This window comes from Mycolicibacterium diernhoferi, assembly GCF_019456655.1.
In the GTDB taxonomy this organism is placed as follows: Bacteria; Actinomycetota; Actinomycetes; order Mycobacteriales; family Mycobacteriaceae; genus Mycobacterium; species Mycobacterium diernhoferi.
In genome coordinates, this window is sequence record NZ_CP080332.1 from 115,343 (window position 1) to 172,033 (window position 56,691).

At 67.3% G+C, this 56,691-nt stretch carries 54 protein-coding genes (2 of these 54 only partly in view); 29 read left to right on the forward strand and 25 right to left on the reverse strand.

Annotation, left to right across the window (positions count from 1 at the left end; all coding sequences use genetic code 11):
- The 5 genes from K0O62_RS00530 to K0O62_RS00550 form a co-directional block, all read left to right on the forward strand.
- On the forward strand, positions 1 to 128 hold the final stretch of the coding sequence (locus K0O62_RS00530; RefSeq protein WP_073859061.1) for an APC family permease. It extends 1,333 nt beyond the left edge of the window; 128 of the gene's 1,461 nt are visible here — the last part of the coding sequence; the start codon falls outside the window, past its left edge; it ends in the stop codon at positions 126 to 128.
- Positions 129 to 281: 153 nt separating this feature from the next.
- Entirely contained in the window at positions 282 to 1,436 is a 1,155-nt protein-coding gene (locus K0O62_RS00535; RefSeq protein ID WP_073859062.1) for an acyl-CoA dehydrogenase family protein, read from the forward strand.
- Between the two features lie 27 nt (positions 1,437 to 1,463).
- Entirely contained in the window at positions 1,464 to 2,648 is a 1,185-nt protein-coding gene (locus K0O62_RS00540) for a CaiB/BaiF CoA transferase family protein (protein ID WP_073859063.1), read from the forward strand.
- 1 nt (position 2,649) lies between these two features.
- Positions 2,650 to 3,516, forward strand: coding sequence for an HTD2 family dehydratase (locus tag K0O62_RS00545; protein ID WP_097933678.1), 867 nt, complete (start codon positions 2,650 to 2,652; stop codon positions 3,514 to 3,516).
- A complete protein-coding gene (locus K0O62_RS00550) occupies positions 3,513 to 4,343 on the forward strand; it encodes an HpcH/HpaI aldolase/citrate lyase family protein (RefSeq protein WP_073859065.1) in 831 nt (276 codons plus the stop codon). Before K0O62_RS00545 ends, K0O62_RS00550 begins: the two co-directional genes overlap by 4 nt.
- A gap of 212 nt (positions 4,344 to 4,555) precedes the next feature.
- Here the strand turns inward: K0O62_RS00550 and K0O62_RS00555 are convergent, their stop codons facing one another.
- Positions 4,556 to 4,882, reverse strand: a complete 327-nt coding sequence (locus K0O62_RS00555; RefSeq protein WP_131817465.1) for a hypothetical protein — start codon at positions 4,880 to 4,882, stop codon at positions 4,556 to 4,558.
- A 63-nt stretch (positions 4,883 to 4,945) separates the two neighbouring features.
- Entirely contained in the window at positions 4,946 to 8,338 is a 3,393-nt protein-coding gene (locus tag K0O62_RS00560; RefSeq protein WP_073859138.1) for a pyruvate carboxylase, read from the reverse strand.
- Positions 8,339 to 8,803: 465 nt separating this feature from the next.
- Between K0O62_RS00560 and K0O62_RS00565 the strand changes: the two genes are divergently transcribed.
- The 7 genes from K0O62_RS00565 to K0O62_RS00595 all read left to right on the forward strand — a co-directional run bounded on the left by K0O62_RS00565 (position 8,804) and on the right by K0O62_RS00595 (position 14,702).
- Positions 8,804 to 10,180 (forward strand): NAD(P)/FAD-dependent oxidoreductase, encoded by a 1,377-nt coding sequence (locus K0O62_RS00565; protein ID WP_073859067.1) that lies wholly within the window; start codon positions 8,804 to 8,806, stop codon positions 10,178 to 10,180.
- Positions 10,181 to 10,284: 104 nt separating this feature from the next.
- On the forward strand, positions 10,285 to 11,652 hold the full coding sequence (locus K0O62_RS00570; protein WP_073859068.1) for an NAD-dependent succinate-semialdehyde dehydrogenase: 1,368 nt from the start codon (positions 10,285 to 10,287) through the stop codon (positions 11,650 to 11,652).
- Positions 11,653 to 11,688: 36 nt separating this feature from the next.
- Entirely contained in the window at positions 11,689 to 11,979 is a 291-nt protein-coding gene (locus tag K0O62_RS00575; protein WP_073859069.1) for a DUF1330 domain-containing protein, read from the forward strand.
- Between the two features lie 145 nt (positions 11,980 to 12,124).
- Positions 12,125 to 12,472: a cupin domain-containing protein gene (locus tag K0O62_RS00580; RefSeq protein WP_073859139.1), complete on the forward strand. Its 348-nt coding sequence runs from the start codon at positions 12,125 to 12,127 to the stop codon at positions 12,470 to 12,472.
- A gap of 373 nt (positions 12,473 to 12,845) precedes the next feature.
- Positions 12,846 to 13,232, forward strand: coding sequence for a winged helix-turn-helix transcriptional regulator (locus K0O62_RS00585; protein WP_073859070.1), 387 nt, complete (start codon positions 12,846 to 12,848; stop codon positions 13,230 to 13,232).
- Entirely contained in the window at positions 13,229 to 13,753 is a 525-nt protein-coding gene (locus K0O62_RS00590; protein ID WP_073859071.1) for a PaaI family thioesterase, read from the forward strand. The genes K0O62_RS00585 and K0O62_RS00590 overlap by 4 nt, the downstream gene beginning before the upstream one ends.
- Before the next feature lie 28 nt (positions 13,754 to 13,781).
- Positions 13,782 to 14,702: an NmrA family NAD(P)-binding protein gene (locus K0O62_RS00595; RefSeq protein WP_073859072.1), complete on the forward strand. Its 921-nt coding sequence runs from the start codon at positions 13,782 to 13,784 to the stop codon at positions 14,700 to 14,702.
- A gap of 97 nt (positions 14,703 to 14,799) precedes the next feature.
- Here K0O62_RS00595 and K0O62_RS00600 read toward each other — a convergent pair whose 3' ends face one another.
- The 3 genes from K0O62_RS00600 to K0O62_RS00610 all read right to left on the reverse strand — a co-directional run bounded on the left by K0O62_RS00600 (position 14,800) and on the right by K0O62_RS00610 (position 20,284).
- Complete coding sequence (locus tag K0O62_RS00600; RefSeq protein ID WP_073859073.1) at positions 14,800 to 16,947, reverse strand: DNA gyrase subunit A; 2,148 nt, start codon at positions 16,945 to 16,947, stop codon at positions 14,800 to 14,802.
- Positions 16,948 to 16,967: 20 nt separating this feature from the next.
- Entirely contained in the window at positions 16,968 to 19,001 is a 2,034-nt protein-coding gene (locus K0O62_RS00605) for a toprim domain-containing protein (protein ID WP_073859074.1), read from the reverse strand.
- 107 nt (positions 19,002 to 19,108) lie between these two features.
- Positions 19,109 to 20,284 carry a YihY/virulence factor BrkB family protein gene (locus K0O62_RS00610; protein ID WP_234800276.1) on the reverse strand — a complete coding sequence of 392 codons (1,176 nt, stop codon included), beginning with the start codon at positions 20,282 to 20,284 and terminating at the stop codon, positions 19,109 to 19,111.
- Between the two features lie 450 nt (positions 20,285 to 20,734).
- Here K0O62_RS00610 and K0O62_RS00615 point away from each other — a divergent pair, with 450 nt between their 5' ends.
- Together K0O62_RS00615 and K0O62_RS00620 are read left to right on the forward strand one after the other, a co-directional pair.
- Positions 20,735 to 21,055, forward strand: a complete 321-nt coding sequence (locus K0O62_RS00615; protein ID WP_264002389.1) for a hemophore-related protein — start codon at positions 20,735 to 20,737, stop codon at positions 21,053 to 21,055.
- 37 nt (positions 21,056 to 21,092) lie between these two features.
- Complete coding sequence (locus K0O62_RS00620; RefSeq protein ID WP_073859075.1) at positions 21,093 to 21,569, forward strand: hemerythrin domain-containing protein; 477 nt, start codon at positions 21,093 to 21,095, stop codon at positions 21,567 to 21,569.
- A gap of 16 nt (positions 21,570 to 21,585) precedes the next feature.
- Here K0O62_RS00620 and K0O62_RS00625 read toward each other — a convergent pair whose 3' ends face one another.
- From K0O62_RS00625 to K0O62_RS00670, 11 genes are all read right to left on the reverse strand, one after another.
- Positions 21,586 to 22,437 (reverse strand): cation diffusion facilitator family transporter, encoded by an 852-nt coding sequence (locus K0O62_RS00625; RefSeq protein ID WP_073859141.1) that lies wholly within the window; start codon positions 22,435 to 22,437, stop codon positions 21,586 to 21,588.
- A gap of 65 nt (positions 22,438 to 22,502) precedes the next feature.
- Positions 22,503 to 23,345 (reverse strand): 4,5-DOPA-extradiol-dioxygenase, encoded by an 843-nt coding sequence (gene ygiD / locus K0O62_RS00630; RefSeq protein WP_073859142.1) that lies wholly within the window; start codon positions 23,343 to 23,345, stop codon positions 22,503 to 22,505.
- 85 nt (positions 23,346 to 23,430) lie between these two features.
- Positions 23,431 to 24,081: a trimeric intracellular cation channel family protein gene (locus K0O62_RS00635; protein WP_073859076.1), complete on the reverse strand. Its 651-nt coding sequence runs from the start codon at positions 24,079 to 24,081 to the stop codon at positions 23,431 to 23,433.
- Between the two features lie 12 nt (positions 24,082 to 24,093).
- The gene (locus tag K0O62_RS00640) at positions 24,094 to 24,762 is read right to left on the reverse strand and encodes a hypothetical protein (RefSeq protein WP_131830423.1); all 669 of its coding nucleotides are present in this window, start codon (positions 24,760 to 24,762) and stop codon (positions 24,094 to 24,096) included.
- 139 nt (positions 24,763 to 24,901) lie between these two features.
- Positions 24,902 to 25,036: a hypothetical protein gene (locus K0O62_RS28835; RefSeq protein ID WP_097933680.1), complete on the reverse strand. Its 135-nt coding sequence runs from the start codon at positions 25,034 to 25,036 to the stop codon at positions 24,902 to 24,904.
- Positions 25,037 to 25,122: 86 nt separating this feature from the next.
- On the reverse strand, positions 25,123 to 26,610 hold the full coding sequence (locus K0O62_RS00645) for a serine hydrolase domain-containing protein (protein WP_073859078.1): 1,488 nt from the start codon (positions 26,608 to 26,610) through the stop codon (positions 25,123 to 25,125).
- A gap of 61 nt (positions 26,611 to 26,671) precedes the next feature.
- Complete coding sequence (locus K0O62_RS00650; protein WP_073859143.1) at positions 26,672 to 28,366, reverse strand: tetratricopeptide repeat protein; 1,695 nt, start codon at positions 28,364 to 28,366, stop codon at positions 26,672 to 26,674.
- Between the two features lie 48 nt (positions 28,367 to 28,414).
- Entirely contained in the window at positions 28,415 to 29,464 is a 1,050-nt protein-coding gene (locus K0O62_RS00655; RefSeq protein WP_073859079.1) for a hypothetical protein, read from the reverse strand.
- A gap of 65 nt (positions 29,465 to 29,529) precedes the next feature.
- Positions 29,530 to 30,483: a LysR family transcriptional regulator gene (locus tag K0O62_RS00660; protein ID WP_073859080.1), complete on the reverse strand. Its 954-nt coding sequence runs from the start codon at positions 30,481 to 30,483 to the stop codon at positions 29,530 to 29,532.
- Between the two features lie 80 nt (positions 30,484 to 30,563).
- Positions 30,564 to 31,553 carry an isopenicillin N synthase family dioxygenase gene (locus K0O62_RS00665; protein ID WP_073859144.1) on the reverse strand — a complete coding sequence of 330 codons (990 nt, stop codon included), beginning with the start codon at positions 31,551 to 31,553 and terminating at the stop codon, positions 30,564 to 30,566.
- Positions 31,554 to 31,684: 131 nt separating this feature from the next.
- A complete protein-coding gene (locus K0O62_RS00670) occupies positions 31,685 to 32,431 on the reverse strand; it encodes a 3-oxoacyl-ACP reductase family protein (protein WP_073859081.1) in 747 nt (248 codons plus the stop codon).
- Positions 32,432 to 32,544: 113 nt separating this feature from the next.
- Between K0O62_RS00670 and K0O62_RS00675 the strand changes: the two genes are divergently transcribed.
- The 3 genes from K0O62_RS00675 (at position 32,545) to K0O62_RS00685 (ending at position 36,108) form a co-directional block, all read left to right on the forward strand.
- A complete protein-coding gene (locus K0O62_RS00675) occupies positions 32,545 to 33,141 on the forward strand; it encodes a TetR/AcrR family transcriptional regulator (RefSeq protein WP_073859145.1) in 597 nt (198 codons plus the stop codon).
- Between the two features lie 51 nt (positions 33,142 to 33,192).
- A complete protein-coding gene (locus K0O62_RS00680; RefSeq protein WP_073859082.1) occupies positions 33,193 to 34,629 on the forward strand; it encodes a short-chain fatty acid transporter in 1,437 nt (478 codons plus the stop codon).
- An 84-nt stretch (positions 34,630 to 34,713) separates the two neighbouring features.
- Complete coding sequence (locus tag K0O62_RS00685; protein WP_073859083.1) at positions 34,714 to 36,108, forward strand: HNH endonuclease signature motif containing protein; 1,395 nt, start codon at positions 34,714 to 34,716, stop codon at positions 36,106 to 36,108.
- Here the strand turns inward: K0O62_RS00685 and K0O62_RS00690 are convergent, their stop codons facing one another.
- Positions 36,109 to 36,801, reverse strand: a complete 693-nt coding sequence (locus K0O62_RS00690; protein ID WP_234800279.1) for a DNA alkylation repair protein — start codon at positions 36,799 to 36,801, stop codon at positions 36,109 to 36,111. It lies immediately after the preceding gene.
- Positions 36,802 to 36,818: 17 nt separating this feature from the next.
- Complete coding sequence (locus K0O62_RS00695) at positions 36,819 to 38,831, reverse strand: fatty acid desaturase (RefSeq protein ID WP_073859084.1); 2,013 nt, start codon at positions 38,829 to 38,831, stop codon at positions 36,819 to 36,821.
- 120 nt (positions 38,832 to 38,951) lie between these two features.
- Between K0O62_RS00695 and K0O62_RS00700 the strand changes: the two genes are divergently transcribed.
- Complete coding sequence (locus K0O62_RS00700; RefSeq protein ID WP_073859085.1) at positions 38,952 to 40,181, forward strand: PucR family transcriptional regulator; 1,230 nt, start codon at positions 38,952 to 38,954, stop codon at positions 40,179 to 40,181.
- 2 nt (positions 40,182 to 40,183) lie between these two features.
- Here the strand turns inward: K0O62_RS00700 and K0O62_RS00705 are convergent, their stop codons facing one another.
- Complete coding sequence (locus K0O62_RS00705) at positions 40,184 to 40,807, reverse strand: IMPACT family protein (protein WP_073859086.1); 624 nt, start codon at positions 40,805 to 40,807, stop codon at positions 40,184 to 40,186.
- A gap of 68 nt (positions 40,808 to 40,875) precedes the next feature.
- Between K0O62_RS00705 and K0O62_RS00710 the strand changes: the two genes are divergently transcribed.
- Positions 40,876 to 41,460: a TetR/AcrR family transcriptional regulator gene (locus K0O62_RS00710; protein WP_073859087.1), complete on the forward strand. Its 585-nt coding sequence runs from the start codon at positions 40,876 to 40,878 to the stop codon at positions 41,458 to 41,460.
- Positions 41,461 to 41,566: 106 nt separating this feature from the next.
- Positions 41,567 to 42,421, forward strand: a complete 855-nt coding sequence (locus tag K0O62_RS00715; protein WP_073859088.1) for an oxidoreductase — start codon at positions 41,567 to 41,569, stop codon at positions 42,419 to 42,421.
- Positions 42,422 to 42,459: 38 nt separating this feature from the next.
- Here the strand turns inward: K0O62_RS00715 and K0O62_RS00725 are convergent, their stop codons facing one another.
- The gene (locus K0O62_RS00725) at positions 42,460 to 43,635 is read right to left on the reverse strand and encodes an ATP-grasp fold amidoligase family protein (RefSeq protein WP_079244880.1); all 1,176 of its coding nucleotides are present in this window, start codon (positions 43,633 to 43,635) and stop codon (positions 42,460 to 42,462) included.
- Between the two features lie 100 nt (positions 43,636 to 43,735).
- Here K0O62_RS00725 and K0O62_RS00730 point away from each other — a divergent pair, with 100 nt between their 5' ends.
- The 3 genes from K0O62_RS00730 (at position 43,736) to K0O62_RS00740 (ending at position 45,590) form a co-directional block, all read left to right on the forward strand.
- A complete protein-coding gene (locus K0O62_RS00730) occupies positions 43,736 to 44,857 on the forward strand; it encodes a glutamate--cysteine ligase (RefSeq protein ID WP_073859089.1) in 1,122 nt (373 codons plus the stop codon).
- Between the two features lie 14 nt (positions 44,858 to 44,871).
- Positions 44,872 to 45,306, forward strand: a complete 435-nt coding sequence (locus tag K0O62_RS00735; protein WP_073859090.1) for a thiol-disulfide oxidoreductase DCC family protein — start codon at positions 44,872 to 44,874, stop codon at positions 45,304 to 45,306.
- A gap of 68 nt (positions 45,307 to 45,374) precedes the next feature.
- Positions 45,375 to 45,590: a hypothetical protein gene (locus K0O62_RS00740; RefSeq protein ID WP_073859091.1), complete on the forward strand. Its 216-nt coding sequence runs from the start codon at positions 45,375 to 45,377 to the stop codon at positions 45,588 to 45,590.
- 83 nt (positions 45,591 to 45,673) lie between these two features.
- On the opposite strand, the gene K0O62_RS00745 is transcribed toward K0O62_RS00740, so the two are convergent.
- The gene (locus K0O62_RS00745; RefSeq protein ID WP_079244860.1) at positions 45,674 to 45,934 is read right to left on the reverse strand and encodes a hypothetical protein; all 261 of its coding nucleotides are present in this window, start codon (positions 45,932 to 45,934) and stop codon (positions 45,674 to 45,676) included.
- Between the two features lie 52 nt (positions 45,935 to 45,986).
- Positions 45,987 to 46,370 carry a heme-binding protein gene (locus tag K0O62_RS00750; protein ID WP_073859092.1) on the reverse strand — a complete coding sequence of 128 codons (384 nt, stop codon included), beginning with the start codon at positions 46,368 to 46,370 and terminating at the stop codon, positions 45,987 to 45,989.
- 484 nt (positions 46,371 to 46,854) lie between these two features.
- On the opposite strand from K0O62_RS00750, the gene K0O62_RS00755 reads away from it, so the two are divergent.
- Positions 46,855 to 49,680 (forward strand): hypothetical protein, encoded by a 2,826-nt coding sequence (locus tag K0O62_RS00755; RefSeq protein WP_073859093.1) that lies wholly within the window; start codon positions 46,855 to 46,857, stop codon positions 49,678 to 49,680.
- 9 nt (positions 49,681 to 49,689) lie between these two features.
- On the opposite strand, the gene K0O62_RS00760 is transcribed toward K0O62_RS00755, so the two are convergent.
- The gene (locus tag K0O62_RS00760; protein WP_073859094.1) at positions 49,690 to 50,718 is read right to left on the reverse strand and encodes a fused (3R)-hydroxyacyl-ACP dehydratase subunits HadA/HadB; all 1,029 of its coding nucleotides are present in this window, start codon (positions 50,716 to 50,718) and stop codon (positions 49,690 to 49,692) included.
- Positions 50,719 to 50,945: 227 nt separating this feature from the next.
- Between K0O62_RS00760 and K0O62_RS00765 the strand changes: the two genes are divergently transcribed.
- Positions 50,946 to 52,205 (forward strand): sensor histidine kinase, encoded by a 1,260-nt coding sequence (locus tag K0O62_RS00765; protein WP_234800282.1) that lies wholly within the window; start codon positions 50,946 to 50,948, stop codon positions 52,203 to 52,205.
- A complete protein-coding gene (locus K0O62_RS00770; RefSeq protein ID WP_073859096.1) occupies positions 52,202 to 52,846 on the forward strand; it encodes a response regulator transcription factor in 645 nt (214 codons plus the stop codon). The genes K0O62_RS00765 and K0O62_RS00770 overlap by 4 nt, the downstream gene beginning before the upstream one ends.
- A 10-nt stretch (positions 52,847 to 52,856) precedes the next feature.
- Here K0O62_RS00770 and K0O62_RS00775 read toward each other — a convergent pair whose 3' ends face one another.
- Positions 52,857 to 53,453 carry a TetR/AcrR family transcriptional regulator gene (locus tag K0O62_RS00775; RefSeq protein ID WP_073859097.1) on the reverse strand — a complete coding sequence of 199 codons (597 nt, stop codon included), beginning with the start codon at positions 53,451 to 53,453 and terminating at the stop codon, positions 52,857 to 52,859.
- 116 nt (positions 53,454 to 53,569) lie between these two features.
- Here K0O62_RS00775 and K0O62_RS00780 point away from each other — a divergent pair, with 116 nt between their 5' ends.
- Entirely contained in the window at positions 53,570 to 55,009 is a 1,440-nt protein-coding gene (locus K0O62_RS00780) for an MFS transporter (protein ID WP_083603732.1), read from the forward strand.
- Positions 55,010 to 55,045: 36 nt separating this feature from the next.
- Positions 55,046 to 55,249: a zinc-ribbon domain-containing protein gene (locus K0O62_RS00785; protein WP_073859149.1), complete on the forward strand. Its 204-nt coding sequence runs from the start codon at positions 55,046 to 55,048 to the stop codon at positions 55,247 to 55,249.
- A gap of 9 nt (positions 55,250 to 55,258) precedes the next feature.
- Here K0O62_RS00785 and K0O62_RS00790 read toward each other — a convergent pair whose 3' ends face one another.
- Complete coding sequence (locus K0O62_RS00790) at positions 55,259 to 56,293, reverse strand: NAD(P)H-dependent amine dehydrogenase family protein (RefSeq protein WP_073859098.1); 1,035 nt, start codon at positions 56,291 to 56,293, stop codon at positions 55,259 to 55,261.
- Positions 56,294 to 56,388: 95 nt separating this feature from the next.
- Between K0O62_RS00790 and K0O62_RS00795 the strand changes: the two genes are divergently transcribed.
- Positions 56,389 to 56,691 carry the start of a TetR/AcrR family transcriptional regulator gene (locus K0O62_RS00795; protein WP_073859099.1) on the forward strand. The gene runs 369 nt beyond the window's last position, so the window shows 303 of its 672 coding nt (coding positions 1-303); it begins with the start codon at positions 56,389 to 56,391; its stop codon lies beyond the right edge, outside the window.

The following is a 56,691-nucleotide window of genomic DNA, read 5'->3' on the forward strand; positions in this document are numbered from 1 at the left end:
CCGGTGGTCTGGCAGTCGGCCTGGTGGTGCTCACGTATCTCGTCATTGTGGCCGGCGCCGTCGCAGCGGCGATCTACCGGAAGAACAAGCCGGAAACGTTCGAACGGATCGGTCGCCAAGACCTCTGAGGCAAGGGGACGGCCCCACGAGCTGTGAAAGCTCTTGGGGCCGGCCCAGTTCAGCCTCGGTATCCGGATCCCACGTTCGACACTGCCGGCATTTCTTGGATGCCGAACTCATAACTTCCGAGAAGATTTTCTATAGAGAACGGAGCTGCAGCAATGGTGCTGTCCGCAGAAGAGAAGTCACTGATCGAGACGGTTCGCGACTTCGTCGAGAAGCAGGTCAAACCCGTCGTGCGAGACCTCGAACACACGAACACCTATCCCGAGGAACTCATCGAAACGATGAAAGACATCGGGATCTTCGGGTTGGCGATCCCGGAGCCCTACGGGTTCGGGCAGGTGTCCATGCCGTGTTATGTAGCGGTGACCGAGGAACTCGCCCGCGGGTGGATGAGCCTGGCCGGCGCGATGGGCGGGCACACCGTGGTGTCCAAGCTGATCATGCAGTTCGGCACGGAGGAACAGAAGCAGCGTTACCTGCCCCGGATGGCAACGGGCGAGTTGCGCACGACGATGGCACTCACCGAACCGGGTGGCGGGTCCGATCTGCAGGCCATGCGTACGGTGGCCCGCCGGGACGGCGACGAATACGTCATCAACGGCAGTAAGACCTGGATCACCAACGCCCGCCGGGCCGGCCTGATTGCCCTGATGTGCAAGACCGATCCCGCCGCCGAGCCCGCGCATCGCGGGGTATCGATCCTGTTGGTGGAGAAGCTCCCCGGCTTCACCGTATCCAAGGATCTGCCCAAGCTCGGCTACAAGGGTGTGGAGAGTTGTGAACTGAACTTCGCCGACTGTCGGGTACCCGCGGACGCCCTCCTCGGGTCCGCTGAGGGAAGCGGCTTCACCCAGATGATGAAGGGTCTGGAAGTGGGGCGGCTGCAGGTGGCCGCCCGGGCTACCGGTGTCGCGCGGGCGGCGTTCGAGGATGCGCTGCGCTATGCCCAGGAACGCGAAAGCTTCGGAAAGCCCATCTGGGAGCATCAGTCGGTGGGCAACATGCTCGCCGACATGGGCACCAAACTGTCGGCCGCACGTGCGCTCCTGCAGAGTGCCGCAGCGAAATTCGACTCCGGCGCGCGCTGTGACATGGAGGCTGGGATGGCGAAACTGTTCGCCTCCGAGGTCGGGATGGAGATCGCACTGGATGCGGTGCGCGTGCACGGTGGCTACGGCTATTCCACCGAGTACGACGTCGAACGTTACTTCCGCGACGCCCCGCTGATGATCGTCGGTGAGGGCACCAACGAGATCCAGCGCGGCGTGATCGCCAAGCAGCTCGTCAAGCGCGGTGGCCTGGATCAGTGAGCCGCCGACTGGTCGTGAGGCGATGACATGTTGCCTCTGAATGGAATCACCGTGCTGTCGCTGGAGCACGCGGTCGCGGCACCCTTCGCCACCCGGCAGCTCGCCGATCTCGGGGCACGGGTGATCAAGGTCGAACGTCCAAGATCGGGCGACTTCGCCCGCCAGTACGACAATTCCGTCCATGGCGAATCGAGCTACTTCGTATGGCTCAACCGGTCGAAGGAATCCATCGCGCTGGACCTCAAATCCGAGCACGGACACCTGGTACTCCACAAACTGGCCGACCGCGCCGACGTGATCGTGCAGAACCTCGGTCCCGGGGCAGCCGCCCGGCTGGGTTTGTCGGCCGAGGACGTCCGTGACCGGGACCCGAGCAAGATCGTCGTATCGGTGACGGGGTGGGGCAGCTCGGGGCCATGGGCCGACCGCAAGGCCTATGACCTCCTGGTGCAGTGCGAAACCGGCCTCGTGTCCTTGACCGGTACCCCTGACCAGGTCGCCAAAGTCGGCGTATCGATCGCAGACATCGCCGCGGGTATGTATGCGTTCAGTGGCACACTGGCCGCCCTGTACCGTCGCCAAGCCACCGGCGAAGGCGCCACCATCGAGGTCTCGCTGTTCGAAGCGCTCGCTGAATGGGTGGGGCAACCGGCTCACTTCACCGCAGGAGCTGGGCAACAACCCGGCCGGTTCGGCGCCCAGCACGCCACCATCGCACCCTATGGTCCTTTCCAGGCCGGCGACGGACACACCGTACTGATCGCCATCCAGAACGAACCGGAATGGTCGCGGTTCTGCACTGTTGTGCTGCAGCGTCCCGAGGTCGCCGAGGATTTCCGATTCACCTCCAACACACTGCGTGTGGCGAACCGGTCCGACGTGAACGCCGTCATCACCGAGGTCTTCACCGCACTGCCGACCGCGGAATTGGAGTCACGGCTGGCAGCCGCGCGCATCGCTTTCGCCGGCGTCAACACCGTCAGCGAATTTCTCGACCACCCGGTGCTTGCCGCGCGGGACCGCTGGCGGATGGTCGACACCGAGAGCGGGCCCGTGCGAGCACTGCTTCCACCGATCGACATGGGCGCCGAGGCGCGCATGGGCCCAGTGCCCGCACTCGGCGATCACACTGCGGCGATTCTGACCGAGCTCGGATTCGATCCGGCGGAGCACCCGGGATCTGTGCATTCACACCATGAAGCGAGGAACTGACATGTCGCTCTCGGTCGACGGACTCGATCAGTATGTGCAGGACTGGCACCCTGACCCGGTCAGCGACACCGAACTGCTGAGCGCACGTCCTGCCGCTGCGCTCGCGGCCACACTCGATCTCGACTGCGAGCTCGACGTGGGCGACGCGCTGCCGGCGATGTGGCACTCGGTGTACTTCGCGGAGTGGTCGCCGACATCGGCGCTCGGCGCCGACGGACACCCCGGTGAGGGCCGCTTCATGCCGCCGATTCCCAACCGCCGCAGAATGTTCGCCGGCGGCCGGCTCGTCGTCCACGAACCCCTGGTCCTCGGCAGGGAGGCGACCCGGCGAGCTGAGGTCGTGTCCACGGCAGTCAAGAACGGCAAGACAGGGCAACTGCTCTTCGTCACGGTGCGATACGAATACAGCCAGGACGGCCAGCCCAGGCTGACCGAGGAGCATGATCTCGTCTACCGCAGTGACACCGGATCCTCGACCCCGTTCACACGCGTTGACGAGGCATTGTCAGCCCGCAGTGCGCCGTGGGCTGTCGAACCCACCACGCATCCGGCGTTGCTGTTCAGGTTCAGTGCCCTCACCTCGAACGCCCACCGCATCCACTATGACACCGAGTACGCCCGAGAGGTCGAAGGATTCCCGGCGTTGGTGGTACACGGGCCGTTGTTGGTGCTCTACATGGCGGAGCTGGCGCGTATCAACTGCCCGCGGCCACTGCAGCGGTTCCGATACCGCTTGATGAAGCCGGTCTTCCTCGGCGATGCGATCCGCGTCCAAGGCGATCCCGCTGTCGACGGTGACTCCGTCGAACTGTCGGTGGTGTCTGGCGCCGGAACCATCCATGCAAGTGCACAGGCCGACTACGCATGACCGCTGGGTACGATGCCGACGTCATCAGGTCCGCGCGGTCGTTGTTATTCGTGCCGGGGAACCGACCCGGACGTTTCCCGAAAGCCATGGCGGCACAGCCCGATATCGTGATTCTCGACCTAGAGGACGCGGTTGCCGCCGACGAGAAGGCCACTGCACGTGAACACATCGCCGAGTGGTTCGCCGCAGGACGACCTGGGATGGTTCGCATCAATGCGGCCGATACCCCCTGGCATGAAGCGGATCTGGAGTTGATTCGCCGGCACCGAGTTCCGGTCATGCTTGCCAAGGCGGAATCCGTTGAGCAGATCCGCCACATCACCGACCTGGCTCCGGGTGTGTCCATCATCCCACTGATCGAGACAGCGGCGGCAGTGGCGGCCGTCGGGAAGCTGTGCACGGTCGAGGGAGTGGTGCGACTGGCCTTCGGCAGTATCGACTTCGCGAACCAGATCGGCGTCGACCCCGATGACCGGGACGCACTGCTGCTGCACCGGTCGATGTTGGTGCTGGGGTCCGCAGCAGCCGGACTGCCGGCACCTATCGACGGCGTGACCACCTCGCTCACCGACAGTGACGCTGTGACAGGTGATTTCACCTATGCGAGGAGACTTGGCATGGGAGCGAAGCTCTGTATCCATCCCGCCCAGGTTGCCGCTGTGCATGCCGCCGCGACAACGACGGAAGCCGACGTGCAGTGGGCACAAAAGGTGATCAGGTCGTTCGACGCCGCCAACGGTTCCGCGGCCGCCGTCGACGGTCAGATGATCGACGTGCCGGTGGTCGAGCGCGCCCGGCACATCCTGGCGACCGCCGCCGACCGCTGACAACGACGGCCTCGCCCGCTCAGCCGGGGGTTCCACTGGGGGCGAGATGTTCGGCCGGCACTGCACCGGCGGCCCTGCGGATGTCCTGCGCCATGGCCGACCCCGACACGGTGAGTGCACCCACCTGAGCGGCCGTGAGATCGCCGAGCCGAAGTGGCGCTACGCGGTTGCGGGCAGCCGCAGCGGTCGGTTTCACGGCGTGGATATCGTCACTATTCTGCGTGCACAGGCCGGGGGCTCCGAGGCCGAGGCGTCGCGACCAGTCGGGCCGAGTGGATGCGATGGGTATTGTCGATCGCTTCGTCGAGGAGCGCGCTCACGGCGGTGCCGTATTCGTACACCCTGATGACCTCGGCCAGTCGCTGTGCGGATGCCGCTGTGATCGGCTCCCGCTCGCGGACCACCGCGGTGAGGATGTCGTGCACGGCCATCTGGTGTTCCCCGATCGCCAGATTGATCGAAACCGCATGCCATTCAGCCACCGTCAAGCATTGTCGGTGACAGGCGAGCAGCTCCCACGCGACCTCGGTCTCGGACACGGACGTCACCCGCAGTACCTCCTCAGAGCGTCGGTGTCCTCGTCGAGCAGTGCAGCGCGCATGTCATGCCAACTCGACCAACAGGTCGCCACCGTCGACCTGGGCGGTGGCGGTGACGGCGACCCGGGCGACGGTGCCCGCCTTGGGGGCGGTGATCGCGGCCTCCATTTTCATCGCTTCGATGGTGGCAATCGTCTGGCCGGTTTCGACCGCGTCACCCTCACTGACGGTGACGGTGACGACACCGGCGAATGGTGCGGCCACGTGGTCGGGGTTGGTGCGGTCGGCTTTTTCCGCGGTGGGCACCGCCGAGGCGATACTCCGATCGCGCACCAGTATCGGACGGAGTTGTCCGTTCATGGTGCACATTGCGGTACGCATTCCCCGTTCGTCAGGGTCGGATACCGCTTCCAGCCCGATCAGCAGTTCGACACCCTTCTCCAGTCGCACCCGGTGTTCGTCACCCTGACGCAACCCGTAGAAGAACTGATTGGCACTGAGTGAGCTGGTGTCGCCATAGGTATCGCGGTGGGTCTCGAACTCCTTGGTCGGACCGGGGAACAGCAACCGATTCAGTGCCGCCTGGCGCTTGCCGCCCGGTTGCGCCAGTACCGCCTCGTCCTCGTTGGACAATTCTCGTTGCGGCCGGGCCGCGCTGCGGCCGTGTAACGCCTTGGTGCGTAGCGGCTCCGGCCATCCGCCGGCCGGATCACCGAGCTCACCGCGCAGGAAGCCGATCACCGACTCCGGGATGTCATAGCGGTCGGGGTCGGCGGCGAACTCCTCGGCGCCGATGCCGGCGCCGAGCAATGCCAGGGCCAGGTCGCCGACCACCTTGGAACTCGGGGTCACCTTGATCAGTCGGCCCAGCATGCGGTCGGCTGCCGCGTAGTTGCTCTCGACTTCCTCGAACCGGTCGCCGAAGCCGAGTGCGATCGCTTGCTGGCGCAGGTTGGACAGCTGCCCGCCGGGGATCTCATGGGTGTACACCCGCCCCGTCGGCGCGGAGGGCCCGGCTGCGGCAACATCGAAGGGACCGTAGACCTTTCGCAGCGCTTCCCAGTACGGCTCGAGGTCGCACACGGCTTGCAGGTCCAGCCCGGTATCACGGTCGGTATACGCCGCGGCCGCGACGATGGAACTCAACGCGGGCTGACTGGTGGTGCCGGCGAGCGGCGCGGACGCACCGTCCACGGCATCGGCACCGGCGGTCCACGCCGCGAGATAGGTGGCCAGCTGTCCGCCGGGGGTGTCATGGGTGTGTACGTGCACCGGTAGGTCGAACCGTGATTTGAGTGCGCTCACCAGCGTTGCGGCCGCAGCGGGCCGCAGCAGGCCGGCCATGTCCTTGATGGCCAGCACATGTGCACCGGCCTCGACGATCTGCTCGGCCAGACGTAGGTAGTAGTCCAGCGTGTACAACGATTCGACGGGATTGGACAGATCCCCTGTGTAGGACATCGCCACCTCGGCCACTGTGGTGTTGGTGGCGCGGACCGCATCGATGGCCGGTCGCATCGAGTCGACGTTGTTCAGTGCGTCGAAGATCCGGAAGATGTCGACGCCGGTGCTAGCGGCTTCGTCCACGAACGCCGTGGTGACGGTCTCTGGGTAGGGGGTGTAGCCCACGGTGTTACGGCCGCGGAGCAGCATCTGCAGGCAGATGTTCGGCATGGCCTCCCGCAGTGCGGCCAGGCGTTCCCAGGGATCCTCCTTGAGGAACCGCAGTGCGACATCGTAGGTGGCCCCGCCCCAGCACTCGACCGACAGCAGCTGCGGCATCATCCGCGCCACGTAGGGTGCGACCGTGAGCAGGCCGTTGCTGCGCACCCGCGTCGCCAGCAACGACTGATGCGCATCACGGAATGTGGTGTCGGTGACGCCGAGTGCCGGTGAGTCCCGCAGCCACCGCGCGAATCCCTGCGGGCCCAGGTCGGTCAGCTTCTGCTTACTGCCCGCGGGCGGTGTCGCGCGCAGATCGATACCGGGAAGCTTGCTGCTGGGGTACACGGTCGACGGCCGATCACCATACGGCTTGTTCACCGTCACGTCGGCCAGGTAGTTCAAGATCTTGGTGCCCCGGTCCGCGCTGCCATGCGTGGTCAACAGTTGCGGCCGCTCGTCGATGAAGCTCGTGGTGATCCGACCGGCGACGAAATCCGGATCTTCCAGAACCGCCGCCAGGAAAGGAATGTTGGTCGACACCCCGCGGATCCGGAACTCGGCGACCGCGCGGCGCGCCCGGCGTACCGCGGTTTCGAAGTCGTACCCCCGACACGTCAGCTTCACCAGCATGGAGTCGAAATGCGCCGACACCTCGGCGCCCACATGAGCACCACCATCCAATCGGATACCGGCACCACCGGGCGAGCGGTACGCCGTGATCCGCCCGGTGTCCGGCCGGAACCCGTTGGCCGGATCCTCGGTGGTGATCCGGCACTGTAGAGCGGCGCCGTGGGTACCGACCCGGTCTTGGCTCAAGCCGAGCTCGGCCAGCGAAGCTCCCCCGGCGATCCGGAGTTGGCTCGACACCAGGTCGACGTCGGTGATCTCCTCGGTGACGGTGTGCTCGACCTGGATACGGGGGTTCATCTCGATGAAGACGTGATTGCCCCGCTCGTCGAGCAGGAACTCCACCGTGCCGGCGCAGCTGTATCCGATCTGGCGGGCGAACGCGACGGCGTCGTCGCAGATACGTTGACGCAGAGTGGGATCCAGGTTCGGGGCGGGGGCGAGCTCGATGACCTTCTGATGCCGGCGCTGCACGCTACAGTCACGCTCGTACAGGTGGATGACATTGCCGTAGTTGTCGGCGAGAATCTGCACCTCGATATGGCGTGGATTGATCACCGCCTGCTCGAGGAACACGGTGGCGTCACCGAATGCTGCCGCAGCCTCCCGGCTGGCGGCCTCGATGGCGTCCCTCAGCTGCTCCCGTTCGGCAACCCGGCGCATTCCGCGGCCGCCCCCGCCGGCGACCGCTTTGACGAATACCGGGAACTGCATGTTCTGTGCCGCCGCCAGCAGCTCATCGACATCGGCGGAGGGCGCGGTGGAGTCCAGCACCGGCAGTCCGGCCGCCCGCGCGGCGGCGATCGCGCGCGCCTTGTTCCCGGTGAGTTCCAGCACCTCGGCGGAGGGGCCCACAAAGGTGATTCCCGCTGCGGCGCACGCCGCCGCCAGTTTCGGGTTTTCCGAGAGGAATCCGTAACCCGGGTACACGGCATCCGCGCCCGAAGCGACAGCGGTGCGGACGATCTCATCGACGGCCAGATAGGCCCGGACGGGATGGCCCACCTCGCCGATCTGGTACGACTCGTCGGTCTTCAGGCGGTGGACCGAGTTGCGATCCTCGTATGGATAGACAGCGACCGTGTCGACACCGAGTTCGTACGCTGCTCGGGAGGCCCGAATCGCGATCTCACCGCGATTGGCGATCAAAACCTTGGAGTACATCAGGGTCACCTCTGCTGCTCTGGGTATGAAGTGGGTGGCGGGCTTGGCGGAGCGGGTATTCACACTGCTCGATGTGCGATCGGTGGGTCGTGGCCACCGAGGTGTCATTGTCGATCGACCCACAAGGCGAGGGCTGTTCAGTCAGGAGTTCGAACAACTGGGTCAATTGACTAAGTTGAGATATTCAAGCACGCGACCAGTGCTGTCAAGAGATTCGGAACCAGATTTTCTTGTCGGCTGGAGTTTCCATCCCCGCAGTCCGGGGGGTTTTCGGATCGCTTGACACCGGATGCGCTGTGCGGCATGGTATGGGTCATCGACCTGAGTCATATGACCAACTTCAAATCGCGCGTCGGCGTGCGAGGTGTTGCCTCTTTGTCTCGCAGGCGAGTCTGCCAACGGGGTGTTGCCGTCAGCGCCCCGAGCGTTCGTGAATCACCCGCCACTCGTTAGAGGAATCAAAGAATGAAGCGCGGAGAAATCTCATTCTGGTTGACGCACCCCGGTGCCCCGACCGCACCGCCGACTCAGACGCTCGCGCGAGATATCGACTGCGACGTCGCCATTGTGGGTGGCGGCCTGTCCGGACTGTGGGTGGCATGGGCACTGGCGCAGGTGCGGCCCGAATTGTCCGTCGCGGTCCTGGAGGCCGAGTGCCTCGGGTTCGGGGCCTCCGGCCGCAACGGCGGCTGGATGTCGGCAAAGCAGGTCGGCGTCCGTCGGGCGTTGGCCCGAGGCGCCGGCGGCGCGAAGGCCGTCACCGATATGCAGGACCGGCTCGCGAGTGCCTGTAACGAAGTGGTCGACATCCTGGGTGCCGACGAAATCGATGCTCGTCGAGGTGGCTGGACCCAACTCGCCCGGTCGGCGAGTGAGCTCCGTCGTGCCGAGAACTACGTCGCCGAGTCCCGCCGGTGGGGCCTGGACGAATCCTCGATTCGTATGATGTCCGCCGAGGAAACCTACGAGCGCATTCACGCGAGCGGGATCGTGGGTGCGATTCACAGTCCGCACAATTACTGCGTCGACCCGGTCAAGATGGTGTTCCGGCTGGCGTCACTGGCCATCGATGCCGGCGCAGCGGTATACACCGGCGCACGCGTGACGAACATCGAGCCGGGACAACTGACGGTCGGACCGCACCGGGTCAAAGCTTCCCAGATCGTGGTGGCAACCGAGGGTTATACCGCTGCGCAACCCGGTCAGCGGCGCCGCATGCTGCCGCTCAACAGCAGCATGTTGGTGACCGAGCCCCTGACCCAGGATCAGTGGGCGAGGGTGGGATGGGACCACCACGACGGGGTGTCTGCCACCGCGCACACGTATTTTCATAGTGAACGTACGCCCGATGGCCGGATCGCCATCGGTGGTCGCGGCAGGCCCTACCGCTTCGGGTCGCGAACCGATCGAAACGGTATGACCGACGAGGCCACCGTGCGGTCTCTGATGCAGGTCATCGAAGATCTGTTCCCGGGGTTGGGCGCCCGGCCGGCGCACGCCTGGTGCGGTGTCATCGGGGTGACCCGTGACTGGTCGCCTTTCCTCGACTACGACTCGGCCGGACAGGTGTTGCGGATGGGTGGTTACGCGGGGCAGGGACTGACGGCAAGCTACCTGGCGGGCCTGGCCGCCGCCGACCTGCTGACGGGGCGCAAGAGCTTCCTGTCCACATCCGCCTGGGTCCGTCCGGTTCCACGACGCTGGGAGCCGGAACCGCTCCGGTGGATCGGTGCCAACGGCTTCTATCTCGCCTACTCCCTGGCCGACCGTCTGGAAGCCCTCTCCCGTTCGGACCGAACGTCGAGGATTGCACGCATCGCCGACAAGATCGCCGCCCGCTGACCGGACGACTGTCCGAACATCCACCACATCCCAATGCCCACAGCGCTACTGGCCAATGACCACGCTTTCGTCATCGCGGCAGTAGAGAAGGAGAAACACGAGTCATGACCACCTATGCCGTCACCAACCCGGCCACCGGCGAGACCCTCAAGGGGTTCCCGGGTATCACCGACGAGGATCTGGCCACCGCCATCGGCCAGGCCGCCTCCGCCCAGGCCGCGTGGAGTGCAAGCAGCATCGCCGAGCGCGTCGAGGTGCTGCGCAAGGTCGCCGCGATCTACGACGAACGAGCCGAAGAACTCGGCGCGATCATCAGTCGTGAGATGGGTAAGCCGATCGGATCGGCCATCGGAGAGGCCCAGTTCTCGGCGTCGATCTACCGCTACTACGCCGACAGCGCCGAAGAATTCCTGGCCGACGAGCCGATCAAACTGCGGGGAGGTAGCGGCACCGGTGTGATTCGGCGCGCGCCACTGGGCGTCGTGCTGGGCATCATGCCGTGGAACTACCCCTATTTCATGGCGGCGCGTTGTGCGGCACCGAACCTGATGATCGGGAACACGGTCCTGCTGAAGCCGGCCCCGCAGTGCCCTGAATCCGCCGCCGCGATCGAAGCGGTGTTCAACGACGCGGGTCTCCCTTCGGGCGCGTACACCACCATCCTGGCGTCCAACGAGCAGATCGAATCGGTGATCGCCGATCCGCGCGTGCGCGGGGTCTCGCTCACCGGATCCGGACGGGCCGGCTCCGCCGTGGCGAAGCTTGCGGGAGAGCACCTGAAGAAGGTCGTGCTCGAACTCGGTGGTTCGGATCCCTTCCTGGTGCTGTCGACCGACGACATGGACTCGCTGGTGACCAAAGCTGTCGCAGCGCGTATGTACAACTCCGGGCAGGCCTGCAACGCCGCGAAGCGCTTCATCGTCGCCGACCACCTCTACGATGAGTTCCTGGAGAAGTTCGTCGCCGGGATGTCGACCTTCACGCCCGGTGATCCCTTCGATCCCGCCACCAAGCTCGGGCCCCTCTGCTCCGTCGAGGCTGCGGAACGGCTTGAAGCGCAGGTGAATCGGGCTGTCCAGGAGGGTGCGAAAGTCGAGCTCGGCGGACAGCGCGACGGAGCCTTCTTCCCGCCGACGGTATTGACCAATGTCCGACGTGACGGCAGTGCGTACGCCGAGGAGTTCTTCGGGCCGGTCGCGCAGGTGTTCCGGGCCCGCGATGAGGCCGAAGCCGTCGAACTGGCCAATGACACGGAGTTCGGACTCGGATCGTTTGTGTTCACCGATGACCCCGTCCAGGCCGAACGCGTCGCCGACCAGATCCAAGCAGGCATGGTGTACATCAACACGGTCGAGGGTGAAGGCCCCGAGGTGCCGTTCGGCGGGGTGAAGAACTCCGGCTACGGGCGGGAACTCGGCCGCCTCGGCGCCGAAGAGTTCGTCAACATGAAACTCGTCCGTACCGGCGCCTGACCCGCCTTACCGGCACCCGAGAAGGAGAAACGGCCGATGAGCCGAGCATTTGTGCTGTTCCAACTGCAGATCGATGACGCCGACGGTTACCGCGAGTACGAAGCGGCAGACCACATTGCGATGCTGAAAAAGTTCGACGGCACGTTCATCGGAGCGGATGCCGCCGCGGAAGTCCTGGAGGGGCAGTGGCCCTATCGGACGGCGCTGGTCGAGTTCCCCAGTAAGGAACTGGCGCATGCGTGGTTCGAATCCGAGGAGTACCAGGCGGTGGCCGGGCTTCGCCACCGCTCAGCCAAGTCGAATGTGGTAATTATCTCCGGGGTCTAGCCGTCGATCAAAGGGCGTTCTTGACGGGAGGCGATCTCGTCCAGAACCCCGGCGATGAGTCCTCTTCTTGCGCGACCAGTTCGTGATGAAACGGCCCGGCGTTCATTTCCGACCCATCGAGTTCCAAATCCCTGAAAGGATGAACATGCCTGCACTGGTCCATATCTCGGCATCCTCCGCACGCGATAAGCTCACCCCGATGGGCCCGCGCGTCGGAGCGGACGCCGGTGACCCGCAGATCCGCCAGCTCCCGGTAGAGACCGGCACCGGGGCGAAGGTCGGTATCTGGGAGTGCACCCCGGGCAGCTACAGGGTGGACGTCAAGCCGGCCAGTGAGACGTGCTACGTGATCGAGGGCAAGGCCGTCTTGGAGGACGACGAGACGGGATCACGATTGACCATCACCGCCGGCGACTTCGTGACCATGCCGAAGGGATGGTCGGGCCGGTGGACGATCGAGGAGACTCTCCGTAAGGCCTACACCACCTTCTGAACCGGTCCAGCCGTGCGTTGACATTCCGGTATCGCACTGCACCAACGGAACACGCTGTTGGCCGGCCTGGCTTTCTCGGTCAGATCCTTAGCCTTCTTACCGACCCGCGGTGAGTTGTTCGCCTAAGGCTTTTCTCGTTTGCGACCACCGCCCAGGCCACCAACCGCGCGAGCATCGGAAAGCTGCTCAAACTTTGGAACGGCGCGCTGGCGGCCATCCACGACGAACGGACTCACTGCCCTGGGCCGGTTGTGGCCTCCCGCGTCGTAGCCCTACGGTCCGGAAGTCCCGTTCGGTGGTGTGAAGAACCCACTTCATCGGCGCCTCGGCGATAAGGGTTTGAATTTCAAACCGACTGTGCCATGATGGGGCTATGACCAGTTCCCGCCTCGCCGAACTGCCCGGACGGCCGTGCCCGATCGCCGCCGCAATCGAAGTGGTCGGTGAGCGGTGGTCGCTGCTCGTCGTGCGCGAACTCCATTTGGGCGCAAGGACATTCAACGAGATCGTGGTCGGTACCGGTGCACCCCGTGACCGCGTAGCCGCCCGGCTGAAGAGCCTGATGGAGGCCGGTGTCGTCGAGCGCGTCGAGTACCAGAGTTCGCCGCAACGCTTCGAGTACCACCTCACCCCGTCGGGCGAGGAACTCGCGCCCATTCTCACCGCACTGCTGAAGTGGGGGCTCAAACACGTCGTCGCACCCGACGACCCGGACCGGGAGGCCTACCGCAGCGCGACCGCGACCAGGGGGCAGGGGTGACTGCAGAACCCGTCACCGACAGAAGCCGGTGGGGTGAAACCCGATCCCGCACGGTCACCTGGCACGATCCCGCTCCTGGCACCGCGGTCGGACTGTCGATGCCGGGACTGGACTACCTGCGCGCGATGCGCGACGGGGCCCTGCCGCCCCCGCCGATCGCGGCGCTCATGCAGACCGAGATCGTCGAGGCCGAACACGGCCGGGTGGTATTCACTTGCAGCCCCGATGAATCCGTCTACAACCCGATCGGATCGGTGCACGGCGGCCTGGTCTGCACGCTGCTCGACTCGGTACTCGGTTGCGCACTGCACAGCACGCTGCCGCAGGGCAAGGGGTACACCTCGGTGGAGATCAAGGTCAACTATCTCAAAGCAGTGCGGCTGACCAGCGGTCTACTCACCGCGACCGGATCCGTCGTGAAATCGGGTGCACGGGTGGGATTTACCGAAGGATCGATCACCGACGAATACGGCGCGGTGGTGGCCACTGCCTCCAGCACGCTGCTCATCTTTGATATCTAGCGACACTCGACAGACAGGAACGCACGGGATGACCAATCCGATCCTGATCATGGGCGCCACCGGCCGGCACGGAAACACCGGTGGATACCTGGTGCGCCGGCTACGCGACCAGGGCCGCGCCGTCCGGGTGCTGGCCCGCACCCGCAGCGAGCGCACCGAGGAACTGGCCGAACTCGGCGCAGAGATCGTGCTCGGCGATCTCACCGACCGGCGCAGCCTGCTACCGGCCCTCGCCGATGTGGACCTGGCGTACTTCACCTACCCGATCGCCGCCGGGGTGGTGCCGGCCGCGGCCAACTACACCGCCGCAGTCCGGAAGGTGGGAAGATCACCGCGCACGGTGGTGATGTCGATGGGACCCGCCCACCCGAACCATCCCAGCGACCTCGGCCGGGCCCAGTGGCTGGCCGAGGAGATGATGCAGTGGGCCGGTCTCGATGTGCTGATTCTGCGCGTGACGGCGGTGTTCCACGAGAATCTGCGGGTACTGCACGCACCGACGGTGCGTGACCGCGGAATCCTGCGCAGCTCCTTCGGGGACAACCCAGTGCCCTGGATCAGCGGGCGTGACGCCGCCGAGCTCGGTTTGGTGGCTCTGCTGCATCCGGAACGGTTCGCCGACACGGTGTGCTACCCCAGCGGCAACGAGATGTTCTCCTATGCCGACATCGCCGATCTGATGACCGAAACGCTGCAGACGCCGGTGCGCTACGAGCCCGTCGACGCCGCGCAGTGGCGAGCCGACCTGATCGATCTTGCCGCCGACGGAGCTGATCCCGTGGTCAATGTGGAGATGGCCCAGCATATTTCGTCGGTCGGCGGGATGGTGGCCGCGCGAGGGGCGGTCGCCTCGGCCGAGCAGGCCGATGATTTGCGCCGGCTGATCGGCCGGGATCCGTTGACCCTGCGCGAGTTCCTCGCGGACAACCTGGCGGCGTTCGCGTCCTGACGCCGTGGCGCCGGACGCGAGATCCGCGGTCTCGCCTTCTATGGCGTTTGTTATAACCCACGGCGAGCTGCAGCTATAACGATCGTCATAGCACGGCCTACTCCGCCGGGGTCACATCCACACCGGACCCTTTGATCGAGGCCTTCGCCCGGTTCTCCGCGCGCACCGCCCTCTTGCCGCGCACGTATCCGGTCGCGGAGACCGTCGCCGCCAGCAGGACATCCTCGCCCTTGACGAACGGGTGGAACCCGACGCCGGCGCCGCCGCGGCCCTTGACCGGGATGTCGGCGACGTCGGTGACCTTCCAACTCTTCTCCGACAGCGACAGGATCGCCTCGCCGTTGGCGCACGAAATCGGCAGCGCGGCAATCACTTCATCGTTCTGGTCACCGCCGCTCGCAAGCTTCACTCCGGCCACGCCGTTGCCGGCCACACCCTGCGGGTTCACCGCGGCCGGGTCGATGCGCAGGATCTTGCCGCGCCGGGTGACCAGGGCCAGGTGATAGCCCTCGGGCAGCATCCCGGAACGCAGCAGCCCGGTGATGTCCGGGGCGACCGGGATGTCGCGGATCTTGTACGGCAGACCACCGCCGGTGGTGAACTTGATCCGGCCGTCGGTCCACACCGCCCAACCCAGGCCCGAGCTGAGCAGCTCGCCGTGGCTGTCGGAGAACACCCCCCGGTCATCAAGACGCCAGGCGGCGTTGACCTTTCGCTCACGCGCCCCATCCTCGCCGGCCCCGGCCGTCACCGGGGTCGCCTCGAAGTCCAGCACGGTGCGCCGGTCGTACTCGGGTCCCTTGAACAGTTTCGCGGTCTCCACGAGCTCCTTGTCGATCACCACCCGGCGCGCATCGGGGTTGGTCACCAGTTCGGTCAGCTCGGCATACTCGGCGTCCAGCTTCTCGGCCTCGGCCTGCAACTCGATCACGTCGAGGCGGGTCAGGCGGCGCAACTGCAGGCTCAGCACGTAATCGGCCTGCTCGGCATCGATCTTGAACCGCTCCTGCAGGCCCCGGCGGGCGTCGTCCACGGTGTCGGACGATCGAATGATCGCGACGGCAGTATCAATGTCAAGATGGATCAGCATCAGGCCGGCCACCAGGTGCCGGCGCGCGGCGACCTTCTCCAACCGGTACTCGCTGCGGCGCAACACCACCGAATCCCGCAGGTGCAGGAACGCGACGATCAACTCGCGGACCGACCACCAGCGCGGCACCCGGTTCTCGTCCAGGGCGACCAGGGAGGCCGCGAACGTCGACTCCAGCGGGGTCAGCGCCAGCAGTTGGTCGCGGATCTGCTCGGCGCTGTGGCCGCGCTTGGCGGTGACCACGATCCGTAGCCCGTTGCGGCGATCGGTCAGGTCCGACATGTCGGCCACGCCGGACATCTCCCCGGACTCCACCAGGGCCCGGATCCGTTCCTGCACAGTGTTACTGGCCACGCCGGGCGGAAGCTCGGTGACGATGCAGTTCTTGCCTTCGACGGTCACCGTGCCGCGCACGGTGAACTGGCCGCGCCCGGTGGTGATGTACTCGCGCAGGCCGCTCTCGCCGATGACCCGGGCCCCGCAGCCCCAGTCCGGGCCCGGGATGAGCTTGACCAGGCGGTCGTCGGTCATGTTCGGGGTCTTCAGCAGGGCGCGGCAGGCCGCCATGATCTCGCGCGGGTTGTGGGCGGGCACCTTGGTGGCCCAGCCCTCGGCGATACCCATCGCGCCGTTGCACAGCAGCACCGGCCACTGCGCCGGCAGCCAGGTCGGCTCGGTCCACTCACCGTCGAACGTCGGCACCATCGGCACCGCGTGGCTGTCGAGTTCGGCGGTCAGCGCCGCGCCGGGAGCGGACAGTCGCATCTCGGTGTAGCGGTCGGCGGCCGGGATGTCGCCCTGGATCCGCGGGAAAGCGCCCTGTCCGTCAATGACTTTCACGCGCTGGAACTCGGCGGCCATCAACGCCGCCGCGCCGTACATCGACGCGCCGCCGTGCGGATGCAGGTTGCCGGTGACCGCGGAGCACACCTTCGAGGACTTCTGCGGCTTGTTGCCGGGCAGCAGCTTCGAGTCGTGCATCTGGTACAGCAGCCGGCGCTGACCGGGCTTGAGCCCGTCGTAGGCCGACGGGATGGCGCGGTCGCTGACGCTGTACAGCGCAAACGTCAGCTGGTATTGGTTCCAGTAGTCGTCGGCGCTCTGGTCGAGCACCAAGTCGGGGTTCTGCTCGGGAACGTCCAGGGTGGCGGTCACAGTCTTCTACCTACGATCTCTCAAGTCAGATCCAGTGCGGAGGTGTCGATGCGGGAGGCCACGTCGGCCATCCACGTGCGTCGGCCCTCGGGCGGCCCACCGAACAACGTGTGATGCAGCTTCTTCTCGCCGTCGTCGAGGTGAACCCGGATCACGGTGCGCCGGTGCGGATCCAGCACCGTGTTCCAGAAGTCGTCGGCGTCCATCTCACCGAGACCCTTGTTGCGCTGCACCTCCACCCGCTTCTTGGAGTTCTCCTTCAGGCGGGCCACCGCGGCGTCCCGCTCGGATTCGTCCTGGCAGTAGATCCGCTCGTCGCCGTTCTTCACCACGAAAAGCGGTGGCAGTGTCACGTACACCATCCCGGCCTCCACCAGCGGACGGTAGAAGTCCAGGAACATCGAGATCAGGCTGGAGTTGATGTTGCCGCCGTCGGGGTCGGCGTCGGAGGCGAACAGGATCCGGTCATACCGGCACAGTTCCGGGTCGCAGTTGTCGCGTACCCCGCAGCCCAGGATGCGCTCGATCGAGTCGAACTCGTCCTTGCCCCGCGCCTTGCTCAGGGCATACCCGTAGACGTTGGGCGGCTTGCCTTTCAGCGGGAATGCGGCCTGGAAGGTGGCGTCCCGCGCGGCCTTGATGGTGCCCAGCGCCGAATCGCCCTCGCAGAGGAACAGTTCGGCGCCCGAGCCGCGTCCGGACTCCCGGCTGGGCAGCAGCTTGGGTGGCAGCGACAGGTTGGTACCCAGCCCCTTGGCCTTCGAGGCGGCGCGGGCGCGGGCCTTGGCGCCCTCGGCGCTGCGCCGGGCCCGGGCGGACTCCAGTGCCAGCTTCGTCCACAGCGTGACGGTGTCGTTGTTCGCGGGGTTGGCCGCCCAGATCGTCACGCTGCGCGCTACGTCCGGGGCCATCGCCACATTCAGTGAGCGGGACGACACCGCGGTCTTGGCCTGGGAGTCCCACGCCACATCGGGAGCACGGGTGTCCACCGCCAGCGCGGTCACCGCCACGAAGTCCTGCGGCTCCGGCCCGTCCTCGCCCTTGGCCAGGCCCAGGTCCCGGATCCGGGAGGCGCGGTCGGCCAGCGCCTCGGACAGGCCCTTCATGGCGGCCGTCAGATGCGAGCCGCCGCCGGGGGTGCGCACCGTGTTGCAGAACGCGGCGATGGTCGCCGGCTCGGCCGGCCCCGCCGTCAGTGACCAGCGGAAAGGCGTCGGTCCGCGGCCGGTGGTGTACTCGCCGCGGCCCTCGACCACGGCGCGGACGCCGGGCGCCGGGGTGCCGGCCGCCGAGCACATCAGATCCAGCAGCGTGTCGGTGCCCCACGGGCCGCTGAACGGCTCCAGCAGGGCCGGCGGGACCTCGTCACCGGGCCAACCCTCGTCGACGACGACGAGGTGTACACCGGGGGACATCCGCGCCGCGGCATGCGCGCGCAGCAGCACCTCGCCGACATCCACGCTGGAATCGGGCACCACGGTCGGGTCGAACAGGATCCGCACGGTGGTGCCGTGCGCGTTGGGCTTTCGGTTGCCGACACCACGCAGGCTCTGGGTGTCGACGCGGGTGAACGGGGCGTCGGGGTCGAACTCGTCACCCTCGAACACGCCCGGGTAGCCGGCGCCGAAGCTCTGCAGGTAGGTCTTGCCCGCCCGGCGCACCGTGACGTCGGTGCGCGCGGAGATGAATACCGCTGCCGCAGCGCCGATTCCGTTCAGGCCGGCGCCGGTGCTGGCCGCGTCGGTGTGCGCGGAGAACTTGCCGCCGGCGCGTGCGGTGCCCAGCGTCTTGACGATGCCGTTCTTGCCGGTGGTCGGGTCGGTGTCGACGGGCAGGCCGCGGCCGTCATCGGCGACGCTGACCGAGCCGTCGGTGTGCAGGGTGATGGTGACCGTGGACCCGCCGTGGCCGGGGACGGCGACCTCTTCGATGGCATTGTCGACGATCTCCCGCAGGGCGGTGTTGAGCACATCGAGCCCGAGGTTCACCGCCGGCCGCAGGCGGGTGTGCTGGACATCGTCGAGCTCGGTGATGTCGGCGGCGGTGTAGCTCACTGCTGGGTTCTCTCCGTCGGGGCCAAGGGGGGTGCCGGAGGAATGGTAGTCGGCCGAGCTGACATCCCCGTGCATCCATGCGGGAGGTGCAGGGAGAACGTCTCAGGTCAGCCGGTGCTGTGCTGGTCATCACTGTGACGCCCGCGGGACTCACGCAGAACCCGACCCTGCCGGACGTCGGCTTCCTCCTTGGCCCGGTTCTTCGCCGAGACCCGGTCGTCCCGGGCCGGTAGCTGAAGGACGCGTTCGGCGGCGATACCCGCCTGGAGCTGGCGGCCACGCTCGAGCTCGGCGTCCAATTCGGCGCCGAAGAGCAAAGCCAGGTTGGTGATCCACAACCACAGCAGGAACACGATCACCCCGGCCAGCGCACCGTAGGTCTTGTTGTAGCTGCCGAAGTTGGCGACGTAGAACCCGAACCCGACGGAGGCGAGGACCCACAGCAGGATCGCCACGGCCGCTCCGATGCTGATCCAGCGGAACTTCGGCTGCTCGACGTTGGGCGCCGCGTAGTACAGCACGGCGACGGCGCCGACGACCAGGACCAGGATGACGGGGAAGCGGGCGATATTCCAGGTCGTCTGCGCGGCGGGGCCGAGCCCGGCGACGTCGCCGATCGCCGCCGCGATCGGCCCGCTGACCGCAAGCATGAACGCGACCGCCGCCGCGGCCACCAGCCCCACGAAGGTGAGCAGCAACTGGATGGGGCGCAGCTTCCAGACCGGGCGGCCTTCGTCGACCTCGTAGACCCGGTTCATCGCACGCCCGAACGCGCCGATGTAGCCCGACGCCGACCACAGTGCGCCGGCGACGCCGATGACCAGCGCGATCCCGGCCGACGGTGCTTCCACCAGCTGTTGGATCGGCCCTCGCAGCGTGTCGACCGCGGACGACGGGCCGAGGTCCTCGACGATCTGCAGGACCGCGTCGGTGGTGCGTTGCCCCTGGCCGAAGACCCCGAGCAGGGAAACCATCACGACCAGCGCCGGGAACAGGGACAACACGGCGTAATAGGTCAGTGCCGCCGCAAGATCCGTGCACTGATCGGAACTGAACTCCCGGGCGGTCTTGCGCAGGACATACGACACCGACGGCTTGGTCAGGTCCGCCGGCGAATCCGGCTTGGACGGATCTTCGGGATCCGGCGCTTCACGATCTGCGGCAACTTCGCTGGGTTGCTCTCCGGAGTCCGGACTGCACTCGTCGGTGTGCGACCCCGACACCCGCCTGCCGATGAGGACACCGGCCGCAAGCCCGCCGGTCGCGGCGATCAACGTCTTCATGAGGAGCTCTCCTCGTAGTCGGCCGTCGGGTGCATGGACAGAGGGCATGCCCGCAGGAGGACGGGGCGAAACGGTCGGGAGTGGGCGTTCGAGGGCGTCGGCCCGAGGGGACCGTGAAGCGATGGTCCAGACTGCAACGTGGGGGCTGTTAATAACATGTGTGTAATTCACTGTTTCGGCTGTTCAGCAGCCTAGTTGCCTGTGGATGGATGGAACCGTGGCCCGTCCCGACAAGCCTCGACCAGACGGCCGGCGAAACGATGTCCACCGTCCACGGCGTGCCGGTGGGCAGGTGATGTTTCGGCCTCGGGGTTTCCGGAAACCCATGGTCGTCGGAGGCTCGGCAGGGAGTCTCGGCAATGAGGAGGAGCGATGACAGTACGAGTGCGACGCGACCGTGCCCGTCTCCCCAGGTTCGTGGCAGCCGTAGGCGCCGCCGGGATGTTGGCGATGGCGTCGGCAGGGGTTGCGAGTGCGGAGCCCGCACCGGATCAGTGTTCCCCGGCTGCGATGATGCGAGCGCAGGCCGGGGCGATGACCCGGATGGCGGACTATCTGGACTCACACCCCGATGTCGAGCAGGTGTTCACGGATGCCCGCGGGCGGGCCACCCCCGAGGAACGGCACGACGTGATCGAGACCTACGTCGACGCCCATCCCGATGTGGCGACGGCCCTACGAGACATCCGTCAGCCGGTTCGGGATCTGCGTACCAACTGCGGGCTTCCCATGCATCCCGGCATGGATGGCGACACGGACGACATGGAATAGGTCCGATGGGCGACGGTCAGTAGGTGCGGGGCTGGGGATGTGCCAATACTGCGGCTGCCGGGACCTGCCGTTGCTGCGCGATTTCATCGCCGAACACGAGCGGGTACTGAATTGCGGCGGCGAGGCGGTGCGCGCGCTGGATCGCGGGGAGTTCGGGCAGGCACGCGAGATGGTGGCCGCAATGGCCGACGAGTTGCGGTCGCACTGGCGCGGGGAGGAGCAGGGCCTGTTCGTCGTGATGGCCGCCGCCGACGACCTGTACGTCGATTACATCGACGCGCTGGTGCGCGAGCACCGGGACCTCGAGGCGCTGCTGGAAACCGTCGACCTGTCGAATCCGGATGGTCAGGAGCAGATCCGTACGGCGGTGTCCGACCTGTATGAGCACATCGCCAAGGAGGAGGACGGGTTGTTCCCGGCCTCGCTGACCTCTCTGGACGGCGAGCAGTGGGATACGGCGATCTCTGGCTGGGAGGCAGCGCACCCAGGCGAGCACATGATCGGGTTCGGTTGACGCTTCACGGCCGACGCTATCGCGCAGATGTGCCCGCAGGTTCCACGTGGATGAACGTCTCGGTGTGCGGAAGAGCCGCGTCGATGTCGGCTTCGAGCCGGTCCGCGAGGTCGTGGGCTGCCTGGACGGTCCACTCGCCGGGTACGGCGACGACCACGAACACCAGGCGCTGCCGGCCGGATTCGACCGTGCGTAGCGGTGCGAACTTGACCGGGTACTCGCTGCGGTAACGGTCGAGGACCGCGTCGACCGCGGCGTGATCCTTCTCCGGGAGGGCGGCGCTGAGCAGGCTGCTCATCGAGCCGCGCAGCAGCCGGTATCCGGTCCAGAGGATGTTGATCCCGACCGCCAGCGCCACCAACGGATCGAGGGGATACCAATTCGTCAGTGCGACAAGCGAAATGCCGACGATCACGCCGGCCGAAGTCCACACGTCGGTCAACAGGTGCTTGCCGTCGGCGATCAGGGTCATGGACCGGTGCCGGCGGCCTACCCGTAAGAGGGTGAGCCCCACGGCGAGGTTGATCCCTGCCGCGGCAGTGGACAAGACCAGACCCAGCCCGGGCTGGACGAGCGGCGCGGGGCTCATCAGGCGCTCGACGGCGCTCCAGATGATCGCCGTGGCTGCCACGAAGATCATCGCGCCCTCGACCAGCGCCGAGAGGTACTCGGCCTTGCCGTGACCGAAGTGGTGGTCGGCGTCGCGTGGGCGGGCCGCCACCCGCAACGCCCACAGCGCCACCACCGCGGCAACCAGATTCACCCCCGATTCCAGGGCGTCGGACAGGAATCCGACCGAACCGGTGACCACCGCGGCTCCGGCCTTCAGCGCCATGGTCGCGATCGCCGCCGCCAGGCTCAGCAGCATGAACCGCGACAGCAGACGGTGCTCCTGCTGTTTGGACAACGGAATCGCAGTCACGCCGGCCGGCCTCAGATGTTCGACGCGTCGGCGGGCACGTGCGGGACCAGTCGAGATGCGGAGAACTCCGTGCCGGTGGCGACCGGAGTCGGCAGCCCCAGCGTGTAGGCCGTCATCGACAGCGACCCGTAGGCGTAGCCGTCGACGAGAATGTCCACGTCATCGGCGGAGGAGGTGGCCAGTCCGGCCAGGTACAGCCACGGGATGAAGTGATCCGGTGTCGGTACCGCGGCACCGAAGTCGGCGTGACCGTCGAGCGTCGCGGCCTCAGCCGGTGCCGAGAGGATCAGCGACTTGGCGTCCTCATCGAACCGGCGGGCCCAGTCGTAGCCGGTGTCGAGGTTCCAGTCCATCGCGCGCAGATTGTGCACGACATTGCCGCTGGCCACGATCAGCACGCCACGCTCGCGCAGCGGTGCGAGCTTGGCGCCCAGCTCGAGGTGGTGGTCCAGCGGTTTGTCGGCGTTGATCGACAACTGCACCACCGGTATCGACGCGTCCGGGAAGGCGTGCACCAGCACCGACCAGGTGCCGTGGTCGATACCCCAACTGTCCAGATCCGAGCCCACCCAGGTGGGATGAACCACCTCGCTGACCTCCTCGGCCAGTTCCGGCAGCCCCGGTGCGGGGTACTGCACATCGAACAGTTCAGCTGGGAAACCGTAGAAGTCGTGGATCGTGCGCGGTCGCGCCATCGCGGTGACCGCCGTCGCGTTGATGCACCAGTGCGCGCTGATCACCAGGATCGCGCGCGGACGGCTGACCCGCCGGCCGAAGGCTCGCCAGGCCGCGGTATACCGGTTCAGTTCCAGGGCGTTCATCGGGCTGCCGTGTCCGATGAACGCCGCCGGCATCAAGGGCGTCTGGTTCGCGGCAGTCACGAGACCTCCCGGACGTACTGCATGAAATCAGCTTGGCACCTTCACGGCCGCCGCGCTCTCACATCCCCGGCTCCGGAGTGCCCCTGGACTGCCCGGGTGGGCGAGGGGCGTTGAGCTGGTAGCGGACCCCGAGCATCCTGATGACGAAACACGCCGTCACGGCCCCCATCGCGGCGGGCAACCCGTAGGTGTCGGTACCGAGGGCGGCCACCGTGATCGCGGCGGCCACCAGTGCCGGGATCGCATAGAGCTCACTGCGCAGCACCGTGGGAACCTGCCCCACCATCAAATCGCGGATGGTGCCGCCGCCCACCGCGGTGATGACGCCGAGCGCGACGGCGGGCCCGGCCCCGAGTCCGGCGGCCACCGCCTTACTGGCCCCGATGACGGCGAACACGCTCAACCCGACCGCGTCGAGCGTCGTCAGGGACATCTCGAACCGTGCCAGCGGGCGATTGAGCACGAAGGCGATGAGCGCACCGGCCAACGCAAGGGTGAAGTAGGGCCAGTACAGAAAGGTCGCCGGAGGTATGGCGCCGATGAGGATGTCGCGGATCACGCCGCCGCCCAGTGCGGTCATCATGCCGAGCGTCACCACGCCCACCACGTCGAGATGCGTGGCGCGCAACGCCGTCAGGGCGCCGTTCAGCCCGAACACGAACGTGCCGGTCAGGTCCAGCGCGAACAACAGCGGCGGCGGGGTGTCCACCCGTTCTGCCTATCACGGACCGCAGGGCGACAGCGGGACCTGGGGTACAGGGCCGTCAGCCGGATGCCCGCGGTGCCATTCGACCGCCCGTGCGGCCGTCCGCGGCACCTCGTCGGCATGGTCGATCAGTGCATAGCGCGTCACCAGGTTCTGCAGACCGTTGATCGCGCATTCGTAGCCGACGCGGTGCAACAGCTGCCGAATCCAGCTGACCACTCGGACCCGCTGGCCGAAGGACAGGTGCCGGGCATCGCAGACCACGAGCAGCCGGCGCGGGCCCGTCCTGAGCGCGACCGCGACCGTCGAATCGCAGACATCGTTCTGGTGCAACCGCGCTCGTCGCTTGGACGCCGCCAGACGATGACCGGAGAACATCGAATCAGCACGGGTCTCGTCGAGGATCAGGACGATCGAGTCGGCCGCGTCGTCTGCCTGCTCGACCGCCGTATCCCCGTGCAGGGCCACCACGCCGTCCTGGTCGAAGGCGGCGACGAAGGCGTCGATCAGTTCCGCCTGACGGCCGAGGATGATCACCGGTGGATGGTCGGGCGCTCGCATGCTCACGAGGTCCTCCTGCTCTGGGTTGCCGCAGACCGAAACGATGTACGCGCTTTTCCGGTCCCGAAAAAGCGCATACATCGAACGGTCCGAAAATAAATCGGAATCAATTGCGGCCGACAATTCGGCACGCCATCAATGCGACTACCGCGAAAAAACAGAAAAGTGGTGCGGGAGTGGCGAGCAGAGCGGGGGAGACCGCGCACCGACGTGGGACGGTACGTCCACCCGTCGGCGACTTAAATGGGTCCTTACCAGGACCTCAGGCGCGCTCGGGTCGCTTGCGGCGGGTCTGGGTGAGCGCGTCTTCGGCGGCCTTGGCGCGTTTCAGGGCGCGCCGTTCCTTGATGTCCATGGCGGGCTTTTTTGCGACGCGATTCGGGGATTTATCAGCCATTTCCTGCGCCTTTCTTGAGTGCTTCGTGATCGACCATACCCAAGAAAAAATAAAAAGCCAGTCTGTCCAAATCGGGTGGGTGACGGCTAGTTTCGGTAGAGCCTCAGGGCCCGGGCCGCTTCCGTCGCCACCGCGCCGCTCAGTCCGGTGATCGGTGGTCCACCGCGTTGGTGGATCACGTTCGCCAGCACCACCACATAGGTGTCGGAGCCGGGATCGATCCACAGCGTCACCCCGGTGAAGCCGGTGTGCCCGAAACTGCCCACCGGGAACAGGATTCCGCGGGGCCGGGAATGCGGTGTGTCGATATCCCAGCCGAAGCCACGCAGATCCTGCCCGGCGATCGCTGGATGGTTCGGCTCAGACCCGGTCCGCAGGGCCTGGCGGGCGGCGGCATTCGCCGCGACCAGTTGTTCGGGGGTGTGCCCGGGCTGCTGTGGAGTGGTCATCAGTGCCAGGGTGGATTGCTTCAGTGGAAACGTGCTCGGCCGCCCGGCCAGCCCGTCGAGCAGCGCCTGAGCGAACCGGCCGAGATCATCGACCGTGGAGAACACCCCGGCGCTGCCGCTCACTCCGCCCATCCGGCGCGCAGTGGGATCGTGCACGGTGCCCCGCAACGGAAATCCGTAGTCGGGGTTGAGGCCCGGGGTGTCTTCGTCGAGCGCCGTCGGCGCGATCCGCGCCAACAGCTTCGTGCTCCAGGTACCCGCCGGGCACTGCCCCACCCAGGGCGGGTAGCCGTCGAGAGCGACGGCGGTGCCCCGAACACGGTGTGGGCCACAGACTTTGTCCACGGGCAGGTAATGTGTGTCCGCCATACCGAGCGGCGCGAACACGTGCTCCTCGATGTAGCTGTCCAGCGGGGCACCGGTGATGTTCTCGACGATTGCGCCGACCAGGATGAAGTTGATGTCGGAGTAGTGGAAAACCGTCCCCGGCTCGAACACCACCCACGCCGCGAGGGCGCGGCGGACACCTTCATCCTTGGCGGGCCGGTCCAGCCCCCAGGGCCCGTCCAGACTGAGATCGCCTGCGATGCCGGAGAAGTGGGTGAGCAGCATGCGCAGCGTCACTTGTGCGCGTCGTGGGTCGTGCGCGGGGTTGAACTCGGGCAGGTAGCTCTGCACCGGTTCGTCGATCCGGACCAGGCCCTGTTCGTACAACTGGAACAGGGCGGTCGAGGTCGCGACGCTCTTGGTCAACGATGCCAGGTCGAAGAGGGTGTCCTCGGTCATGGGTTCCGCGGGGGCGGGGGACCCGTTCAGCCCGGGCTCACCGTCGAGCTTGCGTGATCCGAAAGCGTGGCGGTACACGATGTTGCCGGCATGGCCGATCTGGACCACGGCGCCGGGCAGCCGGTGCGCCGCGACCGCGTCCTGCATCAACCGGGATACGGCCGTGAAGTCCGTGCCCGGCGTGACGGCCGCGGTGGACGTGCCCGGCGTGACGGCCGCGGACGGGGCGGGCGGCACGGCGCGCGGCGGTGCGTCGGGGACCGGGTGTCCGCAGGACGAGAGCACCCCGAGCGTGAGCAGCCCCACGGCACAGACCCGGGCGATGCGCCACCTCGACATCTGCTCGACGGTAGTTCGGCCTCGACGCGGCGTCACCCGATCCGGGGGATCGCCCAGACCGTCAGCCGGAACAGCAGGAGGGTGCCGGCGCGGCGGCGTCCAGGGGTCGGCTGCAGAAGCACGAGGACCGCACCTGCGGGTCGGCACGGGACAGTGCCACGTCCAGCGCAGGCTTGATCATCCGCGCCCGAGCCGTGTCACCGAGCAGCTCGTAGCAGCGGTGCAGCCCCACCAGCGCCCAGACGTTGTTGGGATGCCGATTGGACCGGATCACCTCATCGGTGAGTCCCAGGTCGGCCTCGTAGGCGCGGGCGGCCTCGGCGATATGACCCTGCTCCAGCAGCAGCGCGCCGAGCGCATGACGCGAGGGCATCATCCAACCCCACGGTTCGTCGTAGGGCAGTTCGTCCTCGTTGGTCACCGCCTGTCGCAGCCTGGCGAACGCCTCGTCGTAATCGCCACGGTGATAGGCGATTTCGCCGGCCAACATCTCCCGGGCCACCCCGAGGATCTGCTGGCAGGTCACGGTGTGCAGGCGCCGGGTGTCCGGTACGGTCGCCGCGACCCGCTCGAACGCGCGTTGCGCCTCGGCAGCGAGATCGTGTTGCTTGAGTGCGGCGTGCGCAATGCCCTTGCCGTAGTAGTTCATCGCGGCCGTCATGCAGAACAACTCCGGATCCGCGGGCAACGGATCGTCGATCAGGTCCTGCCACCGGCCGAACCGGACCAGGGCGTGGGTGCCGATCGACTTGTAGCCCTCCAGGAAGTCGGCCATCGGGGGGCTGTCGATGTAGACCAGTTCGTCGGGGATGGTGGCGTGCATGGTCCGCACCGCCTCCATCGCCGGCGCGAACTGGCCCAGCAGCATCGCCCCGTACAGCTTGAAGTGGTAGTTGTGCACCCGGTAGTTGGAGTAGAAGTTGTGCGCGCCCGCGTACTCCCAGTACTTGACGTCCTTCTCGATGCCGATGTGATTCCAGTCCACGACGTCCTGATAGTGGCCGCACAGCACGTCGATGTGGGTGGGCATATGGGCGAGGTGACCCGAGTCGGGCACCAGCCGTCGCAGTTCGTCACCGACGCGCAGCGCCGCCTCCGGCTGACCCGACATCTCCATCAGGTGGATGTAGAGATGCCACAGCCCAGGGTGCGGCGGCCGGGCGGCATCCCGGTTGCGTCCGATGGCGTTCTCCAGAACCGCTTGACACTCAGCAGTTTTCGCATCGGCCGTGGGTTCACCGGTGCGCGGGTCCCACATGGTCCAGGGGGTCAGGTTCATCAGGGACTCGGCGAACAGTGCCGCGACGTCGGGGTCCTCGCCGAAGGAGCGGTGGACGCCGCGCATGGCGTCGGCGTACTCGTGGCTCCACTTGTTCAGCTCGTCGAGATCACCGTCGCAGCGGTACCGCAGCTCGAGCGCGCCGATCAGTGCCTGCTCTACCGGTGAGGCGCCGGCCATGTTCGCCCGGGCGGTCGCGCAGGCACGCTTCGACTCGGCGAGCGTCGTCTGAATTTCCTTCTCGTCGAACAATTCCCACGGCTTGTTGTAGTTCGGGCCGATGACGTACGCGACGCCCCAGTGGGCCATCGCACAGTCCGGGTCGTAGCGCAGGGCCTGTTTGAAGCAGGCGTCGGCTTCTTCGTGGTTGTACCCATAGGTCCAGTTCAGACCGCGATCGAACCAGCCCTGCGCCTCCGGGGACGAGGTCGTGATCACCCGGCAGTAGGCACCCAGGTCGAACGGGTAGTCGGTCATCTGCACTCCCTCCAGGTCGCGGCGCGACCTGACGCTACCGCCGGCGGCTCAGCCCGCGGCCAGGGCGGGTGCCGCGGCGGCGGCCAGCTCCTGCCAGGCCACCAGGACGGCCTCGAGCTGCTCGGTGGAGTGCCGTCCCAGACCGCACTCGGTGGACAACCCGAACGACGACAGGAAATCCGAGGCCAGGGCGATCCGTTCCCGGGCGCCCTCGGCCCCGTCCTCGGCGTGCACGAGCCCGAGGTAGAACTCCGTCCCGGGCTCCAACGCGAGATCGGCCAGCGGCTGCCAGTGTGCCCGTTTGGTCCAGGCCGCGACGGTGGCGGCCTGAATGGCGTTGATGGGCCGAGTGATGTGCCGGGACAACCCGTTGGCCAGCGTGACGATCGTCGAGGCGTCACGCGGAAGTACGTGCCGGCCCCCACGGGCCGCGGCCTCCTCGGTGGGCGGTTCACCCATGAACGGGGACGCCCCGAACTTCGAGTCGCCGTAGCAGAGGTGGAAGGTGAGTTCGACACCCTCGCGTACCCAGCCGGCCAGCCGCGCCGTGGCCGCCAGCACCGGCTCGGTGTCGCCGTAGGGATTGGGGAACCACCCCTCGATGGTGGCCAGTTCGGTCGGCAGATCCCACTGGATGGCGAGATCGGCGGCCGGGATGGCGTCCTGGATCGCCTCGACGCTGTGCCGCAGCGCACCCTCGTAGGCCAGCGCGACCTCCACCTGGGAGTCGAAGTGCACGAACGAATTCACCGCATTGAACGGCGTCGCGATCGACACCAGGAAGCGGGAATCGGCGGCCAGCACGCCGGCATCGCGGGCGGCCCGGAAATCGGCGTAGGAGGCGATGGCCGATGAGTGGTAGTCCACCTCCCCGAACGCCACCGGGGTGCCGGCCCGTACCCGTGCCCGACCGTCCTCGATGTCGAGGGTCGGGTTGGCCAGGAAGTGTGCCGAGTGCACCAGCACCCAGTTGGCGCGGTCGCCGGGTTCGCCGTCGGGCACCCGGGTCACGCCGGGCTGCAGGCGCCCGCCGACGAGCGTGAAGGCGTCGTCCACGGTGGGAACATTGATGCTGCCGGTGAGGTAGAAGCGGGTCATCTGGAGTCCTCGTCGTCGGGTTCGACGAGAAACCTAGGAAGCGCCGGCCATCGGGTCGAGATGGTTCAAGCGACGCTGGAGGCGTGTGCAGGGATGCTGTAGACACCGGTGCCGGCGAGTTGCGTTCCCGCCGCGGCGATCATGCCGACCACCGTGGCCAGCATGCTCTTGGGAGCGGGGGTCGATGCCGTCGCGATGGACACCCGGCGCACCGGCCGATGGCCGGCGACCCGCCGCAGGGCCACCCCGGTGCGCACGCCGGTCGCGGCCAGTGACGGCACCAGCGACACCCCCAGCCCGGCGGCGACGAGGCCCTGGACGGTGCCGTAGTCGTCGGCCCGGAACGTCACCGACGGCTCGAATCCCGCACGCCGACAGGCCGTTCGGAAGACCCGGGTGTCCGGACACACCCCGTTCTCGGAGCTGATCACCCAACTCTCCTGTGCGAGTGCGGCCAGCGGGACTTCCTTGCGTTCGGTGAGCGTGTGACCGTGCGGCAGGACCACGAAGAACTCGTCGTCGTAGACGCCGACCGTGCTGACATCGGGGAACTCGGGGCGCTCGCCGGGTACCTCTGTCACCATCGCCGCGTCAGCGTCACCGGTGCGCAGCAGCGCGACCCCGTCGGCCGGGTCGACGCCGATCAGTTCGATGTCGAGGCCGGGCAACACCGTCCGTAACCGGGCCAGAGCCGGCGGCAGGATGACGGCGGCGGCGCTGGAGAAGGAGGCGATCCGGATCTTGCCGCCCCTCGATCCGGTGAGAGCGGCCAGGTCCTTCTCGGCGGCGGCGATCGCCCCCAGGATGGCCGGGACGTGCTCGAGCAGTCTGGTCCCGGCGGTGGTGAGTTGGGCGCCCGACGGTCCGCGGACCAGTAGCCGGCATCCGAGGTCCCGCTCCAGAGCGGTGACCTGCTGGGAGACGGCCGAAGTGGTGTAGCTCAGTGCCGCGGCTGCCGCGCTCAGTGACCCTGAGCGCGCGATCTCCTGCAACACGACCAGTCGGCGCACGTCGAACACCCCGTGAACTTACGGACTGCCGTGCCGGTTGCCGAGGGTTGTAATCAGCCCGACCACAAACCAGCCTGAGTCGAACCGGACTACGTCGCGAACGCCACCTTGGGCACGATGCCGTGGTGTCGTTCGGCGACGTCGGGGTGGGCCCGGGTGCGCGACTTCCAGGCGTTCTCCCCGTAGGTGTTGTAGATCGGATTGTCCGGATCGGCTTCCACCCCGCGGGACAGTGCGGCCAGGTCGGGCGGGAGCGCGATGATCGGCACGGTCGCGTCCAGTGCGGGATTGAGGAAGTAGGGAATCGAGATGCGGTCGGTGCCGGGCCGGGGCGCGCGGACCCGGTGTTGGGTGGCGCGCAGGTAGCCGCCGGTGGCCACCTCCAGCAATTCCCCGATGTTGACGATGAACGCGCCGGGCAGCGGCGGCACGTCCACCCAGGTACCTGGGGACAACTCGACCTGCAGACCTTCGGAGTCGGGTTCGACGAGCAGCAGCGTCAGAACACCGGAGTCCTTGTGGGCGCCCACCCCCTGCGTCGTGTCGGCCGTGCCGGGATACCGCACCACCTTGATCAGGGTGGCCGGCGCGTCCTGGAACGCGGCGTCGAACAGGTCTTCGGCCGCGCCCAGGGACACCGCCCAGTGCCGCAGCAGCCGCAACCCGACCGCGGACAGCGTCCGGTCCCACTCCTCGAAGGCCGCCCGGAACGCGGCGGGCCTACTGGGCCACAGGTTCGGTCCCTGCAGCCGCCAGTACCCCTCGGCCCCAGGGATGATCGCCCGTTCGGGTCCGATGTCGATCTGCTCGCGCCAATCGACGCGGCCGTTGGTCAGTTCACCGCCGATGCGTGAATAACCGCGGAACTGCGGGCTCTTCAGCTGGCTGATCGCGTCCTTGTCCTCGGTCGGCAGGTCGAAGAACTGCCGCGCCAGCGACAGCACCTCGGTGATCTGGCCGTCGGAGACGCCGTGCCCGGTGAGGTAGAAGAATCCCGCCGTGTGCGCGGCTTCGCGCAGGGCCTGTCGGAAGGCGTCCAGATCGGTATCCAGCACGGAGAGATCGAGCACGGGCAGCATGACGTCCACTGTGCGGCCTCACCGACCTTGCTGCCAACCCGCGTCAATGGAGTCTTCACAGGGGTGAAGAAACCCGAAAAGCGGGGCCAGGATCACCGGCGGAAGCCGGCGATCCTGGCCCGCTGAGATCGTCAGACCGTGAAGCCGCCGTCGACGTTCAGGTTCGCACCCGTGATGTAGCCCGACTCGGGGCCGGCCAAGAACGCCACCAGGGAGGCGACGTCGCTGGTGTGCCCGTAGCGCCCCTGCGTGGTGACCTGCTTGAGGCTCTCCGCGAAGTCACCCTCCTTCGGGTTCGCGTCGGTGTCGATCGGGCCGGGTTGCACGTTGTTCACGGTGATGCCGCGAGTGCCGAGATCGCGGGCCAGTCCACGGGTGAAGGAGGCCGCCGCGCCCTTGGTCATGCCGTACACCGCCAGCCCGGCGCCGGGGATCCGGTCGGCATTGATGCTGCCGATGTTGATGATCCGCGCACCTTCGCCCAGGTGCTTCATCGCGGTGCGGGTCGTCCAGAACATGCCCCCGATGTTTATGGCCACCAGACGGTCGAACTCCTCGCCCGGGAAGTCGTCGATCGGTGCCATGTGCGCGACGGCGGCGTTGTTCACCACGATGTCCAAGCCGCCGAGTTCGGCGACGGCCTGCTCGACGGCTGCCACGGACTGGGCCGGGGTGGCCGAGTCGGCCTGGATGGCCACCGCGGTGGCGCCGTTGCCGGTCAGTTCGGCGACGAGCTTTTCGGCCTGGGCACCCGAGGCGGAGTAGGTGAAGGCCACCGCGGCGCCGTCGGTGGCCAGGCGACGGACGATTTCCGCGCCGATACCGCGTGAACCGCCGGTCACCAGTGCCCGCTTGCCGGTCAGGGGTGCTGTGCTCATTTTGATGGCCTCTCGTAATTACGAACCGAAGTGTTACAAAGTACACTGAGCTCAAGGCTGGTCGACGGGGGATCCATTCCCGGTGTGGCGGGCATCACAGGAAGGTGTTCACGATGACGATCGGCCGACCACGTGGGTTCGACCCCGCTCAGATCGAGGACGCGGCGATGAAGCTGTTCTGGGATCGCGGCTTCGATGCGGTGTCCATATCGGATGTGACAGCGGTGACCGGAGTGAACCGGCGCAGCGTCTACGCCGAGTTCGGATCCAAGGAGCAGTTGTTCCAGCGGGCCCTGCGGCGTTACCTCGCCGGCCCGGGTTCCTACACAGCCGAGGCCCTTACCCGACCGACAGCTCGTGAGGTTGCCGAGGCGATGGTGCACGGAGCGGCCGACACCGTCAGCGCCGACATCCACGGGTGCCTGACCGTCGGGCGGGCCCCCGGCCTTGCCGAATTCCGTGACGCGACGGTGCACCGGCTTGCCGAACGGTTCGACACCGCAGTGGCCGACGGTGAGTTGTCCGGCGTGGACACCCTGCTGCTGGCCCGCTGGATCGCCGCCGTGTGCCAGGGGATCGCGGTGCAAGCCCGCAGCGGCGCGAGCCGGACCGACCTGCATGCCGTCGCCGACCTGGCGTTGACCGGTTGGCCGGGCGCGCCATCCGACGTTCCTGCGGAGGCGCGATACAGACTTGACGGGACCGAGTAGTCCCGCGTCGGACCGGCGGCGGTCGACGGTAGCGAATCGAGGTGCAGCCGAATGACCACTGCCACCAAGGGTGCCGATTCGGAGAGGGGATTGGCCCGCGTCGCCCAGTCGCTGGCCGGGTGGACGGAGAAGTGGTTCCCGGACGCCTACGTGGTGGCGTTGGCGGGAGTCGTTCTGGTCTCGGCCGGTGCGCTGGCCAACGGATCCTCCCCGCAGACCGTCGTGGATGCCTTCGGCGGCGGCTTCTGGGATCTGACCGCGTTCACCCTGCAGATGGCCATGGTGGTGCTGACCGGGTACGTGGTGGCCACCTCCCCGCCGGTGGCCAAGCTGATCGACCGGCTCGCCACCATTCCCGGCTCGGCGCGGACCGCGGTCAGCCTGGTGGCGTTCCTGTCGATGTCGGTGTCCTTCCTGAACTGGGGGCTCAGCCTGGTCTTCAGCGGTCTGCTGGCCAGAGCGATCGCCCGTCGGACCGAGCTGCGGGTGGACTACCGGGCTCTGGGCGCCGCGGCCTTCATGGGTGTGGGTGCGGTGTGGGCACTGGGGTTGTCCTCCTCGGCCGCTCAGTTGCAGGCCACCCCCGCGTCGCTGCCGCCCGAGCTGCTGCAGATCACCGGGGTACTCGATTTCGGCACCACGATCTTCACCTGGCAGTCGCTGCTCATGTGCGCCATCCTCATCGCGCTGACCGTGGTGATCGCGCACTTCTCCGCACCGACGGGTGCGGCGATCAGGACCGCCGAGGATATGGACGTGGATCTCGACGACCGGACCGAGCCGGTGCCGCCGCGGTCGCGACCGGGGGAGTGGCTCGAATACAGCCGGGTGCTGCCGGTGCTGGCGGGTGTGATGACGTTGGGCTGGTTGATCTCCCAGCTGCTCACCAAGCCGGTCCTGACGACGGTGAGCAGCCTCAACGGTTACCTGCTGGTGTTCCTCATCCTGGGGCTGGTGCTGCACGGGACGCCCCGGCAGTTCCTGCAGGCCGTCGCCAACGCCGTCCCCGCGGTCGGGGGCATCCTGGTGCAGTTCCCGCTGTACGCCGCGATGGCCGCGATCATCACCAGAGCGGAAGGCCGAGGCGGACTGGCGGTTTCGGACCGGCTGGCCGAACTGTTCACCAATGTCGGTGCCGGATGGTTCGCGGTGGTCATCGGTCTCTATACCGTCGTGCTGGGCATCTTCATCCCGTCGGGCGGCGGGAAGTGGTTGGTGGAGGCGCCGTACGTCATGCAGTCGGCCACCGACGTGCAGATGAATCTGGGCTGGACGGTGCAGATCTACAACGTGGCCGAGGCGGTGCCCAATCTGGTCAACCCGTTCTTCATGCTGCCGCTGCTGGCGGTGCTCGGGGTGCGGGCACGCGATCTGGTCGGATTCACGTTCTTGCAGTTCATCTTCCACCTGCCGGTGGTGCTCGTGTTGGTCTGGCTGCTCGGGATGACGTTCGACTTCGTCCCGCCCGTCATCCCCGCCGGCCCGTAGGGTCGACCGGGCGAGGTTGCCGGCTGTGAATGGCGCGACCCTGACAAGAAGTTCGAGTCAGTGCAGGAGCGTATAGTCGAACACATGTTCGATAGTCGAGGTGCGCTCGCCCACCTCGACTCCGCGCGCGACGAGCTGACTGCCGAACGCAAAGCGGTGGCGCACAAATTGGTGGCCGCCGGAAAGTTCGCGCTGGCCCGGATGGCGGAGCTGGGCAACAGCCATGAGGACTGGATTGTCGACGACTGGGAGCTGGTCGCCGCCGAACTCGGCGTCGAGCTCGGGATCAGTCGCGGCCGGGCGTGCACGCAGATCACGCACGGCCGTGACCTGATCCAGCGGCTGCCCGAGTTCGCGAAGGTCTTTCTCACCGGCGCCGTGGATCTGCGGGTGTTCTTGGCGATCTTCCACCGCACCGCACTGATCACCGATCCTGACATCATGGCCGTCATCGACGCCCAGGTCGCCGCCGCGGCACCGTCATGGAACGCGCTCTCCGATGACCGGATCACCGAACTGGTGGACTGGATGATCCTCGATGTCGACCCCGACGCCGTGCGCCGCGCCCGCCAATCGCGGCGCAACCGCTACATCTCGGTCGAACCCATCGGTGACGGTATGGTCGAGATCCACGGCCGGGTCGACGCCGTCAAGGGTGCCCTTTTCGACCAGCGTCTCGACGCACTGGCCCGCACCGTGTGCCCCGATGATCCGCGCACGCTGGATGAGCGTCGCGCCGATGCCGTCGAGCCGCTGTCTCTGGGCGCCAACAGCATTGCCTGCCTGTGCGGTAAGGACACCTGTCCTGCTGCCGGCGACGACGCTGTCCGCGGGCAGATCGTCATCCACGTGCTGGCCGAACAGGGCACTGTCACCGGGGAATCCGACCGTCCGGCGCTGCTACCCGGGTATGGGGCGGTCCCCGCCGAGCAGATCCAGGAGATGGTTCCGCACGCCCATGTGCGGCCCGTCCCCGCGGCGGCCGAGCTGGACACCGAAAACGGCTACCAGCCGTCGAGGAAGCTGACCGATTTCGTGCGCTGCCGCGACCTGGCCTGCCGCTGGCCCGGCTGCCACGCACCCGTCGCGCGTTGCGACATCGACCACACCGCACCCTGGCCCTACGGGCCCACGCACCCGTCGAATACCAAGCTTTACTGCCGGATCCATCATCTGATCAAGACTTTCCACTGCGGTCCCGGCGGCTGGACCGACCGGCAGCATGCCGACGGCACCGTCACCATCACCGCCCCGAGCGGACGCACCTACACGACCGCGCCCGGCGGGAAACTGTTCTTTCCTCAGTTGGACACCCCGACCGCGACTCTGGTCCTGCCACCGGATCCGCCGCCGAGTCCGCACCGTGAACTCGCCGTCCCCAAACGAACACGCACCCGCGCCCAGAACCGTGCCTACCGAATCGCTCACGAACGCGCGCTCAACCGCGCACACTACGGGGCCGACCCGCCACCCTTCTGATCAGAGGTGTTTGCGCGCCTCGCGTTTCGACAGCCCACTCAGTCGGTCCTCGCGTTCCGCGACGAAGGCCCGTACCCACTCGGGGTCGGTTCGCGCATACTGCCGCAGCGCCCAGCCTATGGCCTTGCGGACGAAGAAATCGGCGTCCGCGGTGTTCGCGTCGATCGCCTGGGTGAGCAGGTCCAGATCGGTGCGCTGCTTGGCCGCCAGCTGGGCGATGATCGCGGTACGGCGCAGCCACAGGTTCGCGTCGGTGACCCACTCGACGATCGTCGGACGCACCTGGTCGGGATGGGACAGCAGGATCGGCCCGATCAGATTCGCGGCGATCTCGTCGACGGTGTCCCACCAGGCGCCGGTCACGATCAGCGTCCGGTACAGCGGCACCCGGACCGGGGTCTGGTACGGCCGGTAGCTCCGATGCCTGGCGAGTTGCAATGCGCCATAGAGCTCTTCGCGCCGACCGGCGGTGGTGAACAACTGCTCGACGGTGGCGTCGACGGTGCACTCCGAATCCAGCGGGCGCTCATCGAAGATGACGCGGCAGATGCCACGCACATCGGGGCGTCGGACGCCGTGAAACGGCATGTCCGACTTCATGTACCGCTGCATGCCGATGGCCCGCTCCGGGTCGCCGGCGGCCGCCAGCTCGCTACGGACCCGGGCGATCAGCTCGTTGTCGGCAGTGTGCACGGACCCACACTAGGCGTCTATGCGTCGTAGTCCACCGAAACCGCCGGGCTGGTCGGATGAGCCTGGCAGGTCAGTACATAACCGCCGGCCAGTTCGTCGGCGCCGAGTGCGAAGTTCTGCTCCATCTCCACGGTGCCACTGACCACCTTGGCCCGGCAGGTGCCGCAGGCGCCGCCCATGCAGGAGTACGGTGCATCGCCACGGACCTGCAGGGCCCCCTCCAGAATCGAGTCACCCGCGGCGAGATCGACCGTGGCGCGCTGCCCGGACAGCGTGAAAGTCACTGTCGCGGGCGCGTAGTCGGCACCGGCGACACCGTCCGACGGGTAGCCGGTGAACAGCTCCAGATGGATGCGATCCGCGTCGACGCCGTGGCCGAGCAGCGTCTCCCGTGCGGTGGAGCTCATGCCGAGCGGGCCGCAGACGAACCATTCGTCGACCGTCTCCGGGCGTAGCGTGCTACTCAGCCACCGTTGCAGTTTCCCGGTGTCGATCCGGCCGCGCAGTTCCGGGGTGTGCAGCGGGTCGCCGGACAACACGTGTGTGATCTCCAGCCGGTCCGCGTAACGCGACTCCAACCTGGCCAGGTCGTGCCGAAACATCGTGGACTCTCTGGTGCGGTTGCCGCAGATCAGGGTGAACCGGCTCTCGGTCTCGATCGCCAGCACCGTTTCCAGGATCGACAGCACCGGGGTGATCCCACTGCCGGCCACCAGCCCGACATAGTGGCGCCGAGCCAGCGGGTCCAGCGCTGTGCCGAACCGGCCGGTGGGCGTCATCAGCTCCAACACATCACCGGCCTTCAGCTCCTCGGCCACGTACGTCGAGAATGCGCCGCCCGGAATGTGTTTCACCGCAATCCGCAACTGGGCTCGAGTGGCCGGCGCGCAGATGGAGTAGCTGCGGCGAATCCCTTCGGCGCCCAGGACGGTGACATGCTGGCCGGGCTCGAACCGGAACGCATTGCGCAGTGCCATGGGGACGGCGAAGGTCACCAACGTGCTGTCGGCGGTGATCGGATCGACCGCGGCCACCGGAATCCGGTGTGCCACCGCGTGCGGCACGCTCGACCGTACCGGCATGCGCACCGGCAGCACCCGGGCGAGTCGGCCGTTGAGCCGCTTCCATTCTCGGTACTCATCCGCGTTCAGATGCTGCCCGAACACCGTGGTGATCGCGGCGTCGCGTTCCAGATACGCCTCCTCGTTGCGCTGCCATGTGTCGCGGTACCGGTAGAACGGCACTGAGGGGTGCAGGTGGTGCACCAGGTGGTAGTTCTGCGACAGCATCAGCGGGGTGTAGAGCCACTCCATGCCGACCCGGGCCCGGGTGGCGCCATACCGGTTCTGGCGCTGAGTGTCTGCCAGGCCGTGATGCGGTAGCCAGTCGAACCACCACACCAGCAGGACCAGCCCGATCCGCTGCGGGATCAGGAACACCACCGCCAGCGTCCAGAACTGCCCGGCGGCGATCGCGACGGTCAGTCCGGTCAGGCTCAGGATCAGCATGCCCACGGTCTCGGCGACCTCGGGCCTGGGGCGGCTGCGCGCAGTGCGCAGGATGAACCCGCCGTACAACAGCTCCGGGAACGGCCACCGCAACGGCATCTGCCACCACCGGGAATGCGCGGCCCAGGCGTCGGGATCGTGTTCGTCGTCATTGGCGTGCCGGTGGTGCTCGATGTGCACGAAGGCATACGTCGGGAACGAAATGACCGGTACCACCAGAGTGAAGGCCAGTCGGCCGACCAGACCGTTGACCCAGCGGGTGCTGCTCACCGCGTAGTGGATGGCGTCGTGGCTGACGGTGAACATCACGAAGGTCACCGCGGCGTTGACCGCGATGGTGGCCCAGGTCGGCCACCAGCCCTGCAGGTAGCCGGCCGTGGATGCCGCGAACGCCACCCAGCCGGCCAGGAGCAGCGCGACGGTCGGTACCGCCAGGCGCGGCACCCCGGTGCCCGGATCCGGCAGGGGGTGCCGTGGGGTTGCGGCGACACCGGTCTCGTCGAGTGCTGCGGTGATGGTCATGACGGCTCCCGGACTTTCGGTTGTTCGGCAACGTTAGGAACCGCACTGACCAAAATCGACGTGCCAGCGACATCAATTCGCGGTCATTATTTGTCTCTTGGAGACAAGTAGGGTGGCGGCATGGAGCGGATCTCGGACGGCTCGGTGGCGGATTCCGCCGCGGCCGTGGTGGCCCGGCTCACCGCTGCGCTCGACGAGGTCACCGCCCGTACCCAGCGGGTGTTGGTGGGTGAGATCGCCGACCTGCGCGGGGACACGCAGTTGGTGCAGCTGTTGCGCGACAATGTGGCCGCCAATATCGACACGGTCTTCTCCGCGATCCGGCATGGCATCCCGGTGGAGCACGTGGAGGCGCCGACGGCAGCCCTGGAGTACGCACGCCGGCTGGCGCAGCGCAATGTGCCGGCCAATGCGTTGGTGCGTGCCTACCGCCTCGGCCATCAGGAGGTGCTCAAGATCCTGCTCGAGGAGATCCGCACGGCCGAACTCGATGCGTCCCGACGGCTCGACGTGTTCGACGAGATCCTGGCGGTGACCTTCCGCTACATCGACTGGATCACCCAGCAGGTGCTCAGTACCTATCAGCAGGAGTACGACCGCTGGCAGCAGAGCCGAAACCGGCTGCAGGCGGATGAGATTCGTATCGTCCTGGCCGGTAACGACGAGGTGGATGTCGATGCGGCATCCATGGCGCTGCGGTATCCGCTGCGGCGGACGCATCTGGCGCTGGTGCTGTGGTGCGAGAACTCCGATGACGACACCCTGGCCGTCATGGAGCGGTACGTGCACGAGTACGCGGCGGCCGTCGATGCCGGGGAGCATGCCCTGTTCGTCCCGGCGGACAGGCTGACCGGGTGGGCCTGGATTCCGGTCACCGAGCAGTCCGCGCCGCTGCCGCCGCACCCGGTACTACGGGTAGCCGCGGGCCGGCCCTTGCCGGGGGTGGCCGGGTTTCGACGCTCCCATCGCCAGGCCCAGCTCACCCGGACGGTGATGCTCTCCGCGGATTCACACCTGCCGGTGAGCGCCGCCGAGTCGGGAGTACTGCTGGCGGGTCTGGCCGGCCACGACCTGGACGAGGCACGCACCTGGGTGGCCGAGGTACTGGGTCCGCTCGCTTCGAGTACCGACAGCGACGAACGGCTACGGGAAACCCTGCGAGTCTTCCTATGTGCCGGATCGAGTTTCAAGGGCGCGGCCGCACGGCTGCACCTGCACTTCAACTCGGTGAAGTACCGGGTGGGCCGCGCCGTGGAACGCCGCGGCCGGCCGATCACCGAGGACCGTCTCGACGTGGAAGTCGCTCTGCTGCTGTGTCATCGGTTCGGGGCCGCGGTGCTCGGCGACTGAGTTCAGCGTTCACGCCAGACGTGCCCCACGTGCACCAGGTCGGTAGCGCCCGAGGTGATCTCGGCGACCGCCACCTGGAGGCCGCTCGGTTCGGCGGTCGCCACGGTGATCACCGCCTGCTCGGCATAGGCGACCTCGACCACCTCGAAGCCCCGGCGGCGCAATTCGGCCTGCACCCAGCCGGCCGTGGCGTGCTCCACCGCCAGCCGGAAGAGCTGCGCCCGCACCCGGGGCCGAAGTTCGGTGGTCTCCAGGGCGGCGATGACGGTGCCCGAGTAGGCGCGGACCAGACCGCCGGCACCGAGGTTGACCCCGCCGTAGTACCGCGACACCACCGCGGCCACATTCACCAGGCCGCGCCCGTGCAACGCCGCCAGCATCGGCGCGCCGGCGGTGCCGCCCGGTTCGCCGTCGTCGGAGAACCTTTCGATCCGGGTCCCCTCGTCCTCGCCGATGACGCAGGCGTAGCAGTGGTGGCCGGCCCCGCGTTCGATCTCGCGGACGTCGGCGAGGAACGCGGTGAACGCGGCTTCGGAATCGACCCGGCGCAGGCGCGCGATGAAGCGGGACTTCTTGATGGTCTCCTCGGCGTAGGGCCGGGCGTCGGCGTCCACGGAGAAGAGCATCCGCAGAACTATAGGCCGGGCCACCCGTTCAGTAACAATCGTTACGGAAACTGATACATTTGCTCTCCATGGGACGTCCCCGCGGATTCGATATCGACGAGGTCCTCGACGCCGCCATGCGCGTGTTCTGGCGCAAGGGTTACGAGGGTGCGTCCTACGCCGACCTCACCGTGGCGGCCGGTGTGGAGCGGCCCGCGCTCTACTCGGCGTTCGGCAACAAGGAGGCGTTGTTCCGCGCCGCGCTGGACCGCTACACCGAGTACTACCAGGACTACATCCCGGAGGCGCTGGAGCTTTCCACCGCCCGCGACGTCGCCTCGCACATTCTGCGCCGCGCCGCCGACCTCAACACCCGGTATCCGGACCATCCGGGGTGTCTGAGCATCAACGGGGCGCTGGCCGCCTCCGATGATGCCGAGCCGGTGCGTCGGGCGCTCATCGACGTGCGTGCCGACGGGGAGGCCCAGCTGCGCGAGCGCTTCGAGCGGGCGAAGGCCGAGGGCGATCTGCCGGCGTCCGCCGATACCGGTGCGCTGACGGCCTTCGTGATGGCCGTGCTGCACGGCATGGCGGTACAGGCCAAGTCCGGGTTCAGCCGGGCTAGGCTGGAATCCGTTGTGGAACAAGCGCTTCTGGTGTTTCCTGCGGGCTAGACCCGGGCAACGAGCCCGGCGAAGCCATCGTCGTGACCTCCGATTCCGTCGTACGAAATCCGGGTAGATCCGAATAAAGTCCGGGCCGGTGGCGTTGGGAGACGACATGGCCACCGCATCGCTTTCCGCGACCTTTCCGATCGGCTCCCGCGCCGTGCACCGCGTCGGCTTCGGGGCCATGCAACTGCCCGGGCCCGGGGTGTGGGGCCCGCCGCGCAACCACGAGCAGGCCATCGCGGTGCTGCGGCGGGCGGTGGATCTGGGAGTCGACCACATCGACACCGCCCAGATCTACGGTCCCGGTGTCGCCAACGAACTCATCCGCGAGGCGCTGCACCCCTATCCGGAGAACCTGGCGATCGTCAGCAAGGTCGGCGGGAAGCGCGATGAGCAGGCCAACTGGCTGCCCGATCCCGAGCCCGACTCCCTGCGCCGGCAGATCGAGGAGAACCTGCAGACCCTGGGCGTGGACACCCTGGCCGCGGTGAACCTGCGGATCTTCGGTGACGGGATCGACCGCGACCTGTACGACCGCCAACTGGACGCGATGATCGCGGCCCGCGACGAGGGTCTGATCGAGGGCATCGGCCTGAGCAATATCACCCTCGGCCACCTGGAGATCGCGCTGGGGCGCACCGACATCGTGTGTGTGCAGAACCAGTTCAACCTCGCCGACCGGGCCGCGCAGCCGATCCTCGATCTGAGCACCGAACGCGGTATCGCCTTCGTCCCGTTCTTCCCGCTCGGTTCGGCGTTCTCGGCCGACAATCCGGTGCTGGGCAATCCGACCGTGCAGCGGGTGGCCGCCGAGCTGGGTCACACCCCGGCCCAGATCGCGCTGGCCTGGACCTTGAACCTGGCGCCCAACGTTCTGCTGATCCCCGGGACGTCCTCGGTGGCACATCTGGAGGAGAACCTCGCCGTCGCCGACATCGTCCTGCCGGACGGTCTGACCTTCTGAGCTCAGGTGCTCGGCCGGCGCAACTCGAAGTCGGATCCCTAGGTCTCGTCCGCGAGCTGGTGGCGGTCCTGATGCGCGCCGGGGGCGTCGGGGTCGTCGTCCTGGTGGTCCAGCTGCTGCTGCTCGCGGCGCTGCTCGTCGGTGACCTCGGTGGCGTCCTCGGGCACCGGTGATTCCCGGCGATGCTTCTCCACCACGTCCGGGGCGACCTCGCGGGTGGCCATCCCGCCGGTTCGGCCCTGGTCGGTGGGTCCGGGCGGGGGCGTCTTGTCCGTCATGAGAAGGGAATGCCCCGGCGACGGGGTTTCCAAGCGTCGTTCCCGGTATCTGCGCGGCACGGTCCAGTGACTCCCGAACTCGTGGTTGAAGTACTCGGGATCGAACGGACTGTCGCCGCCGGCCGGGAAGCTGGTCAACTCCCCGAAGACCACGCGATCGCCGACGCAGTACAGATCGACGCGGACGAAGTCGGTGTCGGCGCCCAAACGTTGCGCCACCGCGATCATCTCGGCCAGTTGCGGGGGTGGTTCGGGTCGCGGGTCCGCCCATGGCGGCCCGCCGCGCAGCGGCAGGTGTTCCCAATCGGGTCGGAAGAAGTCCTGGGTGCGCCGGCCGAACCTGCCGACATCGAGCTGTACGTAGGCGCACTTTCCATGGAAGACGAAGAATTTGTAGTCGTCGGGAATCTCACCGTCGGCGTCGGTGAGCAGTTCCTCGACCAGGACACGTCGCGGCACCTGCCCGTATACCCATTCCCGGTTGGGTCCCTGACCGTAGAGTTGCGCCACCCAGCCCTGTGCGATCCGGACGATGTCGTGGCGGCCCACATACCGGGGGCGTACGTATCGGTAGGACCAGTCACCCGGATCGTCGGGCAGCCGTGCTTCGGCGGGCGCGTGTTCGGAGACCACGATGACCGCGCCACTGCCGTGGGTCGGCTTCACCACGAACGTGTCGGGCAGGACCGCGTGGTACAGGTCCGTGGGCTCGTCCACGATCGCGTAGGCGATCGGAAGATACTGTCTCCCAACAGATGTCGCGACATAATCGCGCACCGCGGCCTTGTCGGCGAAGGTCACGACAAGGTCGCGATGGTCGCGCAACATCTTGTACCGCACCTTGTCGCGGAATGTGCGGGGATTGCGGGTGCGCCACAGGCGTACCGCACGCACCAGCCTGCTCCGTTCGCGCCAGGTGACGTGCGCGGATCCCATCTGGCCAGGCTACGGTGCGGGTGGGGCCCATGTTTCCGTACCGCGATAACCGGGCACTTGAGCTATCCGACCCGTTGAAAACGCACAGTTCGAGGAGACCATGGCCGGCCATCCGACCTTCGGGGTCGAGGAGGAGTTTCTCCTCGTCGACCCGGACTGCGGTGATCCCGTGCCGCTCAACACCCGGGTGGCAGTCCTGGCCGAGGACTCCGGTGCCGATCTGCAGCTGGAACTGACCAGTTGCCAGGTCGAGACCGCCACCGAGGTGTCCGACAGCACCGAGGATCTGCGAGCCCAGCTCACCCGCCTGCGCAGGATCACCAGCGAGGCGGCCGAGAAGGCCGGTGCCCGCCTGCTGGCCGCCGGCCTGCCACCCACCGTGCCGCACGAGTTCCCGATCACCGACTCCGATCGCTACGGCAGGATCGCGGACCGGTTCGGGATGGTCGCGCACGAGCAGGGCATCTGTGGATGTCATGTGCATGTGGCGGTTCCCAACCGGGAGGCTGCAATCCGGGTGAGTAACCGGTTACGGCCTTGGTTGCCCCTGCTGCTGGGGCTGACCGCCAACTCCGCGATCTACCGCAACGACGACAGCGGCTACGCGAGTTTCCGGCAGGTGCTGTGGTCGCGGTGGCCCAGCGCGGGCCCGCCCCCGCACTTCGACTCCGCCGACGATTACGACGGTGCGGTGAGAAGGATGCGGGACATCGGCGCGATGCTCGACGACGGCATGGTCTATTGGGATGTCCGACCGTCGGCGAACTTTCCGACGGTCGAGGTGCGGGTGGCCGATGTACCCGCCACCGTGGCGGACACGGTGCTGCACGCCACGCTGACTCGCGCCGCGGTCATGACGGCCCTCGACGAGGAGCGGTGCGACGTCCCCGTCCCGGATGTGCGAGCACACGAATTGGCAGGCGCCTACTGGAGTTCGGCCCGCTACGGCCTCGACGGCCCGGCGGTGGATCCGTTCTCCGGCGACGGCGACGGCGACGGCAAGAGCACGGCACCGGCCGTCGACCTGTTGCGTGCACTGATCGACAGGATCGCTCCGGCGCTGCGCACGGTCGGGGATTTCGAGTTCGTCGACGACGAACTGACCCGATTGCTCGAACGGGGCAACGGCGCCCGGCGTCAGCGCGCCGCCTGGCAGCGACGTGGCGAGGTGTCCGACGTCATCGACGCGGTGAACGAGGCGACGGTGGAAGGCTGTCGGTGATGAGGGGAGGGCAGATGAACGGGACTGCGCGCGCGCCGATCCTGTTGTACGACGGGGTGTGTGGGGTCTGCAACGGCGCCATCCGCGCCATTCTGCGGTTCGACCACCGGGGCACGCTGCGATTCGCCGCCCTGGACAGCGACGTCGCGCGCGACATCATCGCGCGGCATCCGCACCTGGAAGGACTGGATTCGGTTGTGTTCGTGCGCAATCCGAATCAGCCCGATGAGGCCGTCAGCACCGAAACCGCCGCACTGCTGGAGGTGGCCGACTATCTGGGCGGTTACTGGAAACTGGCCCGGGCGGCGCGGGTGGTACCCGGCTTCATCCGGGACAGGCTCTACGCCGCCTTCGCCGCGGTGCGCTACCACGTCGGAGGTAAGTACGACGCGTGCCCGATCCCCGCTCCGGAGGTGCGCAGCCGCTTCCTGGACGCCAGCTACGGCTGAGCCGGAATCAAACACATGGTCGCCTCTGTTACACCTGGCAGGACTAGGAACGGGAAGAGGCGAGATCGATGAAGAAGATCGGCTTGGTGGGCGGGATCGTCGGAGCGTTGTCGGCAGCCGTGATCGGCTTCGCGGGACAGGCACAGGCCGCGGTCGGTGTGCCCGATGTCATCGCGTTGAGCCCCGGTTCCGGTGTCTATGACAACGACAGCAACTACCCCTGGCGCGATCAGCTCTTCCCCCGGGTCAAGGTGCCCCAGGTGGACACCTCGGTACGCAACTAGCACGCGCCCAGACACACGACAGCGGTCGCAGCCGAACCACTCGGGTTCTGCTGCGACCGCTGTCGTATGAGCGGTTCTACCGGCTACAGAATGCCGATGCCGCCATAACCTCCGTAGCCCCAGGGCCACATGCCCCACTGGGTCTCCCCGAGCATGCCCGGGGAGCTGGTGATCTGGGCATTACCCGGGCTCTGGCACACGGTGCTGGTGCCGGAGACGATATTGCCGGCGTTCGTGCACTGGGTCTGGACAGGACTGGCCGAAGCCAGCGGTGCGGCGATGATCGCCCCGGCGGCACCCGCGGCGGCGAGTAGTGCGGCGGCGGTCCAACGTGACTTGATCACTGGAATCCCTTTTCTCGAATGGGTGAAGCGTTTCGGTTGGTTACCGCTGGGCTCAGAGGATGTCGACGTCGCCGTCGCTGTCGACATCGCCGCAGCGAATCCGGGAATCCTGCAACGGCTTCCGGATGTTCTTCAGCTCGGCGCCGATCTGCGGGTTGGCGGTGAAGTACTCGTCGACCTTGGCCTGGATCTCGTCGTGCGGCAGACCGTGCAGGCTGGTGAAGAAGGTGTTGACCTCGGGGTGGGTGAACAGGTAGGCCGACGTGGAGGCGGAGACACCGGAGGCCACCCCGGCCAGATCGGCGGCCGTGCAGTTCGGCGGCGGCGGCGGCACGGGCTCGGCGAACGCGGTGGGGACGGCGGCGAACAGCGTCGCGCCGGTGAATGCGCCGGCTCCCAGGATTCCGGCGACCGTGCGGCGGACATTGAGCGACATTGAGCGGCTCCTTTTGTGGTCAGTCATCGGGACGGTGCCCGACATTTTTCAGGTCACCGGGAGTGGTGGTCCTGACCTGCAGAGCTAACCAGATTCTACGTGCAGTTTCTCGGCTTGGGCACAGACTGCTGAGTACCGCGCTCAGAAACGGACGGATCCCCGCGAACCGTCGGCAGACCCGAGATGGATGTGACCCATGAGATCAGTGGGTTTTCGGTCCCCGTGGCGAACGGACAATGTTGACGCTTGTGTATATTTGCCGATGTCAAATCGAAATCCTCTTTAGGAGGGACAACGGGGTCCGGAGCGATAGCTCGCAACGTGCGTAAGCAAGTAAATGGCGAATATCGCTACGGCGGGAGCGTAATTACCTCTAGAGTCTCGGCGTGGCCGAGCAGCGGAATACCACTGTGGACGGAGGGGAGACCGTCCACGGCCGGATGAGCCAATTCGGGGGCACCGACAGATTCATGGAGTCATCACTATGTGTGCAGCCCCCGCCCGGCACCGTGCCTACGGCCCCAACGAGCAATTCTGGATGGCCAAGGAGCTCCTGACACCGGGTGAGGGCGGCGGGGTGGCGCGGCACGCTCGCGCGTCGTCCTCGGCGCTCTCACTGCACATCGGCCGGGTCGGCGCACTGGCGGTTTCGCTGGGTGTCGGCTTCGCGATCGCGGACTCCGCGCAGCCGGCCTACGCCGACACCGGGGTGGGTGCGAGCAATGAGTCGGCGTCCTCGTCGGATACGGGCTCGTCGACCACCGAGTCCCGCCCGGCGGATCGCAAGCGCGGGCCGAGGACCGCGACGAAGCCGACCGCCGCCGCCGATGACGAGTCCGACGACGAGTCCGACGACGCCACGGAACTGACCCCGCCGGATGGGCCCACGGACCCGGACGAGACCGAGCCGGACGAGACCGAGCCCGCCGAGAGCGAGCCGGTCGACACCGCCGAGCCGGACGACACCACACCGGATACCGGCGAGGCGCCGACCGAGGCTGTCATCGGAGACACCGGCGCCGTCAAGAACAGGAAAGCGCGCGCCTACGCCCACGCGGTCGAGCCGATGCAGGTGGAGAAGGCCGTCACCGCCGTCGTGCAGGCGTCCCCGGAGCCCGAAGCCGAATCGGCCCCGCAGGTGGACACCGACGGCCAGGGCGCACCCAGCACGCCGCCGGTGACCACCGAAGTGGCTCCGGCACCGGCAATTCAGGACACCCAGACGACCGTCGGCGCCGTCACGCCCAAGATGACCGCCGCGAGCTCGACGCTCGGCACCAGGACCGCGACGACCAACCCCTTGGACCTCCTGGTCAACACCATGATGGCGTGGGTCGCGCGCCAGATCAGTCACACCTTCGTCAACAGGACGCCGATCGCGGGTCCGATCGTCTACGAGCAGAATCTGCTCGGCCAGGTCTACATCGATCTGAACGCCACGGACCCCAACGGTGACGTGCTGACCTACGACATCATCCAGCCGGAACACGGTTGGGTGTACCGGGATCTGATCAGCGGCAAATTCGTCTACACGCCGTGGGCACTGGTCAGCGGCCAGCCCCTGGTGGACAGCTTCAAGATCGTCATCCGCGATGACTCCGAGCATCTGCCCGGCGTCCTCGGTCAGATCCAGGCCGTGGTGGAGAAGGTGACGCGCTTCCTCGGCATCGCCCAGGCGGACAACCTCACCGTGACCATCCCGGTCAATGTCGACCCGGTTGTGCAGATGCCGCCGCTGGTGACGCCCATCGTGGGTGGCGGCTACCAGCTCGGCAAGGATCCCGCCCCCATCGTCTCCACGGTCGACATCGTCGACGGCGACACCCTGGGACTGAAGCGGGTGGTCATCAAGATCGCCACGCTGGCCCAGGTCGGAGACGCGTTGTCCTACAACGCCCCGTCCGGCAGCCCCATCGTCGGCTCCTGGGACGCGGACACGTTGACGCTCACGTTGGCCGGCATCGGAACCCTGGCCGAATACGAACAGGCGATCAAGGCGGTGAACTTCGCGGCCACCCAGGGTGCGGGCCTGGTCCGTGGCATCACCATCTCGGCCACCGACCAGGACGATGTGGACAACATCGCGCCCGGCTTCGTCACCGTCGCGGTGTGGCCGGCCACGAAGCTGCCGCCGTTGGTCACCCCGATCGCCGGGGGTGGGTTCACCCTGGGCGGCAACCCCGCCAGGATCGTCTCGGCGATCGATATCGTCGACGCGGATTCGGGCCGGTTGTCGAAGGTGACGCTGCGCATCGAGACGCTGGCACAGTCCGGGGACACCCTGAATTACGCTGCACTGCAGGGCAATCCGATCATCGGCACGTGGGATGCGGCCACCCGCACGCTCACGCTGTCCGGGGACGCCACGCTGGCACAGTACGAAGAAGCCATCAAGGCGGTGACCTTCGCGGCCACCCAGGGCGCGGGATTGGTGCGTGGGATCGCCATCTCGGCCACCGACGAGGACGGTGTGGACAACATCGGGCCCGGGTTCGTGACCGTCGGTGTCGGGGCCGCGCCCACCTTGCCGCCGTTGGTCACCCCGGTCGCCGCGGGTGGGTTCACCCTGGGCGGTAACCCGGCCAAGATCGTGTCGGCGGTCGATATCGTCGACGCTGATTCGGGCCGGCTGTCCAAGGTGACGGTGAAGATCTCCACCCTGGCGCAGGCCGGTGATGTGCTGAATTATGTTGCACCGAACGGCAACCCGGTCGTCGGCGTGTGGGATGCGACCGAGCGGACGCTGACGCTGTCGGGTCTGGGCACGTTGGCGCAGTACGAGGAGGCCCTCAAGGCGGTGACCTTCTCGGCCACCCAGGGTGCGGCGCTGGTGCGCGGACTGTCGATCTCGGCCACCGACGAGCACGGCGTGCCGAACATCACGGCCGGGTTCGTCACCGTGGCGGTGTCCTCGCCGACGCGCTACGTGCCGCTGGTGACGCCCGTCGGCGGGCGGTCCTACACGATCGGGGAGTCACCGACGAAGCCGGTGGCCGGAGTCGACATCGTCGACGCCGATTCCAGCCATCTGCAGCGGGTCACCATGCGGGTCACGAACTTCGGCAAGGCCGGGGACACGCTGACGTTCGCCGGGCTGCCCGACAATCCGATCACGGCGACCTACGACGCCGACAGCCGGACCCTGACGCTGTCCGGGATCGCGACCAAGCAGCAGTACGAGGATGCGTTGAAGGCCGTCACCTTCACCGCCACCCAGGGCGGCTGGACCACCCGGACGATCACCATCGTCGCCACCGACACCGATGGCGTGAACAGCTCGACAGCGTCGCTGCCCCTGTTGGTGTGGTGAGCGGCGCGCTCAGCTGAACCGGACGTTCAGGGTCGCCAGACCGAAGATCTTGCGACCCCCGGACTTCGCGCCGACCAGGACGACGCCGCTGCGGCTCTCGGGATCGAGTGACTTGATCTTGCCGGTGTACTCGATCTCGGTCCCGGTGGCCGGCACGATCGCCGGCTGCGACAGCCGCACCGCGTAGCGGGTCACCGAGCCCGGGTCACCGGTCCACGAGGTGCCGTAGCTGGCGCCCAGGCCCATGGTGAGCATGCCGTGGGCGAGGACGTCCTCCTGGCCCGCGAGCTTGGCGACGTTCTCGTCCCAGTGCAGCGGGTTGGCATCGCCGGACACGCCGGCATAGTTGACCAGATCACCGCGGGACAACCGGGTGATTTGCACCGGCAGTTCATCGCCGGCCTGCACGTCATCGAAGGACGGCGTTGCCGGGGTCCGGGTGAGACCCGACTGGGCGATGCGCCGCTCGCCCTCTGGGCGCACGGCCTTCTCATAGGTGACGCCGGAGAGGTCGGTGCCGAGCATGTTGATGCCGTGCATGATCACGTTCGCCACAGCGGGCCGGATGGCGGGGTCGACCTCGTCGGAGCCGACGCCGACGACGGTGGTGTGCAGGGTGTGCACGACCTCCCCGGCGGTGTCGGTGAAGGTGTTGGTCACGGTGATCAGGTCGCGGCCGGCGATCCGGCGCACCGAGGTCAGTTCGACGTCGATGGTCAGCTCATCGCCCTCGACGATGGGGCGGTGCTGTTCGAAGACCTCTTCGGTCTGCAGGTACATGTCATAACCGACGACGACCTGCTCGAACATCTTCTGGTTGCAGGCCATGGCCGGCGCCGAGGTGAAGGTCAGCGGGGCCACCAGACCCGAGTACCCGAGCTTCTGCGCCGCGGCGACATCCCAGTGTGCGGGGTGGTAGTCCTGCACGGCGCGAGCGAATTCGCGTACCTTCTCGCGCCCGACCAGGTAGGTGTCGTCCATCTGGTAGTAGTGCCCGACGCGGTCTTCGAGTGGCGTCGTTCCTGCTGCTGCGGTCATGGCTGTGCCCAACTCTTCTGTCTGCTTGTCTCGCTGAGGCTGATACAGCAGGTTAACGCGCAGGGCTGCGCAGCAAAAACCGCGCGGCAGGGCGACATCGCCGGGCGCGGCGTGCGGGCCGCCGTGTCGGCGGTCCTGGCGGAGTAGGGACAGCCCTACCCTGAAGACGCGGGCGGGCGGGATGGGGGTGGAGCGCAGCGATGCCTAGCGTCGAGGGCGTGACCACCATGGAGCGCCCACCTGTCCTACGCCAGCTCGGTGTGGACACCGGGTACGTGCTGTTCGGATTCCCCCTCGCCCTGCTGAGTTTCACCGCCATCATCACCGGGGTGGCGGTGGGGCTCGGCACGCTCGTCATCATCGTGGGGCTGCCGATCCTGGTCGGGACCGTCCTCGTCGCGCGGGTGTTCGCCGATATCGAACGACTGCAATTCTCCGCGGTGCTGCACCGGCCGCGCACCCGGCCGGCCTACCGCGCCGCGGCCCCGGGGGCGTCGGCGTTCAAGCGGCTCGTGACGCCGCTGGCCGACGGACAGTCCTGGCTGGACCTGGTGCACGGCGTACTGCGGTTCCCGATCTCGGTGATCACCTTCTGCGTCGTGATCACCTGGTGGACCACCGCGGTGGCCGGCACCCTGACCGTCGCATGGGACTGGGCCATCCCGCGCGGCCCCGACAACACCTCGCTGGCCCAGTTGATCGGGCTCGGAGACAGTGCGGTGGCCCGCATCGGCTTTCAGACCGCCATCGGGCTGGTCTGCCTGTTCACACTGCCCTGGGTGGTGCGGGGCTGTGCGCTGCTGGAGGCCGGCTTCGCGCGTCTGCTGCTGACCGGTGTGGCCGAGATGCGCCAGACGATCACCGTGCTGTCGGAACAGAAATCGGCGGCGGCCTCCGCCGAAGCCCATGCCCTGCGCCGCCTCGAACGTGACATCCACGACGGTCCGCAGCAGCGACTGATCCGGCTCGCGATGGATCTGGGCCGCGCCCGTCAGAGCAGCGCGCCCGGTCCGGTTCGTGACACGCTCGACGAGGCGATCGCCCAGACCCAGGAGACCCTCGACGAGTTGCGCGCGCTCTCCCGCGGAATCGCCCCGCCGGTGCTCACCGACCGAGGACTACCAAGTGCCCTTGCCGCACTGGCCATTCGGTGCACGGTGCCGGTCGGGCTCGTGGTGGATCCGGAGTTGGGCACACCGGTGGGCCGGCTGGATCCCGCCGTGGAGACCACGGTGTACTTCGCGGTGGCCGAGGCATTGACCAACGTCGCGAAGCACAGTGGCGCGACAAACTGCTGGGTGACGGTGGCGTCCGGGCCGGCGCGCGTCGTCGCGGAGATCGTGGACGACGGCGACGGTGGCGCTCATGTGGCCAAGGGGCACGGGTTGTCCGGCCTGTCCGACCGGGTCCGGGCCGGCGGCGGCACAATGACGGTGACCAGTCCGAACGGTGGTCCGACGACGATCAGGGTGGAGCTTCCGGTATGAGGGTGATCGTCGCCGATGACTCGGTCCTGCTGCGGGAGGGCCTGATTCGGTTGCTCACCGAAAACGGCCATGAGGTGCTCGCCGCGGTCGGCGACGGCCCGTCGCTGGTGGCGGCGATCGAGGCGCACCGGCCGGATGTCTCCGTGGTGGACGTCCGGATGCCGCCCTCGCACACCGACGAGGGGTTGCGTGCGGCGGTGCAAGCCCGTCATCTGGTGCCGGGATCGCCGATTCTCGTGCTGTCCCAGTATGTCGAGGTCTCCTACGCCGACGATCTGCTGGCCGACGGTGCCGGGGCGATCGGCTACCTGCTCAAGGACCGTGTCGTGGCCGTCGCCGATTTCCTCGACGGGGTGCACCGGGTGGCGTCCGGGGGCACCGTGCTCGACCCGGATGTGGTGGCCCAGTTGCTGGTCCGCCGGCGACGCGACGATCCCCTGCGGCAACTGACGCTGCGGGAACAGGAAGTGCTGGCACTGATGGCCGAGGGTCGGTCCAACACCAATATCGCGCGCGCCCTCGTCATCTCCGACGGTGCGGTGGAAAAGCACATCGGCAGCATCTTCACCAAGTTGGGGTTGCCGCCCGACGGTGCACAGCACCGCCGGGTGCTGGCGGTGCTGGCCTATCTGCGGCTCTGACGGGCGACCGTCAATGCTGCTGGGGGATGGCGGAATTGGCCGCCTCGAGGTGCGCGAAGACATGGTCCAGCGAGCCGGCGATGGTCGGCTCGGCACCGTCGGCCCAGCGTCGCCAGGCGAGATCGAGGGCGGCCAGCGCGGCCACGGTGATCGAGCGGGCCGCCTCCGGGTCCGGGATCCGCTGCGCCAGAACCGGGGTCAGCGCGTCTTCGTGAGCGAAACGTCGTTGTGCCATCCGGGTGCGAAGTGAGACGTTCGCATTGATCATCCGGACGCGGGAGCGTTCCCGCTCCGAGTGCTCGTTGATGTGGCCCAGTGCGACCTGGAAGGTGCGGAGCAGCAGTTGCCAGGCATTCTCGCCCTCGACCGCGGGTAGCTTCTCCAGGTGCGCCGCGTAGTCGATCGACGAGGCCTCGATGGCCGCGAGCACGGCGTCTTCCTTGGAACCGAAGTAGCGGAAGAACGTCGCCCGGGAGATGCCGACCTCGCCGGCGGCCTCCTCGACGGTCACCGCATCGAAGCCCCGTTCGGCGAACAGGATGCTCATCGCCTGGGCGATCTCGGTGCGCAGCGCCAGTCGCGCCCGCTCACGTACCCCTGCGGTCATCGGCCCAGGATAGCCGAATGTGACGCTGGATGTCAGAAACGAAACTTCGACTGCAAGTTGATACTCAGTCTCACGTCCCGGTACGGTGGCTCGGTAGGCGGGTGAAGGGTGCGCGGATGACAGTGGAGACTCGGACGGCGGTCGAACCGCCCGCCGGTGACCCATCTTCCGTGCGCGCTGCCCGGGTGGTGGCGCCGTTGGCGTTCGCCGGGATGACCGCGGCCTTCACCCAGACCATCCTCATCCCGATCCAGGGTGAACTTCCGCAGCTGCTCAACGCCTCCAGCGGCGACACCGCCTGGGTCATCACCATCACCCTGCTGGTCGCCGCCATCTGCACTCCCATCTCCGGCAAGTTGGGCGATATGTACGGCAAGCGCCGGATCGCGCTCATCCTGCTCGGGGTGCTGATCCTGGGATCCATGGTCGCGGCCCTCTCGCCGACGGTGGTTCCGCTGATCGTCGGCCGGGGATTGCAGGGCATGGGCATGGGTGTCATCCCACTCGGTATCGCGATCCTGCGCGACGCGCTGCCCGCGGACAAACTCGGGTCGGCCATCGCGCTGGTCAGCGCGACCCTGGGCGTCGGGGGCGCGCTGGGGCTGCCGATGAGCGCCTTCGTCACAGAGCATTTCGACTGGCATGTGCTGTTCTGGTTCGCCTCCGGGCTGGGAGCCACCGCATTCCTCTTGATCATCACGCTGGTGCCGGAGAGCAAGTTGCGCGTCGGCGGCCGGGTCGACGGCATCGGCATCGTCGGTCTGGCGATCGGCCTGACCGGCGTGCTGCTGGCGATCTCGCGGGGCAACGACTGGGGCTGGACCTCGCCGCGCACGGTGGTGGCACTGGCCGGCGGGTTGGTGGTCCTGCTGGTGTGGGGCTGGCTGGAGCTGAAGATCCGTGAACCACTGGTGGACCTACGGGTCAGCGCCCGGCGCCCGGTGCTGCTGACCAATCTCGCCTCGATCGCCATGGGCTTCGCGCTGTTCTCCTCACAGATCGCGTTCCCGCAGCTGCTCGAATTGCCCACGGAGGTCGGCGGACTCGGCAAGCCGCTGCTGCAGGCGAGCATGCATCTCATGCCTGCCGGTCTGGCGATGCTGGCCATGTCGCCGGTGGCGGGCCGGTTGTCGCGCCGGTGGGGCCCCAAACCGCTGCTGGTCTCCGGAGCGATGATCATGGCGTCCGGTTACGCCATCGCCGTGCTCTCAGACCTGCAGGCCGGGCACATCCTGGTCATCAACCTGCTGATCGGCATCGGTATCGGGCTGGGCTACGCCGCCATGCCGACGCTGATCATGCGCGCGGTGCCGGCCTCGGAAACCGGTGCGGCCAATGGACTCAACACCCTGATGCGGTCGCTGGGGACGGCCACCGCCGCCGCCGTCATCGCCGCGGTGCTGGCCCGGTACTCAGTCGACCTCGGCGGGGTCGACGTGCCGAGTGCCGACGGGTTCGAGGTGGCATTCCTGTTCGGTCTGGGCGCGGCCGTGCTGTGCACCGCGATCGCGATCTTCATCCCGCGCTCGGAGCCGGTGGTCGACCCGCAGCACTGAGTGTTCGCGGGGCCGCCGCATCTCTACCCTGGGGGGATGTTCTTCCTGTTCGGCTTCGGTACCAAGCAGAAACCGCTCGGCGCCGGGCAGGTGCGGACGTGCCCCCGATGCCACAACACCACCGAGTGGATGCGGCTACGGCAGTTCAACCAGTTCAGTCTGTTCTTCATCCCGATCGCGCGCTGGAAACGCCGGCAGTTCGAGGCGTGCGGAATCTGCGGCGCGTCGATCACCGCCTGAGTGCGAGCGTCAGTTGTCCCGCCAGGCCCGTGCCGGTGCGCAGGTCAGCCCGACGTCCTTGAGCGTGAGGATGCCCGCGGGGGCGGCCACGATGTCGAGTACGGCGTTCACCGCGGGCATCGCGGTCATGGTGTCCCACTCGTGGTTGCCCCAGGATTCCGGCGGTACGAAGCGGATTCGGGTGCGCACCTCGGGTTCGCCGTGAATGGTGATGTTGTAGTGGTCCTCATCGAGGTCCCAGTCCGCGTTGAGCTTCTTGGTCAGGTGCCAGACGACGGCGGTGCGCAGCACCGTGTCCTCGCCGATCTTGGCGCTCCAGCCGCCGCGCAACGCGGCGATGGTGTCCTTCTCGATGCGCATCCAGCCCAGGTCGACCGTCTCGGATGCGGTGGCGAACTCGATGTCGAAGTCGATGCTGTCGAACGTGTCGAAACCCAGTGCGACACCCATCCGTTCGACCGAATCCCGGAAGCTGATCATGCCGAGCTTGGCGATCTCGATGACGTCCGGCGATGCCTCCCGCTTGGAAATGCCGAGCATCTCCCAGGTTTCGACGGATTCGTAGACGGAGACGTCGGCCGCCTCGACGATCGAGATGGACCGCACATCCCGGCACACCGCGGTCAGCGCGGTCGTGATGGAGTTGGCCCAGCCGGGATGGATGCCGGTGATGTAGAGCGAGCTGTTTCCGCGGGCGCAGGCCTGCGCCAAAGCCTCGCGGGTCTGTCCCTGCACACCACCGACGTTGAGGAAGAGGTTGGTGCTCAAGACGTTGAGCCCGCTTTCCAGCAGCCTCACCACGTGGTCGACGTCGGCCATGAACGGCGTGTAGATCACCGCGTCGGCCTGCAGTGCGAGCAGTGCGTCGATGTCGGTGGTCGCCTGCACGCCGGTGTCCGGGCGCCCACACAGTTGCCCGGCGTCGAGGCCGGCCTTCTCCTCGGAGTAGGCATAGACGCCGGCCAGCTTGAGCCGGGGATCGTCGAGAATGCCGCGCAGGCTTAGCTTTCCGACCTTGCCGGTCGTCCACTGAATGACTCGCATCGTTGGAGGCCCTTCTGCCGTCTATTTATCCACGCCCGTGGAAAAATAGCAGAATGTGACGTGCGTCGCAATGGTCCAGCCGCTATCTTCATGAGGTGGCGACGGGGAACGAGGGTGAGCGGCCCCGGCGTGGCCGTCCGCCCCGGATCGATCGAGCCCGGATCGTCGCCGCCGCCCGCGCCATCGCGCCGGAGGACCTGACCATGCAGGCCGTGGCCGACGCGCTGGGCGTGGACCGCACCACGTTGAACTACTACGTCGGTGACCGCGAAGGCCTGCTGGAGTTGGTGGTGGCCGACCTCTTCGATGCCGAACTGCGCGATTTCGCGTTGCCGGCGGACGCGCACTGGGCCGATGTGCTGCGTGCCTACGGCAAAGCGCTGCACCGGGGCGTCGTG

Bases quoted from the DNA above. Each gene is read 5' to 3' on its own strand.
- K0O62_RS00535 (WP_073859062.1), top strand. From the start codon at position 282: ATGGTGCTGTCCGCAGAAGAGAAGTCACTGATCGAGACGGTTCGCGAC.
- K0O62_RS00540 (WP_073859063.1), top strand. From the start codon at position 1,464: ATGTTGCCTCTGAATGGAATCACCGTGCTGTCGCTGGAGCACGCGGTC.
- K0O62_RS00545 (WP_097933678.1), top strand. From the start codon at position 2,650: ATGTCGCTCTCGGTCGACGGACTCGATCAGTATGTGCAGGACTGGCAC.
- K0O62_RS00550 (WP_073859065.1), top strand. From the start codon at position 3,513: ATGACCGCTGGGTACGATGCCGACGTCATCAGGTCCGCGCGGTCGTTG.
- K0O62_RS00560 (WP_073859138.1), bottom strand. From the start codon at position 8,338: ATGTACTCCAAGGTTTTGATCGCCAATCGCGGTGAGATCGCGATTCGG.
- K0O62_RS00565 (WP_073859067.1), top strand. From the start codon at position 8,804: ATGAAGCGCGGAGAAATCTCATTCTGGTTGACGCACCCCGGTGCCCCG.
- K0O62_RS00570 (WP_073859068.1), top strand. From the start codon at position 10,285: ATGACCACCTATGCCGTCACCAACCCGGCCACCGGCGAGACCCTCAAG.
- K0O62_RS00575 (WP_073859069.1), top strand. From the start codon at position 11,689: ATGAGCCGAGCATTTGTGCTGTTCCAACTGCAGATCGATGACGCCGAC.
- K0O62_RS00580 (WP_073859139.1), top strand. From the start codon at position 12,125: ATGCCTGCACTGGTCCATATCTCGGCATCCTCCGCACGCGATAAGCTC.
- K0O62_RS00585 (WP_073859070.1), top strand. From the start codon at position 12,846: ATGACCAGTTCCCGCCTCGCCGAACTGCCCGGACGGCCGTGCCCGATC.
- K0O62_RS00595 (WP_073859072.1), top strand. From the start codon at position 13,782: ATGACCAATCCGATCCTGATCATGGGCGCCACCGGCCGGCACGGAAAC.
- K0O62_RS00610 (WP_234800276.1), bottom strand. From the start codon at position 20,284: ATGAAGACGTTGATCGCCGCGACCGGCGGGCTTGCGGCCGGTGTCCTC.
- K0O62_RS00615 (WP_264002389.1), top strand. From the start codon at position 20,735: ATGGCGTCGGCAGGGGTTGCGAGTGCGGAGCCCGCACCGGATCAGTGT.
- K0O62_RS00620 (WP_073859075.1), top strand. From the start codon at position 21,093: ATGTGCCAATACTGCGGCTGCCGGGACCTGCCGTTGCTGCGCGATTTC.
- K0O62_RS00625 (WP_073859141.1), bottom strand. From the start codon at position 22,437: ATGCTGCTGAGCCTGGCGGCGGCGATCGCGACCATGGCGCTGAAGGCC.
- ygiD (WP_073859142.1), bottom strand. From the start codon at position 23,345: ATGCCGGCGGCGTTCATCGGACACGGCAGCCCGATGAACGCCCTGGAA.
- K0O62_RS28835 (WP_097933680.1), bottom strand. From the start codon at position 25,036: ATGGCTGATAAATCCCCGAATCGCGTCGCAAAAAAGCCCGCCATGGAC.
- K0O62_RS00645 (WP_073859078.1), bottom strand. From the start codon at position 26,610: ATGTCGAGGTGGCGCATCGCCCGGGTCTGTGCCGTGGGGCTGCTCACG.
- K0O62_RS00650 (WP_073859143.1), bottom strand. From the start codon at position 28,366: ATGACCGACTACCCGTTCGACCTGGGTGCCTACTGCCGGGTGATCACG.
- K0O62_RS00655 (WP_073859079.1), bottom strand. From the start codon at position 29,464: ATGACCCGCTTCTACCTCACCGGCAGCATCAATGTTCCCACCGTGGAC.
- K0O62_RS00665 (WP_073859144.1), bottom strand. From the start codon at position 31,553: ATGCTGCCCGTGCTCGATCTCTCCGTGCTGGATACCGATCTGGACGCC.
- K0O62_RS00670 (WP_073859081.1), bottom strand. From the start codon at position 32,431: ATGAGCACAGCACCCCTGACCGGCAAGCGGGCACTGGTGACCGGCGGT.
- K0O62_RS00675 (WP_073859145.1), top strand. From the start codon at position 32,545: ATGACGATCGGCCGACCACGTGGGTTCGACCCCGCTCAGATCGAGGAC.
- K0O62_RS00680 (WP_073859082.1), top strand. From the start codon at position 33,193: ATGACCACTGCCACCAAGGGTGCCGATTCGGAGAGGGGATTGGCCCGC.
- K0O62_RS00685 (WP_073859083.1), top strand. From the start codon at position 34,714: ATGTTCGATAGTCGAGGTGCGCTCGCCCACCTCGACTCCGCGCGCGAC.
- K0O62_RS00695 (WP_073859084.1), bottom strand. From the start codon at position 38,831: ATGACCATCACCGCAGCACTCGACGAGACCGGTGTCGCCGCAACCCCA.
- K0O62_RS00700 (WP_073859085.1), top strand. From the start codon at position 38,952: ATGGAGCGGATCTCGGACGGCTCGGTGGCGGATTCCGCCGCGGCCGTG.
- K0O62_RS00705 (WP_073859086.1), bottom strand. From the start codon at position 40,807: ATGCTCTTCTCCGTGGACGCCGACGCCCGGCCCTACGCCGAGGAGACC.
- K0O62_RS00710 (WP_073859087.1), top strand. From the start codon at position 40,876: ATGGGACGTCCCCGCGGATTCGATATCGACGAGGTCCTCGACGCCGCC.
- K0O62_RS00715 (WP_073859088.1), top strand. From the start codon at position 41,567: ATGGCCACCGCATCGCTTTCCGCGACCTTTCCGATCGGCTCCCGCGCC.
- K0O62_RS00725 (WP_079244880.1), bottom strand. From the start codon at position 43,635: ATGGGATCCGCGCACGTCACCTGGCGCGAACGGAGCAGGCTGGTGCGT.
- K0O62_RS00730 (WP_073859089.1), top strand. From the start codon at position 43,736: ATGGCCGGCCATCCGACCTTCGGGGTCGAGGAGGAGTTTCTCCTCGTC.
- K0O62_RS00735 (WP_073859090.1), top strand. From the start codon at position 44,872: ATGAACGGGACTGCGCGCGCGCCGATCCTGTTGTACGACGGGGTGTGT.
- K0O62_RS00740 (WP_073859091.1), top strand. From the start codon at position 45,375: ATGAAGAAGATCGGCTTGGTGGGCGGGATCGTCGGAGCGTTGTCGGCA.
- K0O62_RS00750 (WP_073859092.1), bottom strand. From the start codon at position 46,370: ATGTCGCTCAATGTCCGCCGCACGGTCGCCGGAATCCTGGGAGCCGGC.
- K0O62_RS00755 (WP_073859093.1), top strand. From the start codon at position 46,855: ATGTGTGCAGCCCCCGCCCGGCACCGTGCCTACGGCCCCAACGAGCAA.
- K0O62_RS00760 (WP_073859094.1), bottom strand. From the start codon at position 50,718: ATGACCGCAGCAGCAGGAACGACGCCACTCGAAGACCGCGTCGGGCAC.
- K0O62_RS00765 (WP_234800282.1), top strand. From the start codon at position 50,946: ATGGAGCGCCCACCTGTCCTACGCCAGCTCGGTGTGGACACCGGGTAC.
- K0O62_RS00770 (WP_073859096.1), top strand. From the start codon at position 52,202: ATGAGGGTGATCGTCGCCGATGACTCGGTCCTGCTGCGGGAGGGCCTG.
- K0O62_RS00775 (WP_073859097.1), bottom strand. From the start codon at position 53,453: ATGACCGCAGGGGTACGTGAGCGGGCGCGACTGGCGCTGCGCACCGAG.
- K0O62_RS00780 (WP_083603732.1), top strand. From the start codon at position 53,570: ATGACAGTGGAGACTCGGACGGCGGTCGAACCGCCCGCCGGTGACCCA.
- K0O62_RS00785 (WP_073859149.1), top strand. From the start codon at position 55,046: ATGTTCTTCCTGTTCGGCTTCGGTACCAAGCAGAAACCGCTCGGCGCC.
- K0O62_RS00790 (WP_073859098.1), bottom strand. From the start codon at position 56,293: ATGCGAGTCATTCAGTGGACGACCGGCAAGGTCGGAAAGCTAAGCCTG.